This is a genomic window from Microbispora catharanthi (assembly GCF_006334915.2).
GTDB lineage: Bacteria > Actinomycetota > Actinomycetes > Streptosporangiales > Streptosporangiaceae > Microbispora > Microbispora catharanthi.
In genome coordinates this window covers 113525-169878 of record NZ_VDMA02000012.1, presented here as the reverse complement: position 1 = coordinate 169878, position 56354 = coordinate 113525, and the positions used below count along the sequence as shown (strand labels likewise).

Here is a 56354-nt window from a genome sequence, read left to right as displayed (position 1 = left end):
TACGACCTGGGGGAGCGCCACGTTGAGCGCGCTGCCGCCGAGCGCGGTCAGGACGCTGGCCATGCTCACGACCGACAGCGTCCGCCAGGCGTGGCGCAGCCGCTCCCGCTCGCCGGGGTCCGCCGCAACGGTCTGCGGCACGGCCGTCATCGTACGGCGAGCTGGATCATGACCGGCTCCTCCCTACCGAATTCTAGATTCCATTACTAGAATCACGTTCATACGCGGTCGGGTCAAGGTCGAGTCAAGGGAGCTGGGCATGGGCGGAATCGTGGAAGGCCGTGTCGTGATCGTCACCGGCGCCGCGCGGGGCATCGGACGGGGACACGCGCTGGAGTTCGCGCGCCAGGGCGCCAAGGTCGTCGTCAACGACCTGGGCGCCGAGGTCGACGGCACCGGGTCGTCCACCGGCGCCGCGGGCGAAGTGGTCGAGGAGATCAGGGCCATGGGCGGCGAGGCCGTGGTCGACGGCGCGGACGTCTCCGACTTCGACGGCGCGCAACGCATGATCAGGAGGGCCGTGGAGACCTTCGGCGACCTGCACGTCCTGGTCAACAACGCGGGCATCCTGCGCGACCGGATGCTCGTCAACATGACCGCCGACGAGTGGGACGCGGTCATCCGGGTGCACCTGCGCGGCACCTTCGCCCCGCTCCGGTACGCCGCCGCCTACTGGAGGTCCAGGGCCAAGGCCGGGGAGCCGGTGGACGCCCGGGTGATCAACACCACGTCGTCGTCCGGCATCTACGGCAACGCCGGCCAGGGCAACTACGGCGCGGCCAAGGCGGGAATCGCGTCGCTGACGATCATCGCGGCGAAGGAGCTGGCGCGTTACGGCGTGACGGTCAACGCGGTCGCCCCCGCCGCGCTCACCCGGATGACCGAGAACCTCATCCCGGGCGGGAGGCGGCCCGCCGAGGGCGGTTTCGACCCGGCGGCGCCGGACAACATCGCGCCGCTGGTGGTGTGGCTGGCGAGCGCGCAGTCGCGGGGGATCACGGGCCGGGTCTTCAACGTGCGCGGCGGGCACATCAGCGTCGCCGAGGGCTGGCACGCCGGGCCGGGGGTGGACAAGGACGCCCGGTGGGATCCGGCCGAGCTGGGCGAGGTGATCCCCGCCCTGGTGGACAAGGCCGCGCCGAACGCCCTCACCAGCGGGCGCATCCCGGACGGGGAGGACTGACATGCCGCTCGACCACAGTCTGATCGGGGTGGAGAGCGCGCCGCACGAGCGGTCGTGGACGTCCGCCGACACCCTGCTGTACGCGCTGGGCGTCGGGGCGGGCACCGAGGAGCTCGCCTTCACCACGGAGAACTCGGCGGGGATCCGGCAGCGGGCGCTGCCGACCTTCGCGGTCCTGGCCGCCCAGGCGCCCACCGGGCGGCGGCTCGGCGACTTCGACCCCGCCATGCTCGTGCACGCCGAGCAGGCCTTCGAACTGCACGGCGAGCTGCCGGCCGCCGGTCGCGTACGGACGACCTCGACGGTGACCGGCATCTACGACAAGGGCTCGGGGGCGCTGGTGACGACGGAAGCCAGGGCGGCCGACGCCGAAAGCGGCGAGTTGCTGATCACGAGCCGGAGCTCGGTGTTCATCCGGGGCGAGGGCGGCTTCGGCGGCGAGCGCGGCCCCCGCGACGAGTGGGCCGAGCCCGGCAGGCCACCGGACCACACGGTGACGTACGAGACCCGCCCGGACCAGGCGCTGCTGTACCGCCTGTCCGGAGACCGCAACCCGCTGCACTCCGACCCCACCTTCGCCGCTCGCGCCGGCTTCCCCCGGCCGATCCTGCACGGGCTGTGCACGTACGGGATCACCGGGCGGGCGCTGCTGCACGCGGTGGCGGGGTCCGACCCGGCCCGCTTCGCGGCAATGTCGGGACGGTTCAGCAAACCGGTCTTCCCGGGAGAGCCGCTGACCGTGTCCGTCTGGGTGTCCACCAGGGCGTCCGACGACGGTGCGACCGCCCTGTTCCGTACGGCGAAGGAGGACGGCACCGTCGTGATCGACCGAGGCAGGGCCGCCTTCCGCCCCGCCTGAGGTGGAGGAGCGGCGCGCGGGGCGTCGCCGGGGTCAGCACGTCGAAATCAGCTCGGTGCGGCCCCGGCGTCGTCCACTGCACCTGTGGTGTCGTGGGTGGCCAGGGGGTCGCCGAAGCGGCGGATGAGCGCGATCGCCGCCTCGACGACCTCCTCGGCCTCCTCCTCGGTCTCGCTCGTCGCGACCTCGCGTCCGGCCTCGCCGATCACGCTGGTGAGGACCGAGACCGTGAGGCGGTCGGTCGGCGTGTTCGCCGCGCCGAGCAGGACGGCGTTCTGCCGGACCCACTCCCGGCCGCGGGTGCGCCGCATCAGCTCGAACCCCGGCGGGCCGTCGCCGTCCATGAACAGCCGCGCCAGGTCGCGCCGCTGCCAGGACCCTTCGAGGAACGCCCTGGCCCCGGCGATGAACAGCTCGACGGGGTCCTTCACCCCCGCCTGCTTCGCCGCGGCGACGCTGGACGCGGCGGCCTCCTCGTGGGCGGCCTGGTGCTCCTCCCACAGCGCGAGGAACAGCTCGGTCTTGCCGCCGAAGTGGTGGTAGAGGCTGCCCACGCTGGAGCCCGCGCGCACGACGACGTCCGCGACGTTGGCGTCGGCGAAGCCGTGCTCGGAGAAGACCTCGCGGGCGGCCTGAAGCATGCTCTTACGCGTCTGGGCGGTGCGGCTCCACTCCCACGAGCCGCTCCTGCCGCCGGGCTTGCGTGCCATCTGGGCTCCTTGTCGACAGGGACGACGCCATCGTAGCCGGTCGAATTCTAGAAAGTGATTCCAGACCTCTTGACACCCCTCCGGCGGGGAACCAGGCTGGAGCCGATTCCTAGAGAGCAATTCTAGAAAAGAGTCGCGTCGATGGACTTCTCCCTGAGCCCAGAGGAACTGCAGATCCGTGACACCATCCGCGCGTTCGTGGAGCGGGAAATCATGCCGCTCGAACCCGAGGTGCTGCGCGGCGAGCGCGCCGGCGGCCCGGGGCTCGATCCCGAGGTCCTCAGCGACCTGCGGCTCAAGGCGAAGAAGATGGGCTTCTGGGGCATCAACACCCCTGAGGAGTACGGCGGGGCCGCCCTGGGCCCGGTCATGTCCGCGATCATCGCCATGGAGATGGGGCGGACGTTCGTCCCGTTCAGCTTCGGCGGGTCGGCCGACAACATCCTCTACGCCGGCACCGAGGAACAGAAACGGCGCTACCTGATCCCCACCATCGAGGGGGAGCGCCGTTCCTGCTTCGCCATCACCGAGCCGGGCGCGGGCTCGGACGCCCGCAACATCCGTACGCGTGCCGTCAAGGACGGCGGAGACTGGGTCATCAACGGCGAGAAGACCTTCATCACCGGCGGCAACGAGGCCGACTTCGTGATGGTGTTCGCGGTGACCGACGCCGACAAGGGTGCGAACGGCGGCGTCACCTGCTTCCTGGCCGACCGCGACATGGGCTGGAAGTCCGAGCCGATCCCGACGATGGGGCAGTGGGGTCCGGCCTCGCTGGTGTTCGAGGACGTCAGGGTGCCGGAGGAGAACATCCTCGGCGAGCTCGGCAGGGGCTTCGACCTGGCGATGCAGTGGATCGGCCAGGGCCGCTACATGATCCCCGCGCGGGCGGTCGGCTCGGCCGAGCGCATGCTCCAGATGGCGATCGACTACGCCAAGATCCGCATGTCGATGGGCAAGCCGATCGCCGAATACCAGGCGATCCAGTGGATGATCGCCGACTCGCAGGTGGAGATCGAGGCGGCCAAGTGGCTCACCCTCCACGCCGCCTGGCGCGTGCAGCAGGGCATGGACGCCCGGCACGCCTCCTCGATCGCCAAGCTGAACGGCGCGGTCATGGCCAACCAGGTCGTCGACCGCGTGCTGCAGATCCACGGGGGCATGGGCTACACCAAGGAACTGCCCATCGAGCGGTGGTATCGCGAGCTGCGCCTGTTGCGGATCTTCGAGGGCACCGACGAGATCCAGCGCCGGACGATCGCGCGCAACCTGCTCAGGGGCCACGCCCGCCTCGGCACGATCGGGGAGTGAGGATGCCGGTAGGAGAGCTGTTCAACCCCCGGTCGATCGCCCTGGTCGGGGCGACGGACAAGTCCGGCTGGTCGATCAGCACGCTGACCAACCTCCGTACGCACGGCTTCCGCGGACCCGTGCACCTGGTCAACCCGCGCGGCGGCGTGGTGCACGGCGAGCAGGCCCACCGCAGCCTGTCCGACATCCCCGGCCAGGTCGACCTCGCGTACGTGATGGTGCCGACGACCGCCGTGCTGCCCGTGCTGCGCGAGGGGGCCAAGCTCGGCGTCCGTCACTACGTGATCCTCACCGCGGGCTTCGGCGAGACCGGCCCGGAGGGCGCCGCCCTGGAGGCGGAGATCGTCGACTTCGCCCGCGAGAACGACCTCACCGTGCTCGGCCCCAACGGCAACGGTTTCATCAACGCCGCCGCGGACGTCACGCCGTACGGCCTGCCGATCCCGTCCCCGCTGCTGCGCGGGTCGGTCGGCGTGGTGCTGCAGAGCGGCGCGCTGGCCAGCTCGGTGCTCGGCTTCGCGCAGGCCCGCAACGTCGGGATCAGCCTGCTCACCTCGATGGGCAACGAGTCGCTCGTCACCGTCACCGGCGTGATCGACTACCTGGTGGACGACCCGGCGACCAAGGCCATCGCGCTGTTCCTCGAGTCGGTCCGCGACCCGGCCGCGTTCTCCCGGGCGGCGCGCCGGGCGCTGCTCGCGGGCAAGCCGATCGTCGCGCTCAAGATCGGGCGCAGCCGGCTCGCCTCGCGCACCGCCCAGGCCCACACCGGTGCGCTCGTCGGTGACGACAACGTGATCGACGCGGCGTTCCGGCAGCTCGGGGTCGTGCGGGTGCGGTCGCTCGAGGACCTCATCATCACCGCGGGGCTGCTGGCCGAGGTGGGGCCGTTGCCGGGCCCGCGGATCGGCGTCGTCACGCCGTCGGGCGGCGCGTCGGAGATCATCGCCGATCGTGCCGAGGACGAGGGGCTGGAGCTGCCGGCGTTCGCCCCGGAGACCGTCGCCCGGCTGCGGGAGATCGTGCCCGCCTTCGGGACCGTGCAGAACCCGCTCGACGTCACCGGCTATGTGCTGATCGACCGTACGCTGCTCGGCCGCGCGCTGGAGGCCGTCACCGCCGACCCCGGCGTGGACGCGGTCATGCTCCTGTCGGACCTCCCGCGCGTCGCCCCGCCCGACCCCGCGCCCGTGTACGCCATGTTCTCGGCGAGCGCCAAGCGCATGGCCGACGCCCCGATGCCGGTCGTCGTCGTGAGCAACGTGCTGACCGACGTCACCGAGTTCGGCCGCGACGTCCAGCGGGAGGCCGGGTTCCCGTACGTCGCGGGCGGCATCGAGCACGGCATGCACGCCATCGGCGCCGCGGTCCGGTGGTCCCGGGCGCACCGCGCGGCCGTCGAGGCGGCGAACGGAGCCGTCCCGGCCGAGGCGGCGGTCAGCACCCCGGCGGTCGAGGCGGGAACCGGCGTGTGGGCCGAGCACCGCGCCGCCGCCCTGCTGTCGTCCGCCGGGATCCCGGTCGTGCCCGGCGAGCTGGTGTACGACGAGGAGTCGGCGGTGGCGGCGGCGGTCGGGTTCGGCTACCCGGTCGTCCTCAAGGCCGCCGCCGAAGGGCTGGGGCACAAGAGCGACATCGGCGGGGTCCGGCTGGGCCTGTCCGACGCGCGGGACGTCGAGCGGGCCTACCGCGAGGTCGTGGCCGCCGCCGCGGCGGTGCCCGGCGCCGGCCGGGTGGGCGCGCTCGTCCAGCCGCAGCGCGGCGGCGGCGTGGAGCTGCTGGCCGGCATCGTGCGGGACCCGGCGTGGGGGCTCACCCTGGCCGTCGGCCTGGGCGGGATCTGGGTGGAGGCGCTGCGCGACACGGCGCTGCGCGTCCTGCCGGTGGACGCGGCCGAGGTGCGGCGGGCGCTGGACGAGCTGCGCGGCACCGCGCTGCTGCGGGGCGCACGCGGCACCGAGCCCGCCGACCTCGACGCCGTCGCCGAGGTCGTGGCCCGCGTCGCCGCCTTCGCCGAGAGCCTCGGCGACGACCTGGAGTCGCTGGAGATCAACCCGCTGCTCGTCCGCGGCTCCCATGTGGAGGCGCTCGACGCCCTCATCACCTGGCGCGACCGAGCCGGCCGCTGACTCCGGCCGCCTGTGCGCACCCGTGAAGCGCGCCGGTCTTCCGGCGCGCTTCACAAGCGCGTCGCCTACCCGGACTGCGGCACCCGGCACGACCGGGACGTCAACGCCGCCAAGAACATCCTGGCCGCTGGTCGAGCGGTGTCCGCCTGTGGAGCTGACGTGAGTCCGCAAGGGTCCTCCCTTCGGCGGTCGGCGGTGAAGCAGGAAGCCCAGCCCGTGAGGGCGGGAATCCCGGTCCTTTGAGGGCCGCGAGGAAGTCACCAGCCCTCGTCGAAGAAGGCGGCGCTGCTCTCCTGCCACGCCAGCGCGTACAGCAGCACGGCGGCGACGGCCATCAGCAGCAGGGTGACCATTACGGCCGGGCCGACGTCCGGCGGGGCGGAGGCGAGGAAGCCTTCCTCCGGGATCGAGGCCCGCCAGAGTCCGATCAGCGTGATCAGGCCGCCGGCCAGGGCGGACGCGAACACGATGACGCTGTAGGCACGCGCCCAGAGCCGGCCGCGCAGCAGTCCCCTGACCAGTGCCACGGCCATGCACGCGATGGCGAGCGGCGGCAGCGGGGAACCGTTCGCGTTGACCACGAGATCCACCGTGGCGACGACCCCCACCAGCGCGGCCAGGCCGACGAAGCCGGCCACGAGGCGGACGCCGCCGGGCGCGGCCAGGCCGTCAAGGCGGGCGGCACGGACGTCGGCCCGGGTCCGGCCGCGGCCCTTCAGGTAGTCGTCCGCCTGCTGTCCGTACGGCAGCCTGGCCATGACGACGGCCGCCACGGCGTTCGCGACGATGGACAGCGGCACCGTCGCGGGCACCGACGGGCGGCCCAGGAGGCCGAGCGTCAGCACGGCCAGGAAGCCCGCCAGCAGCCAGCCTGTGATGGCCAGCACCAGCCGGGCGGGGCGCAGCCCCCAGTGCAGGGCCACCGCCGCGGCCAGCATCGGCACGGCCAGTGTCAGCACGATGGGCTGCACGCCGTCCCAGTCGTCGGCGTCCAGCAGCCCGGTTTCGATCATCCGCTCCAGCGTGGCCGTCTGCACGAGCAGGCCGCCGGCCAGCAGGTAGCCGAGGAAGGCGCCGGCGTGGACGGTCCCGGGGACCACCAGACGGCTCTCCGCCGTCGTGGGAACCTCGCTGGTCATGCCGTGCACACCTGCGTGAGTCCCCCGGCGGTGCCCTTCACATCCCACGCGATCTTGGTGGGGTAGCGCTGGCCGGTGTCGTCGCCGAACCAGATGCGCTCCACGCCGCTGTGTTCACCGAGCTTGACGGCGCTCTCGAAGCGCTCGTCGACGGTGACCCGCTCATCCCGCGGATGGGAGTCGGGGTCGGTGTACTCGAAGTGGAACGTGATCCTTCCGGTGGCGTACTGTCTGAACTCGCTCCCGGGTGTCATGAACCAGAACTCGCAGCGCTTGCGAACCTTCGGCCGGTAGCTGACCTCGATGCATCGATGGGTGCCGTTGGCGTAGGTCCAAGCGGTCAGGGTGGGGTTGGCGCCCACGATCTTGTACTGGTTGGCGGCGTCGCCGGGGCAGCCCTTGGCGGGATCGTTGAAGTCGATCACGTCCACCGTGGGCGGCACGGGGATGGAGTATTTCCCCCCGCTGACGTCGTCGGCCGGGGCGGCCGCGGCCGGGGCGGCGCAGACGGCGAGCAGGAGGACGGGAAGGGCGAGCGCGATCGGGCGCGGCATGTCTCTCATGTCTCCCTAACAGGTGTTGTCGAAGGGGTGCGTCAGCGATTGTGGAGATCCATTACGTTGTCGCCTACGGTTTGGATGTCGCGAGACAACGCAGAGACAACCCCTGAGACACGCCAGGAGAGCCGCTGTGGGCCGCCCGCAAAACCCCCTGGACCCGGACGCCGGCCCGGTTGAGGCCTTCGCCTACGAGTTGCGCCGATTACGCGAGAAGGCGGGCAATCCGTCGTATCGCAAGCTCGCCGAGCAGGCGCACTACTCGGCCGCGGCTCTCGCCCGCGCCGCCGGCGGGCAGGCGCTGCCGACCCTGGAGCTGACACTGGCCTACGTGGCCGCGTGCGGCGGCGACGTCGAGGAGTGGCGGCAGCGCTGGCTGGACGTCGCCGGTCGGCAGGACGCCCTCGCGCCCGGGCCGGAGGCGGCGGAACCGCCCTCCGCCACCACAGAAGCCGATATCGAAGACGGTGCCGGAGACGGTGCGGAAGACGGTGCGGGAGACGTGCCGGTCGGTCGCGGCCGGGTGCCCAGGAGCCGGAAGCAGGGGAGCCGGAAGCAGGGGAGCCGGGTGCGCGGGATGTGGATCGCCGCCGGCGTCGTCCTCGTCCTGACCGGCGCAGGCGTGCTCGCCCTGGTCCTGTGGCCGCGCGCGGCGCCCGCGATGGCCTGGTCCCCGGCCAGGAAAGTGCTGCCCTACACCTTCGAGCAGGGGCAGAGCAAGGTCGACGGGGCGGATCCGGCACGGGCCGGCTGCATCGAGGCGGTGACGCTGACCTCTCAGGAGATCTGGTCCGGACCGCAGCGGCTGGGCAACCTCGAGGTGCGCTACTCCGCCGGGTGCGGGAAGGCATGGGCGCGTCTTGACCCCAACGCCGCCCTCATCAACCACCATTCCGACGACATCCGCGTCCGTCTGGAGACCTTCAGGCCGGCCGACGGCAGCGCGAGCCGGATCGACGAGGAGTTCGTCCGCGACCGGCACTGGGCCGGCATGCTCAGCACCCGTGTGGGATGCGTCGTGGCGCGTGGTCAGATCGTCATCGACGGTCAGGCTTCCGACACGGTCCAGACGTCCTGCGCACACCCCTGAGCGCACACCGGCCCGGCCACGGGGGTGCGGGCACGTCCGTCCAGCGGCGCCCGCCGCCGCGCGCGGACGGACGGACATATTTCGGGCATAATCTGGCGCGTCTGAAAAGCGCAATTCGCGACGCCGATCAGGGCCGATCCGTCGACCTCGATAAAGTAATCGGTATGTGGCCGAGGGTGAAACCGGCAGCTCGGCTCGCATGAAGTGGCGAACGTAGGCGTGACAGGGCCGAGTAATCGCGAAATATGCTCCGGGAATTGTTTGACAGCGCATGCCGGGTGGCTCACGATCACGTTGAAATCGGTTTCATCGAGCGCCGCTCCGGAGGAGGATCCATGCGTTTTCCGCAGGCTTCATCGGGGATCGGTATGGCCGGGATTCTCCTGGCCGCGCTGTTCGCGACTCCCGCTCAGGCGGCGGCGCCCGCCGACGCTCCGGTAGGTTACGCCTGCGCCGTGACCTACGCCAGCCTGGGATGGTCGACCGGTTTCTACGCCAACGTGACGATCGCCAACACCGGGACCCGGGCCTTCAGCCCCTGGATCCTGCAGTTCGTATTCCCCGGCAGCCAGACCCTCGCCACCGGCTGGAACGCGACGTTCTCCGCGACCCCGCCGAGCGTCCAGGCCGCCAATCCGACATGGCAGAAGAGTATCGATCCCGGCGCGAGTTTCACGGTCGGTTTCAACGCCAACGGGGCCGACGAGCACCCCGCCGGCTTCACGCTGAACGGCGTCCCCTGCACCGTGACCTTCGAGCCCATCGAGTACTGACGAGCGGCGCGCTTCCACATTGACGGCGGATGGGTGAGGAAATGCACCGGACCCGGAAGTTCATCCTTCGGCTTTTCATCGCGCTCATGGTGACGGCGGGGCTCGTCCCGGCGGCCACGGGCGCTCGGGCGGCCGTCCCGAACATGTGGGGGTTCGCCTACGTCGACGCGCTCGCGGGGCCTCCACCGGCCGCCCATCAGGGCCTCTCGCCTGCGGGCGCCATCACGAGCGTCCTGATTCCGCCCCGGGTCGATGTCACGTTCCCCACGATCACGCTCATGGACGGAGTGGTGCACGTCACGGCCGTCTCGCCCAACCCGGAGTGGTGCCAGGTGGCCAAGTGGGGTCCCGGCAGTCCGGGGCTGTTGGTTCAGGTGCGGTGTTACAAGTACGGCGGCGCCCCGGTGATCGTGCCGTTCACCATCGTCTACGAGCAGAGCAGCGGCACTCTCTCCCCGCCGGAGGCCGTCGCCCACCTCTACTACGACGGCGCGTCGGTGGTCTCCTCGTACAACTCGACCGCGGGAGTGAACAGCGTCGCGGCGGGACCCGTGGGGGTCTGGACGGTCACCCTGCCCGGGCTCCCCACGACACCGACCGGGAATCTCCAGGTGACGGCGGTCGACCCGGCGCAGCCCGCGCGGTGCAAGGTCGGCAACTGGACTCCGAGCGCGGCCGGGCAGGTGGTCGAGGTGCGCTGCTTCGACGCCACCAGCAAGCCTCTCAAGACCGGCTGGACCCTGAGCTACACCCGGCAGCGAGCGATCACCGGGGGAGCGAAGCCGCCGAAGTACTTCGCGTACACGATGGACGAGTCCCCGACCACGCCCGGGCCTTACCCGCCGTCGTCCGCCTGGAGCTACAACCCCATCATCGTGCCGAACACGGTGCAGGATGCCCTTCCGTTCCGTTCCGTGACATTCCCCGGCGTGGGAGTGCTCCCCGACGACGTCCAGGTGACGGCTTTTGGTCCCGGCCCCGAATACTGCCAGCTCGGCGGCCTCTGGTCGGTCAGTTCCGTGAACGCGTACGTCAACAAGATGATCTGTTTCAACGGCACCGCGTTCACGAAGCAGCGCACCTTCGTCACCTACACGTCGGCGATCTGACCGGAACGGCGCCGGCCTCGGTGCCAGCGTTGTGGACTCGATTCAGGACCTCGTCCAGATCCGCGCCTGGCTGTCCTCGTCGTACGAGGGGTTGCCGCCGACCGCGAACACCCGGTCCTCTCCTGGGATCGTTGACGGCCGATCATGGCCGATCTCATGGTGCGACAGCGCCCGCCAGGTACGGTGGATTCATGAGCGCACAGCCCGTCCACGATCCTCGGTATGACCCGAAGGCCATTCTTCAGGCGCTACCGGAGAAGTGGCGTCCGGTCTTCCTCGCTCAGTACCACGAGGCGTGGGAGGCGGCGCGCGAACCCGGCGAGTACCACAGGCTTCCGGAACTCCTCAACCTGTGGTGGTTGAACTCGATCGCGTTCGCCGACCCGACTTATGATCAACGTGCGCGTGAGGCTGCCCAAGGAGCCGGCGAGTTCGTCCCCCTGGAGGAGGCCGTTCCCGACTGGGAGGAGCGCTTGGCTCGGACACGGCGTCAATGAGCTATCGCGTAGTCCTTGCTCCGTCGGTGCTTGTCAACATGAAGAATCTCCCCGACGCGGCACTGACGGCGTTGGTCGAGCGGACTGCGGATCTCATCGAGGAACCTTGGGATGCCCAGGTCCTGTATCCGGGGCGTAGGGACTACCGGCAGGCCACCTTCGGGGATCTCGGACTGATTCACTTTCATGTCGACGACGATGTCGAGCTGATCACCATTTATGAGCTGGTATGGGCCGGGTGACCCGGGGCTGACCACCGGTCAGCCCCTCGCCGGTCGAGCAGAGGGACATCGCGTGTGTGCGCAACCCTCGACCCTCGCCACTTCAGTCCATATCGCCGACCTGCGGTGCTCTCCTGACGGCGATCGCACAACCGGACGGCGGGACCCGGCCGGCCCCACGTCCCGTATCCGCTACCCCCTCCGGCGGACCGGGCCGGAGGGGCGGGCCGGCGGGTCAGGGGCGGTGGTTGGACAGGACGAGCGTGGCGGCGGAGGCGAACATCCCGCCGTTGCCGAGGACCACGCCGACCTCGACGCCGGGCACCTGCGCGGCGGCCTCGCCGCGCAGTTGCCGTACGGACTCCTGGATGGCGAACATCCCGTACATGCCGGTGTGGGTGTAGGAGAGGCCGCCGCCGTTGGTGTTGAGCGGCAGGCGGCCGCCGGGGGAGGTGTGGCCCTCGGCGATGAACGGCCCGGCCTCGCCGCGCTTGACGAAGCCGAGGTCCTCCAGCCCGTAGATGGGCACGTGCGCGAAGGCGTCGTAGATCATGAGGTGGTCCACGTCGTCGTGGGAGATGCCCGCCTCGGCGAAGGCGGCCTCGCCGGAGCGGCGGAAGGCGGCGGAGGTGGTGAAGTCCTCCATCTGGGAGATGATCGGCGACTCGGCGGACTCGCCGGAGCCGAGCAGATGGACCGGCGACCTGCGGGCGCGCTCCTCGGTCGTCACGATCAGCGCCCCGCCGCCGTCGGTGACGAGGCAGCACTCGAGCAGGTGGAAGGGGTAGGCGACCATCCGGGAGGCGAGCACGTCCTCGACGGTGATCAGGTCCTGGAACATGGCCCGGGGGTTGCGGTGCGCCCACCGGCGCTGCGCGACCGCGACCTCCGCGAGCTGCTCGTGCGTGAGCCCGGTCTCCTTCATGTAGCGCAGCGCCGTCAGCGTGAACATGGTGGGCGGGCCGAGCACGCCGTACGGCAGTTCGAACTGGCCGATCAGCGAGTCGGGGCCGAGGGCCGGCCGGGGCGCGCCGACCCGCGACCGCCCGGACTCGCCGTGCGTGATGAGCACGGTCGTGCACAGCCCGGCCCGGATGGCCGCGGCGGCGTGCCGTACGTGGAAGAGGAAGGACGAGCCGCCCACCCCGGTGCCGTCGAGCCAGGCCGGAGCGATCCCGAGCGCGTGGGCGATCTGGATCGGGCCGGGCATGCCGACGGTGGCGACGCCGTCGATGTCGTCCTTGGTCATCCCGGCGTCGGCGAGAGCGTTGCGCGCGGCCTGGAGGTGGAGCTGCGCGGTGGACATGTGGGGCAGCTTGCCGAGCTCGTCGGTCTCGGCCGCGCCCGCGATGACGATGTTCATCGGGCGGGACCCCCGGCGGGCTCGAAGAGGGGCACGTGCACGTCGCCGCGCTGTTCGAACACCACGCGCAGCTCCATGTCCAGGGGCAGGTTCTCCGGCGTGATCTCGACGCCGACGATGTTCGTCATCATCCGCACGCCCTCCTCCAGCTCCACGACCGCGATCGCGTACGGCCCGTCCTGCTCGAACCCGGGCGCCGGGCGATGGCTGATCACGTACGAGTAGAGGGTGGCCCTGCCGCCGGCCGTCACCCACGTGACGTCGTCGGAGCCGCAGTGCGGGCAGGCGGGCCGTGGATAGAAGTAGTGCCGCGAGCAGGCGTCGCAGCGCTGGATGCGCAGCCGTCCCTCCGCCGTGCCGTCCCAGAACGGCTGGGTCTCCGGTGTCGGCTTCGGGACGGGCTTGTGCGATGCGGTCATCGTTCTCCTACGAAGGCGGAGGAAGTCTTAGAGTCAGATTCTAGAACTCCGATCTAGAGTTGGCGAGGGTCCGTTGTCAGGGACTCGGGACGCCGTTGCCGCGCCGGCCGCGACCGGCCAGCAGGTCATCGAGAGACGGCGCCGGCTCGTGGTCGCGCGGCCCCGGCTGGGCGAGCTGGACCAGGACGCCGTGCGCCTCCTTCGGGTGGAGGAAGACCTCGCGCCAGCGGGGTTCGGCGAGGTTGAGGCCGAACAGCCGGTAGCCGCGCCCGCGCAGCGCCGCCACGGCGGCCTCGATGTCGGTGACGTGGAAGTTGAGGTGGTGGACCCCGCCTCTGCCGCGGGTGAGGTCGAAGAAGCTGTCGAAGAACGAGGATCCGGCCAGCGGCTCCATCAGCTCGATCTTGCTCCCGTTGGCGTACCTGAGCTGGAGCGTCCGGTAGCCGTTGACCACGTTGTCGCCCCCGCCGAGGTATTCGCCTCCCAGCAGGTCCCGGTAGATCGGCAGCAGGTCCCTGACGCGCGGCGCGGCGACGGCGGTGTGGTCGAAGGCCGCGTCCAGCCCGGCCAGTTCCTCGGCGATGCCCACCCGTCCTCCTTCGATCGAAATCCTAGAATCTCATTCTAGTCATCCGATTCCCAGGAAACACCATGCTCACAACCCTTGACTCCAGCCGTGAGGAGGCGGAGCATTCGTGGAAATGAATTCTAGAGCTGGCTTCTAGAACTCATCGCTGGGACGGGGGCTGACGAGAAAGGCATGTCAATGGGCCTGTCCTACGTACGCGAGCTCGACGAGTACCCCACCGGTGCCCGTCGCATGAAGATCCTCACGATGGCCGTGCTGGCCGTCCTCATCGGCTCCTATGAGGCGCAGATCGCCCCTGTGGTCCCGCTGCTCCTCAAGGACCTCGACATGTCCCTCGCGACGTACGGCGCGGTGTCCGGGGCGGCGGCGGTCGCGGGGGCGATCGCGTCGGCGCTCGGCGGCAGGCTCACCGACCGGATCGGCAGGGTGCGCCTGCTGGTCCCGCTGATGCTGCTGACCGCCGTGTGCTGCTTCGCCATGACGCTCGTCCACAGCTCGAGGGACCTGCTGATCGCGAGGATCGTGCTCGCCTTCGTCGACGGGGTGGCGATGGCGAGCACGGCGCCGCTGGTCCGCGACTTCTCACCGCGCCTGGGCCGGGCTCAGGCGTTCGGCTTCTGGACCTGGGGTCCGGTGGGGGCCAACTTCCTCGCCGCCGCCGTCGCGGGCTGGACGCTGCCGATCTTCGATGACTCCTGGCGATCGCAGTTCGTCATCATGGGCTGCTTCTCGCTGGTCATCTCGATCGTCATCGCCTTCAACATCGCCGACCTGTCGCCCGAGCTGCGCGCGCAGATCCAGCACACCGAGCGCCAGGCCAGCGACGTCGTCGACCTGACCAGGCCGGCCAGGGCCACCTCGCTGTTCGTCCGGCGCAACATCTGGGCCCACGTGGTGGGCATCTCGCTGTGGCTGGTTCTCTACATCACGCTCACGCTGTTCGGCCAGACCATGCTGGTCGGCGCGCTCGGCATCACGGCCGCCGAGGCGTCCACGATCATGGCGTGCTTCTGGAGCCTCAACCTGATCACCCTGATCGTCGCCGGGCGCCTCTCGGACCGCACCCAGCTGCGCAAGCCGTTCACGCTGGGCGGCACCGTGGCGGCCGTGCTCGTCACCGCCTACCTGGCCTCGCTTCTCGGCGGCCAGGACGTCTCCAGCGGCATGCTCATGATCGTCGGCGCGCTGCTCGGCGGCTCGCTCGGCATCGCGTACGGGCCGTGGATGGCGAACTACTCCGAGGACGCCGAGGACGTCGACCCCCGGCTGCAGGGCACGGCATGGGGGCTGTTCGGCTTCCTCACCAAGGCGATCGCCGTGGTCGGCCTGCTGGTCATCCCGCACGTGGTCGAGGCCACGAGCTGGCAGACCTGGCTGGTGGTCTCCCTGGTGTGCCTGGCGCTGTTCGCGCCCGCCGTCTTCCTGTTCCACGGCCCCTGGCGGCGCGAGCGCGCCGAGGCCGTGGACGGCCAGGAGGCCAGGGTCGCGGTGGCCGAATAGAGTCAGGCCGGCGGATAGCCGCCCAGACCCCTGCCCAGCAGGTCGAAGACCCGCTCGACGTCCGCGCGGTGGGCGCGCTCGATCTCCTCGTCGGGCCCGCCCTCCCGCACCCGCTGCCGCAGCCGCCGGTAGAGCGCCCGCTGTGCGCCGACCAGCGTCGAGGCGACGATGCGGGGCAGCGGATCGCCGGGCTCGGCGCCCGCCTCGGCCGCGAGCGCGTCGGCGAGCACCCGGGTGATCCGCTCGTTGACCTCGTGCATCTTCCGCTGCAACGAGGGGTTGCCGCTGACGAGGTCGAAGAAGCTGCGCGGATGGACGAGGTCGCGCCGCATGCCCGGGACGAACCTGGTCTGCGCCAGGCACAGCGCCCGGAAGGAGTCGAGGATGGAGAGCCCGGCCGGGCGCTCGGTGACCGCCGCCAGCGACATGGCCTCCCGGTCCTCGGCCCGGTAGAAGACCAGGTCCTCCTTGGTCGGGAAGTGGTTGAACACCGTCTTCTTCGACACCTGCGCGGCCGCCGCGATCTCGTCCACGGTGACCTCGTCGAACCCCCGGGCCCGGAAGAGCGCGTTCGCGGTGTCGGCGATGAGCTGCCGGGTCCGGTTCTTCTTCAGCTCCCGCAGTCCGCCCGCACTCATGGGCACAGCGTATCGGCCTCCTTGGTTACACCTGGTGTACTGTTACACCAAGTGTAATGAATGGGGGAGGCGGGATGACGCATCCGGCGGTGGAAACCACCGGTCTGGCCAAGCACTACGGCGACGTCGAGGCCGTACGCGGCATCGACCTGACCGTGCGAAGAGGGGAGATCTTCGGCTTCCTCGGCCCGAACGGCGCCGGGAAGTCCACGACGATCAGCATGCTCTGCACCCTGACCACGCCCACGGCCGGCGAGGCGCGCGTGGCCGGACACGACGTGGTGCGCGAACGCGACAGGGTGCGGCGCTCGATCGGGCTGGTGTTCCAGGACCCGACGCTGGACGGCTATCTGACGGCCGAGCGCAACCTGCGTTTCCACGCCGAGCTGTACGGCGTGCCCCGCGCGGACGTCGGTCCACGGCTACGCGGAGTGCTCGAGATGGTGGGGCTGTGGGACAGGCGCGAAGCCAGGGTCGCGACGTTCTCGGGCGGCATGAGACGAAGACTGGAGATCGCCCGCGGCCTGCTGCACTCGCCGCGGGTGCTGTTCCTCGACGAGCCCACGGTGGGCCTGGACCCGCAGACCAGGAGCTCCATCTGGTCCTACATCCGGGAGCTCAAGGATGCCGAGGACATCACGGTCTTCCTGACCACCCACTACATGGACGAGGCCGAGCACTGCGACCGCATCGCCATCATGGACGGCGGCCGGATCATCGCGCTCGACACCCCCGCCGCGCTGAAGGCCGGTGTCGGCGAGGACCGCGTCCAGATCCAGACCGACGACGGCGCGGCGGCCGTCGCCGCGCTGGACGAACGGTTCGGCATCCGGGCCGTCGCGTCCGGGGACGTGGTCGTCTTCCACGTGGACGAGGGGGAGCGGTTCGTGCCGGAGCTGTTCTCCCGGTCGGGGCTGCCGATCCGGTCCGTCAGCGTGGCCCGGCCCAGCCTCGACGATGTGTTCATGTCCTACACCGGCCGGTCGATCCGCGACGCGGAGGCGACCGGCGGCGCACGCGGCCCGGCCGCGCTCGCCGCGGCGCGAGGAGGCTGGCGATGACCGTGCCCGTCACGGCGGTCCGGGTGCCCGGGCGCAGCGCGATGAGCGAGCTGCGCGCCGTCAAGGTGGTCTGGCAGCGGGAGATCATCAGGTTCTTCAACGGCCCGCTGCGCATCCTCACCTCTCTCGTGCAGCCGTTCCTGTTCCTGTTCGTCCTCGGCACCGGCCTGTCGCAGCTCACCTCGGGCGGCACCGGCGGGCTCGGTCTGCGGACCTTCCTCTACCCGGGCATCCTCGCCATGGCCGTCCTGTTCACCGCCATGTCCTCGGCCGCCTCGATCGTCTGGGACCGGGAGTTCGGCTTCCTGCGCGAGATGCTGGTCGCGCCGGTGTCCCGCGGGGCCATCGTCCTCGGAAAATGCCTGGGCGGGGCCACCGTCGCGGCCTTCCAGGGCCTCGTCGTCATCTGCATCGCGGGTCCCGTGGGCGTGCCGTACGCGCCGGGCCTGATGCTCGGCGTGTTCGGCATCCAGGTGCTGCTGGCCTTCACCATCACGGCCTTCGGGGTCGCGATGTCCGTGCGGGTCAGGCAGATGCAGTCGTTCATGGCGCTCAACCAGCTGCTGATCATGCCGTTGTACTTCATGTCGGGCGCGATGTTCCCCGCCTCGAACCTGCCCGCGTGGCTGACCGCGCTCAACCGGATCGACCCGCTCTCGTACGCCGTGGATCCCATCAGGCGGCTGGTCTTCGCACATCTGAACCTGGCGCCCGCCGTACGGGAACGGCTCGCGCCGGGGCTGACGTGGGGCGGATGGCACGTGCCCATCCCCGTCGAGGTGGCCGTCCTCGCGGTCCTCGGGCTCGCCCTGCTCGCGACCGCGATCGCACAGTTCGGCAGAGCCGACTAAGTAGCACGGTTCGGCAGAGCCGACTGAGCAGCACAGTTGCCGACTGAGCTGGGCGGTCCGAGTGCGGCGGGGCGAGAAGTTCCGACTATCGGAACGGCCGGTTCTACTTTGCGTGTTCATTAAGTAACTTTCCGCAAGGGATACCGGCTCGCCGAGCGAGGAGGCCGAGCATGACCGCGGACACCGTGGACACGTCCATCAAGGGGATCACCGGCGTCGGTGACACCGGCGGCGTCGCCGCCGTCACGAGCGCCGTCCGGGGACGGGTCGACGAGCTGCTGGCCGGCTTCCTCGACGCCCGGCGTCCCCCCGTCGGCGATCCGGACGTCGCCGAGGGCTACCGGCTGCTCCGCGAGTTCGTCGTCGAGGGCGGCAAGCGCATCCGGCCGCTGCTGTGCTACTGGGGCTGGCGGGGCGCGGGCGGCGAGGAGCCGCACGAGGACCGGGCCGTCGTCACCGGCGCGGCGCTGGAGCTCTACCACGCCGGTCTGCTGATCCACGACGACGTCATGGACGGCAGCGAGCTGCGCCGCGGGCGCCCGACCATCCACAGGGGGCTCGCCGGGGCCCCACGGTGGACGGGCGCGGAGACCTTCGGCCAGTCCGCCGCGATCCTGCTCGGAGTGCTCGCGCAAGCGTGGGCGGACGAGCTGCTCGCGGACGCCGCCGCCGGCGACGCGCGGGGGCGGGCGGCGCGCGCGCTGTTCAACCGGATGCGCACGGAGGTCGTCACCGGGCAGTATCTCGACATCCTGGCGCACGCCCGCGCGGACGCGGACGTCGAACAGGCCCTGACGGTGATCCGCTACAAGACGGCCCGATACACCGTGGAGCGCCCGCTGCAGATCGGCGCGGCGCTCGCCGGGGCCCCGCCCGCCCTGCTGGAGGCGTACTCCCGGTTCGGCCTGCCGCTCGGGGAGGCGTTCCAGCTGCGCGACGACGTCCTCGGCGTCTTCGGCGACCCCGCCGTCACCGGCAAGCCGGTCCTCGACGACCTGCGTGAGGGAAAGCGGACCGTGCTCATGGCGTACGCGTACGCGCGGGCGCGAGGACCGGAACGGGACCGGCTGCGGACCTGGCACGGCGCCCCCGACCTGGACGAACGGCGGGCGGCCGAGCTCAGGCAGATCATCGTGGACACCGGCGCCCTCGGCGAGGTCGAGGACCTCATCGCCCTGCGGGCGGGGCAGGCGCTCGGCGCGCTGAGCGACTGCGCGATCGCCCCGGAGGCGGCGCGGGCTCTCGCGGTGCTCACCGAGCGGCTCACCCGCCGCGTCCGGTGAGGCGCGCGGTCGGTACGCCCGCCTCTCTCCTGACTCCCGCTCTCCTTGCTCCCGCCGCCGGAACACTCCGGCCGCATCCACGTGCGGCCGTACGGGCACCCGGCGCATTCGGTGCACGCGGTGTGGCCCTGTCCGGGCCGGTACGACTCTGATCTTTTCTCTCCCCCTCCGCCGCTCGGCGACGAGCGTGTCCAGTCACCGAACAACCGGCCGCCGTGCCGATCACAGATGGGGTGATGTGCCGTGACCGAAAACACCATGCCGACCGACAACCGGTTGAGCCTCAGCACCAGGGCCGCGCGCAACCTGGCCACGACGACCAAGACCCCGCCGCAGATGCAGGAGATCACCTCCCGTCATCTGCTGCGCGTGCTGCCCTGGATCGAGGCGGTGGGCGGCGCCTACCGGGTCAACCGGCGGCTGACCTACCAGATGGCCGACGGGCGGGTGACGTTCGTCTCGACCGGGGCGGACGTGCGGGTCATCTCCGCCGAGCTGTGCGAGCTGCCCGCCCTGCGCGGCTTCGGCGACGCCGAGGTGCTCGCCGCCATGGCCGACCTGTTCACCCAGCGGGAGTACGAGGCCGGCCAGGTCATCGCGCAGGCCGGCACCCCGATGGACGAGGTCGTGCTCCTGGCCCACGGCAAGGTCGACAGGCTCGGCGAGGGGGCGTACGGCAACGAGACGCGGCTCGGGGTGCTGGCCGACGGCGAGTACGTCGGCGAGCAGATGCTGGTGAACGCGGACGCGCGGTGGGAGTGGACGGTCAAGGCGGTGACGTCGTGCACCGTGCTCACCCTCGGCAGGGAGGAGTTCGAACGGCTGCTCACGCTGTCGGACAGCCTGCGTGAGCACGTGCAGGCCTATCGGGAGGACCCGGACCGGCCGGTGAACCGGTATGGCGAGGCGGAGATCGCTTTGGCGGCGGGGCATGTGGGTGAGGCGACGCTGCCGGGGACGTTCGTGGACTACGAGCTGGGGCCGCGTGAGTACGAGCTGAGTGTGGCGCAGACGATTTTGCGGGTGCACTCGCGGGTGGCGGATCTGTACAACGAGCCGATGAACCAGACCGAGCAGCAGTTGCGGCTGACGATCGAGGCGTTGCGGGAGCGTCAGGAGCACGAGCTGGTCAACAACCGCGACTTCGGGCTGTTGTACAACGCCGACCTCAAGCAGCGCCTTCACACCCGTTCCGGCCCGCCCACCCCCGACGACCTCGACGAGCTGCTCGCCACGGTCTGGAAGAACCCGAACGTCATGTTCGCCCACCCCAAGGCGATCGCGGCCTTCGCCCGTCAGTGCAACGCCCGGGGCATCTACCCCCAGACCGTGGAGTTCAACGGCCAGAAGGCCCCGGCCTGGCGCGGGGTGCCGATGCTGCCGTGCAACAAGATCCCGGTGAACGACAAGGGCATCAGCTCGATCATGGTCATGCGCCTGGGGGAGAAGGACCAGGGCGTCGTCGGCCTGCGCCGCACCGGACTGGTGGACGAGTACGAGCCCGGTCTGTCGGTGCGCTTCATGAGCATCGACGAGAAGGCGATCATCTCCTACCTGGTGACCACCTACTACTCGGCGGCGGTACTGGTCCCCGACGCCCTCGGCATCCTGGAGAGCGTCGAGGTCCTGTGATGCCCTCCTACCGGCTGCCGGACTTCTACCTCCCCTATCCGCCCCGGCTGAACCCGCACGTGGAGACCGCCCGGGCGCACACACGGGGGTGGGCGGCGGACATGGGCATGCTCGACGACCCGGACATCTGGACCGAGGAGTCGCTCGACGCGATGGACTACGGCCTGATGTGCGCCTACACCCATCCCGACTGCTCCGCCACCGAACTGGACCTGGTCACGGACTGGTACGTGTGGGTCTTCTACTTCGACGACCACTTCCTGGAGACCTTCAAACGCAGCAGGGACCTGGACGGCGCCCAGGACTACCTGGACCGGCTCGACGCGTTCATGACGGACGACCCGCCCGAGCCGACGAACCCCGTGGAGCGGGGCCTGGCCGACCTCTGGCCCCGGACCGTGCCCGCCATGTCGGAGGCGTGGCGGCGCCGGTTCGTCCGGGTCACGCGCGACCTCCTGCAGGAGTCGATGTGGGAGCTGTTCCACATCGAGCGCGAGGCCGTCTCCAACCCGATCGAGTACATCGAGGAACGCAGGAAGGTCGGCGGCGCCCCGTGGTCGGCCGCGCTGGTGGAGCACGCGGCCGGCGCGGAACTGCCCGCCCGGCTCGCGGATTCCCGGCCGATCCGGGTGCTGACCGAGTCGTTCGCCGACTCCGTGCACCTGCGCAACGACCTGTTCTCCTACGAACGGGAGGTGCTGCAGGAGGGCGAGCTGTCCAACTGCGTGCTGGTCTGTGAGCGTTTCTTCGGCTGCGACACCGAGCGGGCCGTGGAGATCACCAACGACCTGCTCACCTCCCGGCTGCACCAGTTCGAGCACACCGCGCTGACCGAGCTTCCGGCACTGTTCGCGGACGAGGGAGTCCTGCCGCCCGAGCAGGCGCTGGTCCTGAGCTACGTCAAGGGATTGCAGGACTGGCAGGCGGGCGGACACGCCTGGCATACCGCCTCCAGTCGCTACACCAAGACTGCGGGAGAAACCGGGTTCTTCGGGATGAACGTGGCCCGCGCCCACCTCACGGGCGCGGGCGGCCTGCGCAACCACACCCACCGGCCCTTCTCCGAGGCCGCGGTGCGGCTGCCGCAGCCGTACATGCCGTTCGAGGTGCGCGACAACCCGCACCTGGACGCGGCGCGAGCGGCGGACGTCGAATGGTGTGCCGCCATGGGCTTCTTCGACGGCGTCCCCGGCATCCCGGCGACCGCCGTGTGGAACGAACCGCAACTCGTCGGCTTCGACCTCGCCCTGTGCGCGTCCGGCATCAACCCGGACGCCCCGGCCGGCGAACTGATCCTGGCCACCAACTGGCTGGCCTGGGGGACGTACGGCGACGACTACTATCCCCGGGTCTATGGGGCGGCGCGCGACCTGGTCGGCGCGAAGCTCGGCAACCGGCGGCTCAAGGAGTTCATGCCACTGGACCTCGTCCCGCGCCTGACCCCGATGACAGGGCTGGAACGCGGGCTGGCCGACCTGTGGCCGCGCACCGCCGGGCCGCTGCCGGAGGGCTCCCGCCGGGCCTTCCGCGCCACCGTGGAGGAGATGATCGACAGCTGGGTGTGGGAGCTGGCCAACCAGGCCCAGCACCGCGTGCCCGATCCGGTCGACTACATCGAGATGCGGCGCAGGACGTTCGGCTCGCAGATGACGATGAGCCTGGCCAGGCTGGCGCCGGGCCGGGTCATCCCCACCGAGATCCATCGGACTCGCGAGTTCCTCGGCATGACCGATGCCGCGCAGGACTACGCGTGTCTGCTGAACGACCTGTTCTCCTACCAGAAGGAGATCCAGTTCGAGGGTGAGCTGCACAACGCCGTCGTGGTGCTGGGCACCTTCTTCGACTGCGCGCCCGACGAGGCGGTGACCGTGGTGGACGCGCTCATGACCAGCCGGATGAGGCAGTTCGAGCACATCACCACCGTCGACCTGCCCGCCCTGCTCGACCGCGTCGAGGCGGAGGAGGCCGTACGGGAGTCGGTCGAAGGATACGTGTCCGACCTGCGCAACTGGATGGCCGCGATCCTGCGCTGGCACCAGCGGTCCCGGCGCTACTTCGAGGAGGAGTTGCGCAGGGGCCCGGCGGCCCGGTGGTCCCAGGGGCCGACGGGGCTCGGGACGGCCACCGCACGCATCCTCTCCCTGGCGCCGCCGGCTCGCGGGTCGCAGGCGCTCACGGCGTCGTCCGTGACGGCGCCCGCTCTCGGGCGGTCTGATCTGGCGCCGTCTGATCTCGCACCGTCTGATCTGGCGGCGTCCGATCTCGCGGTGCCGGCTCACTCGCTGCCGGTGGGGGCGCCATGACCGCGGCGCGCCTGACCCTGAGCACGGCCGCCGCGCGGAACCTGGCGACGACCACCAAGACGCCGCCGCAGATGCGGGAGATCACTCCCCGGCACCTGCTGCGGGTGCTTCCGTGGACGGAGGTCCAGGGCGGCGTCTACCGGCTCAACCGCCGGCTCACCTGCACGGTGGGGGACGGGCGGGTGAGCTTCGTCTCCACCGGGGCGCGGGTGCGCGTCATCCCGGCCGAGCTGTGCGAACTGCCGTCCCTGCACGACTACGGCGACCTGGACACCCTCGGGGCGCTGGCGGACCGGTTCGTCCAGCACGACCTGCGTCCGGGCGAGCCGGTGCCGCCGGGCCAGGTGGTGCTCGTCGCCCACGGCAAGATCGCACGCGTCGGCGCCGGCGCGTACGGCGGCGAGGCCCTGCTCCAGGTCCTGGCCGACGGAGACCACCTGGGGGACCTCACCGGCCCGGGGGCCTCGCCCGCCAAGGCCCTCACCTCCTGCATCGTTCTCGTCCTCGACCGGTCGGCGCTGGACAACCTGACCGCGCTCGCCGGTGGCCTGCGCGAGCATCTCGGCCGTCCTCCCGCGGCGCGGCCGGTGAACCGGTATGGCGAGGCGGAGATCGCTCTGGCGGCGGGGCATGTGGGTGAGGCGACGCTGCCGGGGACGTTCGTGGACTACGAGCTGGGGCCGCGTGAGTACGAGCTGAGTGTGGCGCAGACGATTTTGCGGGTGCACTCGCGGGTGGCGGATCTGTACAACGAGCCGATGAACCAGACCGAGCAGCAGTTGCGGCTGACGATCGAGGCGTTGCGGGAGCGTCAGGAGCACGAGCTGGTCAACAACCGCGACTTCGGGCTGTTGTACAACGCCGACCTCAAGCAGCGCCTTCACACCCGTTCCGGCCCGCCCACCCCCGACGACCTCGACGAGCTGCTCGCCCGCCGGCGCAGCTCGCACTACTTCCTCGCCCATCCCCGGGCCATCGCCGCCTTCGGCCGGCAGTGCACGCGGCGCCGCGTGTATCCGGACGTCACCGAGGTCAACGGGGCGACGGTCATGGCGTGGCGGGGGGTGCCGATACTGCCCTGCGACAAGATCCCGATCACCGAGGGCGGGCTCAGCTCGATCCTGGTGATGCGCACCGGGGCAGAGAAACAGGGCGTGGTCGGCCTGCGCCGCACGGGGCTGACGGACGAGTACGAGCCCGGTCTGTCGGTGCGCTTCATGGGCATCGACGAAAAGGCGATCATCTCCTACCTGCTGACCACCTACTACTCGGCGGCCGTCCTGGTCCCCGACGCCCTCGGCGTACTGGAAAGCGTCGAGGTGAACTGAGGTACGCATCCGGCCGGGGTGCTCGGGGATCACCTCGGCCGGATGCGGTTCCCCGGGTCAGGTGAGCTCCAGACCGCCGTCGAGGGTGAGGACCTGGCCGGTGAGCCAGGTCGCGGCGGGATCGGCGAGGTGGAGGATCCACTCGGCCACCTCTCCGGGCTCGCCACGCCTGCCGAGGGGGATGCGACGGGCCTCGTCCTGCTTGGTCTGCTCGACGACGGTCTCGGGAAGACCGGCGGCGGTGAGTGCCTCGCTCTCGGTCGGCCCGGGGGCCAGGGCGTTGACCCGGATCCCGTCCCCGGCGAGTTCCAGCGCCCAACTGCGGGTGAGGTGCTCGATCGCGGCTTTCGAAGCGGCGTAGTGCGCCCCGCCGGGCAGCGGCCGGTGGCCGTAGGTGCTCGAGATGTTGACGATCGATCCGCGTGTTTCCCGCAGGTGGGGCAGCGCCGCTCGGGCGAGCAGGCTGGGCGCGGTGACGTTGAGGTCGAACAGGTCGGTGACGCGCGCCGCCGTCGTCTCGGCCAGCGGCATGACCGTGGTCGCGCCGGCGTTGTTGACCAGCACGTCCAACCGGCCCCAGCGGTCGACGGCCGTGCGCGCGATCGTCTCGGGCGAGCCCGCGCCGCGAACATCGGCGGCGAGTGCGGCGATGCGCGGGTGCTGCCGGGCGGTCTCCTCGAGGGCGTGTGCGCGGCGGCCGATCCCGAGGACCTGGGCGCCGGCGTGTGCGAAGGCGAGGGCGGCGGCGCGTCCGATGCCCGAGCCCGCACCGGTGACGACGACGACCCGGCCGGCGAAGCGGCCGGCTGACTGTCCGGTCAAGACGACTCTTCCCTCACCGCGGTCATGGCGGCGCTCAGTGACCCGATCCGGGTGGGGCTGGTCCGGCTGCTGGCCGACGGGCGGGAGCGCGGATGGGGGGGAGCTGCGGGCCCCGGTCGCCAAGTCGACGCTCAGCCATCACCTCAGGGTTCTGCGCGACGCCGGGATCACCCGCACCCGTCAGGAGGGCACCCGCTGCTTCGTCGTGCTGCGCCGGGACGACCTGGAGACCCGGTTCCCCGGCCTGCTCGCTCCCGTGCTGGCCGCGGCGGAGTGCGACGAAGTGGGCCGGCAGGTCGGGCTGGCGTCCTCAAGCCGCGCGCTGCAGGGCTGAGGAGCCGCGCATTCGCCCCTCATGCGCCGTGCGGCACGGCTAAGGTGACCGCTGGCCGATCAGGATGTGGTTCTCGAGCGTCGCGGGGTGAGGTTGTTCGTACCGTTGGATCGCGCCCGCCGGGCGGAGGCGGCCTCCGCGCTGGGCAGCCTGGAACGCGGGATAGAAATCCTCCTGTGCCTCGCCGCCGGCATGAGGCCGATGAACCTGACCCAGGTGCACCGGTCCACCGGGTTCTCCAAGACCACCACCCATCGCCTGCTCGGGACCCTGCAGCGGCGGGGCCTGGTCACGCGCACGGGCGGCGACTACACGGTCGGCGGACGCCTCGCCGACCTCGTGCCACCGCGCGGCTGGGCGGTCCAGGGCCGTCGCCTGCCCGGCTCCCGCAGGGCGGTCCTGCCGCACCTGCTCCAGCTGTACGAGGCCACCCGGCAGACGGTCAACCTGGCCGTGCGGGACGAATTCGAGGTCGCGTACGTCGAGCGGTTGTACGGGCACAACCGGGTCAAGTCGCCGTCGGACGGCGTTGACCGGGCGCCGCTGCACTGCACGGCCACGGGCAAGGTGCTGCTCGCCTACGACGCAGGCCTGCGCGCCGCGTTCCTCGCCGCCCCGGCCCTGCGGCGGATGACCGGCCGTACGGTGACCGCGCCGGCCGCGCTGGAACGCGAGCTCGCGGCCGTCCGCGGCGAGGGCGTGGGGTACGCGCGGGAGGAGTTCGCCGAGGGAGTGTGCTGCGTCGCCGCGCCCGTCTTCGGCGGCCCGGACGGCGGGGTGTGCATGGTCGTCGCGGTCGCCGCGCCGGTGGGAGCGGCGGCGCTGCCGCGCCTGAGTGCGGCCGTGCGCAGGACCGCCCATCAGATCACCGGCGCGCTCCTCCTGTGATCCCCGCTTCGGGGATTGGGGCCGCCGGGCTCGGGGAAGGCTCGAACGAGCCGAGCGGCGGGGCCTGGGCCGCTCCGGCCGCCGGTGCCATTGACCGGCGTAGCCGTCGTGGTCTCGGGGAGAGTCATGCGTCGAGGACCGTACGCGTCCCGCCTGATCGGCCGGGCCGGCCTCGTCGCCGTTCCGGTGGCCGTGCTGCTCACGGCGTGCGGGACCCCGGAGCCGCAGATGCGGCCGCGGCCCGTGGCCACGGGCGGCCCGGTGTCCACCGCGGTCCCCGCCGCGTCGCCCTCGCCTAGCTCGTCGGTCGTATCGGCCGCGGACCATCCGGAGGCGTGCCGGAACGCCGACTGCGAGGTGGCGGTCCGTCCTGGTGACCGGTTGCGGCTCGACCGGAAGACCGGCCTCGACGCGATCACGATCGTCGCACTCGACCGGGGCGAGTTGCGGCTGCGCTTCGAAGCGGGCGCGGGTGCCTTCCACGTCGAGGGCATGAACACCAGCGTCAGCCAGGACTGCGTCAACGGCCGCTGCCGGACGGAGGGCGGGCTGACGCTGGCCCTGGGACGGCCCGGCAGGATCGGCGACATCCGCCTGCGGCTCGCGAGCGTGGCGCCCGACCACGCGGTCCTGGTCCTGTCGCCGGGGTGACCATAACCGGCGCGCCCGGCTTGGCCGTCTCGACAGGGAACCCAGGGCCTCGGCCGCGGCGTCGTTCATCCGGACGGTGATCACCACGGCAGGGTGCCCGTCGATGTGAAGAGGGTCAAGCCGGGTGCGTGCGCGTGGGTTACGGTGGCCGTCGTGAACGTCTATGGTGCGATCGCCTCGTTCGCCGTCATCGTGGCGTTGCTCACGCTCACGCCCGGCTTGGACACGGCGTTGATCCTGCGTACGTCGCTGCTCGCCGGCCGGCGACCGGCCTGGGCCGTGGTGCTCGGCATCCAGGTCGGCACCCTGCTGTGGGGCCTGCTCACGGCCGCCGGCCTGTCCGCTCTCCTCACCGCCTCCCACGTGGCGTACGAGGTGCTGCGGTGGGCGGGTGTCGCATACCTGGTCTGGATGGGCGGCAGGATGCTCTGGCAGAGCCGCACGAGCCGCACGAGCCGGATGGAGGACGTCGCACCGCCCGGCCCGCCGGAGGCCGGATGGGGACGGGCGTTCCGGCGGGGCCTGCTGACGAACCTGCTCAACCCGAAGGTGGGCGCCTTCTACGTCGCGGTGCTGCCGCAGTTCATGCCCCAAGGCGTGCCGCACGCGGTGATGGGCGTACTGCTGGCGGGCGTCCACGTCTGCGAGGCGCTGGTGTGGAGTGCCGTGCTCATCGGGTTCACCGGAATTCTGCGCGGCTGGCTGCGCAGGCCGGCGGTCAAGCGCGGCCTGGACCGGCTCACCGGCCTCATCGTCATCGGCTTCGGTCTGCGCCTGGCGATCCAGCAGTCCTGAGCCGCCCGTCGTAGGGGCCGACCCCGCACACCTCGGGGACGGCGGCGATCGGGACCTCCTCTGTGAGAGCGCGGACCAGCAGGGCCTCGACGCCGCGCAGCATCGCCTCCGCGGTGTGCGGGGGCAGGTAGGCGGTGTCCACGATGAGGCTGAGCTTCCCGGTGTCGGGGGCCGAGACGACCGTGAAGAACGCCTTGAACCGGACACCCGGCCAGGCGTTCGTGACGTACGTCCTGGTGTTTTCGGTGAGGCGGGCCACGTCCTCGTCGGGGCCGACGGGAGGCAGGCCCGGCCAGGTGCCGACGGTCCGCCTGTCGTTGAAGAACGCGTCGAGGTCCGGCTCCCGGCCGCGGCGGCGGCCGATTTCCTCCCGCATCGCCTGCATCTCGAACGGGTCGTAGTGCGCGTTGCGGTACGCCCTGAGCGCCCCCCGCTGCGCGGCCCGGCAGGCGGCGGCGAAGTCCGTGGCGGGCAGATCGAGCACGAACAGGCCGTCCTGCTCCACGGTGCCGACCATCGTGCGGACGCGCGCGTCGCGGCGGTTGCTGTGCACGAGCTGCATGACCGCACGCGGACGGCCGCTTACGACGGCCAGCACGGTGGCGCAGGCGGCGAGCAGCACGCTGGTCGTGCTCATCGTCCAGCGCTCGGCCAGCCGTTGCGCCGCGGTGGCGAGCGCCACCGACTCCATGCCGACCTCGATGAACCGCGGGTCGTCCGCCTCACGCGGCGGATGGTCGAACACGTCGAGCGGCCCCTCCGCCAGCACGGAGTGCCAGTATCGGACGGACCTGGCCGAGCGGGCGGGGTACGGCTCCTCGCGCTCCGCGGCCGCCTGGTCCATCGGCTGCCACTCGGCGGGCGGCAGTTCCTCGCCGCGCAGCAGGGCCTTCCACTCCTCCGACAGCGTGTTCAGCGCCTGGAAGTCCACCGCCAGATGGGAGAAGGCGACCGCCAGCGCCATGGGGCGGCCGTTCTTGACGACGACGGCGCAGCGCAGCGGCAGGTCCCGGTCGTGTGCGAAGGGCGTCCGGCCCAGCTCGCCCGCGAGCCGCTCGGCGACCCGCAGCGCCCGTTCCTGTCCCGCGTCCACCAGATCCACGGCTAGCTCGCCGCCGCGGCGGACCCGCTGCACCGGCCCTTCCGGGGTGAGAGCGAAGGTCGTACGCAGGCTCTCGTGGCGTTCCAGCAGCACGCGCAGCGCGTCCAGGACGCTGCCGAGGTCGCGCCTGCCGTACACCGGGAGCACCCATGGGCAGCTCAGGAACGTCTGGCTGTCGCCCATCAGGTGGACCGCCCGCCATATGAGTCGCTGTCCCCAGGTCAGCGGCGCCTGGCCCTCCCGGCTGCCGCTGAACGCCACCGTCACCATGAACCCGTCATCCCTCGGGAGGTCGGCTCGTCGCCGAGGCCGATCTCCACGCTGTCACCGAAAAGTTTCGACACGATGCCACTCCATGATCGGCACGGAATGCCTGTTAGTCCGGTTTGGTCACGCCGGAAGTCGCCGTGCAACGGAAGAATAGGCAACAGGAGTGGAAGGGCGACAGTGAAAGTCGTAAGTCTTCTGCCGAAAGCTTTCGAAGGAGAGCGTTCCGAGGTGCGGGGCTACCTCTTGTCCGGTACGACGATCGTGATCTTGTTGCGGGCGGCGTCGATGCGGTTGGCGGGTGGCGCGCCGTCGGTCTCGTCGTCGCGGAGCATCGTCTCGCTCTGCCGCTGCTCCAGTTGCACCCGTTTGGTGGAAAGGAAGGCCGCCGCGAACTCGTCGAATCCGGTGGCCGAGATGGACCGGCCGGACTTGCGGACCTTGGCCGCCCATCGCCACAGGCGTTCGAGCAGGGCCAGAAGAATCAGCGCACACGCCAGCATCTCCATGATCCCGACCGTACCTCCCGTCCTTTCCGGGTGTCCTCGTTCCCGAAGATCCGGTGTGGCCCACGGGGGTCACGCCCATGCAGGCGGAAAGATCGTCTGTCGGCCTGGCCTCGTACGATGTCGCCCATGACCAGGCACGGTTTCACGCTCACGGCAGAGGGCCCGTTCGACTTCGGCGCCACGTTGCGCTTCGTCGAGGACTGGCCGGCCACCAGCGGCCTGCCCTCCGACGGACGCGCGCTGCGCTTCGCCTACTGCGCGGAGTCCGACTGGCTGCCGATCGGCGTGACCGTGACCGCCGCGCCGGACGGGGTCGCCGTCGCCACCACGCGGGCCGCCGGGCCGCGGATCCGGGGCGAGGTGGCGCGCATCCTGTCCCTCGACGTGGACGGCTCCGGCTTCGCCGCGGCCGGCGAGGCCGACCCGGTGCTCGGCGACCTGCAGCGGAAGAGTCCCGGCCTGCGCCCGCTGGGCTTCTGGAGCCCCTGGGAGGCGGCCTGCTGGGCGGTGATCGTGCAGCGTTCGTCGATGCTCATCGCCGCCCGGCTCAAACAGCGCGTCGCGGAGCGATACGGCGCGAAGGTCGTCGTGGACGGGGAGACCTACGCCGCCTTTCCTCCGCCCATGACGCTGCTGCAGGCCGGCGGTCTCGGCCTGCCCGCGCAGAAGGAGGAGTGGCTGCGCGGGCTGGCCCGCGCGGCGCTCGACGGCGTGCTCACCGCCGAGCACCTGCGCGCGCTCGACCCCCAGGAGGCGCTGGCGGAGCTCCGCGCCCTGCCCGGCGTGGGGCCGTTCTCCGCCGGCCTGATCCTGATCCGCGGCGCGGGCGCGCCGGACGCGTTTCCGGGCGACGAACCACGCCTGTTCGCGATCCTGCGCGAGGCGTACGGGCTGCCGGAGGACGCCCCGCCTGCCGCGTACCGGAAGGTGGCCGAGGCGTGGCGGCCCTACCGGTCCTGGGCCTCCTTCCTGTTCCGGGCGTCCGGCTACGGAGCCATGGACGACGACCGGCCCCCGAGCCGTCCGACGCGAGGCCGCTGAACCCTCTGCGGCGGGCAGCGCGGTGGACGGCGGCGCGATCCTCATGCCGCGGTCGTATCGCGGCGTCTGAGAAAACGATGAACGGGCCGGGGCGTCGTCTCATCGGATTCTCACGCGGGCTGAACATCGGATGAGACTTCATCGCCCGGACGGATTCTTTCGCATAGGGTCGATCGTCGTCCACGCGCCCTCTCTGAGCTGGCGTCATAAGAATGGCGTTAGCGGGCCGCCGTGGTCGTGCGGATATTTAAGAATCGTCTCGGCCGCGAAAAAGGCCGATACGTTCTTCGGTGAAGGCGAAATCCGGTGCGGGCACCCTCTCTGTCCATTGAAACCCGCGCCGGTGGTTTTCCCGAGGAGGAACCAATGCGTGCAAAAGTAACCGCCGGACTGCTGACCGCCACCGTCGGCGCCTGTGTGCTCGTCCCGACGGCGTCGGCCTTCGCGGCGACCGGTCAGCCGGGCGCCCCGCGACCCGTGGCCACCACGACCCCCAAGCAGGACCCGAAGCCGGACAACAAGCCGGACACCAAGCCGGACGCCAAGCGGGATGACGGCGAGAACGGCTCCCGCTCCGCCGCGGCCACCTCGCTGACCATCACCGCCTCGGCGAGTGAGGAGACGGCGAAGCGGTCCCGCAACGACCGGCGTGCCAAGCAGCTGACGCTCTCGGGCTCGCTGACCTCCGGCCGGTCGGGCCTTGCCACCCAGACCATCGCCGTCTACTTCCGCAAGGCCGGCTCCGCCCGCTACACGTACGTCACCTCGACGCGTACGGGGTCGCGCGGGCAGTACAGCGTGAAGGTGAACAGCGGCGGGACGGGCACATGGAAGGCCGCCTTCGCCGGCACGCCGGCCAAGCGGCAGAGCTCCGCCACGGTGAACGTCGCCTGACGTCCACGCCATGACCGGGGGCGCGTTCCGAGGAGCGGGAACGCGCCCCCCTCTTTTCCCCACCGGGTCGCGTCCCTGATCGCCGCCGCGGCCGTCTCCACAGGCATGGCCGTTCGCCGTCGTCACGGCCTTGACCCTGACGCGGCAGGAGGCTCGACGATCAGGGCATGAGCGAGTACGTCAGTCCCGTCCCCATGCCCGCGCTCGACGCGACCGCCCCCGAGATCTACCGGGATTACTACGGCATGCCGATGTTCGTCAGCATTCCCACGCGCGACCTCGCGGCGTCGAAGGACTTCTGGACCCGCGGGCTCGGGTTCGTCGACCTGTTCTCCGTGCCGGATCGGCTGACTCATCTGCGCCGCTGGGCCTTCCAGGACGTCCTGCTCGTGCCCGCGGAACACGTGGGCGAGGTCCCGGCGATGACTGTCAGCTTCGCCTGCGTCCTCAGCCAGATCGACCAGATCGCCGTGCGCTGCGAGGAACTCGTGCCGGGCTGCACCAGCGGCCCGAGGGAGATGCCGTGGAACTCCATCGAGCTGACGGTTGTCACGCCCGAGAACGCCCGGGTGGTGATGACGGCCGCTCAGCCGCTCGATCCGCACAGTGCGCGGGCGGACGATCTGCGAGCGATGGGCATCGAGATCCCGGCCGAGTGAGCACCCCGCACGCCCGCCTCAGGCCGTGGGCCTCCGGCGAGGTCGGCGATACTGGGCCGGTGACGAGCGACGCCCGCGAATGCCGACCGGTCGCCACCGGACCGGACGGCTCCGACGGCCTCACCGTCGGCCGGGCTGCCGCGCTCGTCGGGGTCAGCGTGAAGACGCTGCACCACTGGGACGCGATCGGCCTCGTACGTCCGAGCGGGCACACCGGGGCCGGATATCGCGTGTACTCGGGCGACGACGTCGCGCGGATCCACCGCGTCCTCGTCTACAGGGAGCTCGGGTTTCCGCTCGCCGAGATCGGCCGGATCCTCGACGACCCGGCCGCCGACGCGCGCGACCATCTGCGCCGGCAGCGGACGCTGCTCGTGGAGCGCATCTCCCGCCTGCGGAAGATGGTCGGCGCGGTCGACCGCATGCTGGGTGCGTCGAGCACCGCCATGCGATTGACCCCGGAGGAGCAGGTCGAGATCTTCGGCGACGACTGGCAGCCCGCCTGGGCCGACGAGGCCGAGGACCGCTGGGGCGACAGCGCGCAGTGGGCGCAGTACGTCGAGCGGGCCGGCGAGATGAAGCCGGAGGACTGGAAGAGGATCGCGGCCGAGACCGATGCCCTGAACGCCGACCTCGCCGCGGCGAAACGCGCCGGCGTGACGCCCGGGTCCACCGGCGCGAACGCGCTCGCGGAGCGGCACCGCGCGTCGATGTCGAGGTATTTCGACTGCACACACTCGATGCACGCCTGCATCGGGCGGATGTTCACCGCCGATCTCCGGTTCGCCGGCCACTACGACGCGGTCGAGCCGGGCCTGGCCGTCTGGCTACGCGACACGATCTGCGCGAACGCCGCGGCTCATGGCGTCGACCCGGAGTCCGCGACCTGGCGGTAGACCCCGGGTGTCATGGAGCAGGTCGCGCAACGGTGCCAGATCACGCGCTGACGGCGAACCAGCCGGCGATGCTCGTTCCGGTCGGAAACGCTCTAGTGGAGCATTCGCCCGAGCCGGGACATTGCGCTGGTCAGAGGTCCGCCCCTCGCCGTCGCCGCCCGCTCGGACGCGCGCACCGCGGCGAAGCCGTAGCCGGTCATCCGCCGTTCGTAGTCGCCGATCGCGCCGGCGAGCGGCAGGCCCGCCGTGACGCTCGGCGTCGGTGCCCGGAAGCTCGCGCGCGTCCACCGTCAGCGCCCACATCACGTAGTCGCCCGGCCACTGCGGACGCAGCCCCGGCCAGAGCCTGGCGGCCGCCTCCGCCGGATCCTCGCGCGGTCGTACCAGACCCAGCGCCAGACCGGCCCGGCTCGAGCGCACCGACACGAAGCCCTCGTGAATCCGGGGAGGGAGCAGGCCGGCCACCCGCTCACCGAGCAAGGTCCTGCCGTAGACGCACCTGGTGCCCAGATCCTTGATCCGCGCGTGCGGCAGCAACTGCCCGCGTACTCGTGAACCGATGCCGTCGGCGCCCACCAGCACGTCACCCGTGACGCTGCCGCCGTCGGCGAACCAGGCGCGCACACGCTCGCCCTCGTGCTCGTAGTGCGTGAACTCGGCGCCATAACCGACCACGCCGTCCAGCCCGGCCAGGAGAACCTGGCGCAGCACCATCCGGTCGACCGGAGCGCTGAAGGTCGCGGGGTCGCCCCCTGCCGACACGCCGTCGAACGTCACGCCGTGCAGTTCCCGCAGGCGTTCGTCGACGACGGTGACTCGCCTGCTAGGCAGCCCGGCCGTGGCGGTGAACAGCTCGTACAGGCGGGGCGGCAGGCACTGGTGCAGCGCGCCCGCGCCGCGTGAGTCGAGGTGGAGGCGGTACCCCTGCGGCCGGTGGCCGGGTGAGGGATCGCGCTCGTGGACCGTCACGCCGATCCCGGCCCTCCGCAGGCCGTGGGCCGCGCAGAGCCCACCCAGGCCCCCTCCGATGATGACAACCTGTGGCGCTACCGGCATCGGCACACACTCCTGTCAGGCTCGCCGCCGACCTTCGGCGTTCACAACCCAGCCTCGCCGAGGACGGCGTTGTCACGCATCGGGACGCTGTCTTGTCTGAGCTGGTGCACGGCCGGATCGAGCCGGCCACCGTCACGCGAAGGAATCCCGATGAGCACCGATCACACCCACGTTCACCACCTTGAGAACCCCGACAGGAGCGGTCCGCCACCGAAGATCGACGTGGTCGGCACCGTGCCGGGGGCCCCGCCTGCGCCGGAGGGGGCCGAGGCGATGACGATCCTGGTCACGTTGCCGCCGAACAGCCCTGGTGCGCCGCCTCACCGGCACTCCGGGCCCGCGTTCGGGTTCGTGATCAGGGGAGCGATCGACTTCGAGCTCGAAGGCGAACCCGCGCGGGTCGTCCGGGCCGGTGAGACGTTCTGGGAGCCCGGCGGGGACGTGATCCACTACCAGGACGGCAACCATCTCGCCGACGAGGAGTCGGCGTTCGTGGTGACGATGTTCTGCGCGCCGGGGCAGCCGATGCTGACCGTGGTCAGCCCGGAGGAGCTGGAAGCTCGGCGCGACCGTCGGGCGCCGCGGTCATGACCAAGGTCTCGCTGACCGCACTCGTCCGTGATCTGCTCGCACTCGCCCGCGAGGCGGACAGCGGGCGCAGCGCCACCACCGTCCACGGCGGGCACGACCGTTCGCTGCGGCAGACCGTGATGGCGTTGCGACAGGGCGAGCACATCCACGAACACGAGCATCCCGGCGAGGTCACGGTGCACGTGCTGCACGGGCGGGTGCGGCTTGTCGCCGGGCCCGACTCGTGGGACGGGCAGCCCGGCGATCTGCTGGTCATGCCGGAACGCCGCCACCGCGTGGAGGCCGTACAGGATTGCGCGTTCCTGTTCACCACCACACGTTGAGAGCGAAGAAGGCGGGAACCGGTTCCGGTTCCCGCCTTCAGTCGTGGCGCACACCGGCCCTCCCGTGCCCGCGCGGTTGTTCATCAGCGCGCGCACCGCCGGGTATCACCTGCGCAAGGTCTTCACGAAGCTCGGCATCAGGGGGCGCACCGAGCTGAAGACCGCGCTCGCCGAGCTCGACTCCGAGCCGCGGTGGACACGCTCATGAGCGTGACTCCGGCGGCACATAGTCGAAGGTGGGGCCGGCCGTGGTGCCGTCCACATCGGGCATCAGCAACAGGGCGTCGGCCTGGGCCTTGAGCGCGTACATCGTGCCGACGGCGGCCCCGAGCAGTTTCGGGTCGCCGTCGAAGGCCTGCTCCAGCTGGTTCAGAAGCGTGCAGTAGGTGCTGTTGAACTCGTCCTGCGCGATACGGATCGCGCTGCCCGGCGCGTGATCGGACAGCCGCGGGTTGGGCCGCATCCGGCGCACGGCGGCCAGGTTCACCGAGATCGTCTCGCCGGTCGGCCCGGACTGCGGGGTGTCGCCGCGCCGGTAGCGCCGGCCGAGTTGGAGTTCCCGGAAGCGGTAGTAGTGGGCGACCTCGTCCCGATCGGGGTGGAAGATGTCCTGGTCCCCGTCCCAGACTTCGCCCCGTGCCGTACCCTCGCCCTGTTCGACGATCTCCTTCAGCGCCCCCAGCGCCGACTCCAGATCCTCCACTGCGAACAACCAGCCCGCGGTGTGCCGGAAATGGCTGCCGCTCACCTGGCGCGCGGGGTCGCCGCAGAAGACCTCCCGCTCGCCGAGTTGCTCGCACAGGTGGCGCAGTCCCTGTTCGATCGCGTCGTAGAACTGCCCGATCGTCTCGTAGCCGTCGCCCTCCGCCGGAGCGCCGGGTGGGGCCGGCTGTTCCAGTCGCAGGAACATCTCCAGGGACTCCGGGCCGAACGGGAGCAGCGACAGCTCCAGATCGCTGTGGGGCAGCCGCCGGGGATACGGCGCCAACATCTCCGGCATGTCGAGGCGCGGTCGGCCGCCGACGGCGTTGAGCAGGTTCGCGGCCAGCGCCAGATGCAGCATCTCCTCGGCGAAGACGCTGCCGACCACCTCCACGGCCTCCGGATTGTGCTCCGGCTCCAGGGAGTACAGCGCGCACAGGTACGGCGGCAACGTCGCGTGTTCCAGCTCGACCGCCCACTGAAGGTGCTCACGCAAACTGTCGAGGGTGTCGATTGGCGCCGGTCCGGGAACAGTGACAGTCCCCTGCGGTTCCAGATCGTTCATCGAAGTCCTACCTCACTGGCAGAAGTGGTGTCTGTGCGTGTGACGCGACCGGTCGCAGGCTAAGACCGGACAGCCGCCGGACGTGTGACAGCCGCAGGGAACTTCTTCACGACCCATGAGCTCCGCGCCTGGCGGAAGGGAGCCGGTCACGACTTCGCGCGCTGCCGCCGACCGGCCACCAGGCGCGTCCGGCCCGCCTCGGTCAGGCGCCTGCCGCCCCCGAGGTGACGTGCAGCGCGACCGGCCGAAGGACCAGACCATCGGTCCATGTCACCGATTCGGGCGAGGCGGTCAGGCGGAGAGCGGGTCGCCGGGTGACCAGGGCCCTGATCGCCTCGGTGAGCTCGACCCTGGCGAGACTGGCTGCCAGGCAGCGGTGTGGACCGTAACCGAATGCCACATGCGGGTTGGGAGGGTGTTCGGTGAAACGGTGGATGTCGAACCGGCTGGGCTCGGGAAACGCCTGCGGGTCGTGGTTGGCCGCGTTCAGGTTCGGCATGACGACCGTCCCCGCGCTCAGCGAGCCGCTCGGCAGGTCGGTGTCCTCCGTGATGCGGCGCATGAAGGCACTGGCGGGCGGTCCGTCGAAGCGCAGGATCTCCTCGACGGCCGTAGCCGTCAGGGCCGGGTCCGCGACCAGTTCGTCCCACTGGTTCGGATGGAGGAGCAGCCGGAACACGCCACGGGCGATCATGGAGGCGGTCGTCTCGTAACCGGCCGTGATGAGAGAGAAGACGGTGTTGACGAGCTCGCCCTCCGACAGCCGGTCGCCGGAGTCCCTGGCCTGGATGAGCAGGTCGATGAGGTCCTCGCCGGGCGAGAGGCGATGCTGGGCGACCAGTTCCGCGGCGTAGGCCATGAAGTCGTTGTAGCTCTCGTAACGCGCCTGCTCGGTGGCCGTGGAGGTGGTCAGGAACATGTCCGTCCACTGGACGAACTGCTCGTAGTGGTCCATCGGCACGCCGAGCATTTCACAGATGACATGGGCCGGTAGCCGCAGCGCGTATCCCTGGACCACGTCGAAGCGGTCACCCAGGCCGTCGAGGAGTTTTCGGGCGATCGCCGCGATGCGGGGACGCCACGGTTCGATCTGGCGCGGGGTGAAGGTGCCCTGCATGATCCGGCGGTAGCGCGTGTGCTCCGGCGGATCCTGATTGATCAGCGCGTCCGGGTCGTCGTCGATGCCGACGCCGCTCACGAACCGCGGCAATCCGGGGAGGCGGAGATTGCGGCTGGATGCGGGCGAGGCCAGCAGGGCGCGGACGTCCTCGTACCGGACGGCCATCGGGACGTGGTCGCCGCTGGGCATGGCCGCCGGCTCCAGCGGCCCCGACTCGCGTCTGCGGGCGAACTCCGGTGGTGGCGTGGCAAGTGGCCCCGGCACGATATCCGGCCCGATGTACGGCTCAATATTGAGCCCGATATTCGGCTCAGTCCCGTTCGAATCCGGCTCGGTGGTCACTGCAACCCCTTCCGTCGGGGGCGCCGGGGGTGCGGCCTACGCGGAACGTACGAAATGTCGCACCGCCCGTCAACGGGCGAATCAGCGAGACCTCAGGCCGTGGCCCCGGTGCCCGCGAGCAGCGCGGTGCTGAATGGCCTGCGGGACGCGATGCCGAGCTTCGTGAAGATCTTGCGCAGGGCCATTCGACGGTGTGCGGGCTGATGAAGAGCTGCGCGCCGATCTCGGGGTTCGTCAGCCCGTCACCGGCCAGGCGCGCGATCTGCGCTTCCTGGGCGGTGAGAGTGGCGCGCGTCTCGATGGTGCGCTTGCCGGCCCCGAGACGGCGGCCGAGCGACATGAGGCGGTCGACGCCGCGATCCGGTCGCTGCCGGAGAGACTGACCCCTGCCGAACGAGCGGTCCATCTCCTGCGCGTGGCCTTCGGCTACCCCTACCGCCGGATCTCCGAGATCCTCGGCCTGAGCGAAGACCACGCGCGGCAACTCGTGCGCCGGTGCCCGCGACCACCTCGCCGGCGAGCGGCGCAACCCGGTGAGCACCACCGGGCACCGGCGCCTCGTACGGACGTTCCTCTCCGCCGCGCAGACCGGCGACCTCGCCGAACTGGAGGAACTGCTCGCCTGCGGCGTCGCCCGCTAGGCCGCTCTACTCGGCGGGATCGCCGGGCCGGGGGTCGTCTTCCAGCACCTCGACCGCGGCGAGCAGCCCTCGCAGGCCGATCTCCTCGCGTTCGGCGTCCGTCGGGTCGAACAGCCAGTCGGTGACCGGCAGGCCGGCGGCGTCCTCCGGACGGCTGGACTCGACCCGGATCACCTCCGCCTCGACCTCGATTTCGAGCTCGTGCAGAAATTCGGTCTCGTCGTTCGGAGCGGTCATCGTTCCTCTCTCCGTGTCGGTGTGCGGATGACTCGGCCGGGGGGCGGGACGCGACGACCGCGGCGACCTGCGCAGCGCAGCCGGGACAGCGGCGCAGCCGGGACAGCGGTGCGGCCGGGACAGCGGCGTGGCCGGTGATCGCGGTCATCGCGTGCGCGCCCTCAGGGATGAACGGCCTCGTCGGCCTACTTGCCGGTGGCGGTGCGGTCGAGCCAGTCGTGGTAGCGGATCGTGCCGAGGGTGGCGTCGCCGATCGGAACGAGCGACCGCTCGCTCAGCTCGCTGCCGAAATACCGCGCGTGCGGGTCGGTGACCACCTCGCGCGGGTCGCCCCAGGCGGCCAGCGCCTGCCGGAAGAACTCGTCCATCCGGGACTGCTCGGGCCCGGCGATCTCGACCCTGCCGTTCAGCGGCGACCCCACCGCGGTCCGGCCGACCGCCTGAGCGACATCGTCGCCCGCGATGGGCTGGAAGAGCACGGGCGCCATGTGCACCTTGCCGTCCACCATGGCGTCGTCCGCGATGCCGCGGGCGAACTCGAAGAACTGGGTCGAGTGCACGAGCGAGAACGGGATCCCCGACTTCTCGATCAGCTGCTCCTGGGCGATCTTCGCCGCGAAGTAGCCGTTCTCCGGCATCCGCTCCGTTCCCACGATCGACACCGCGACGTGGTGACCCACGCCCGCCTCCGCCTCCGCCGCGAGCAGGTTGCTCGTGGAGGTCTCGAAGAACTTCAGCACCGCGGTCCTCTCGAACGACGGCGAGTTCGACACGTCGACCACCACCTGCGCGCCCGCCAGCACCTCGGCCAGCCCTTCGCCGGTCAGCGTGTTGACGCCGGTGTTCGGCGACGCCGCGACCGCCTCGTGACCGTGCTCGCCCAGCTTCTTCACCAGCTTCGACCCGATCAGGCCGGTGCCGCCGATTACCACGATCTTCATCGCGCTCTCTTTCTGTCCGCCGGGCCACCTCGTTGCCACCCGGTCGCCAGCTAAGACCGGACAGCCTCCGGGGTTGTGACGGCAGCCGCGAAGTTCACGTCAATCCGTCACCGGTCACGTGGGGCGGGTCATGACGACGTGCTCCCGTGCGGCCCCCGGCGGCCGCCGACCAGATCGTGACGGCGACGAGCAGAACGCAGACGGCCGCGATCGCCGCGACCGTGCCGGCCACGCCGACCCAGGGCGTCGCGAGCGGCAGTGACAGGACGATGACGACGCACGCCAGAACCGCGGCGGGGAACATGACGGGCTCTGTGACGACAAGCACGTGCACCGCCCACAGCAGGGCGAGATACACCCCCACCGGGACGGCGACCGCGTAGCCGAGCGCCGGCGACGACGCCACGACGTCGTGCCCGCTCTTCTCCACCGCCACCTCGAGCCCGGAGCCGAGGGCTGCCAGCGCTGCGAAGATTCCATAGTGGCCGTATCCCCACAGGTAGGACCGATGACGGCGATCGCTGAGACCGTCCCCGGCAGGTCCGAGGAAATACAGCCACCAAAGAGCGAACAGCAGGGTGAGGCCGGCGCCGGCGATCACGACGAAGGGACCGCCGACCTCGCCCGTCTCGAGCGCTCTTCCGACCCCTCTGCTCGCGGCCAGCACGCTCTCACCGAGCAGGATGATCGTGAACAGGCCGTAACGCTCGGCGATGTGGTGCGGGTGCCAGTTGGTGGCCCTGGCCCGCTCCGCCCACCGCGGCACCGCGAGTTCCAGGACGGCCAGGCAGACGAAGAACGGCAGACCGAAGGACGAGGGCAGGACTCCCGTCTCCACGAGGACGAGCCGCGACAGCCAGCCCAACTGCAGGAAGGTGATGCCGCCGGCGTAGCGAAACGCGGTGCGGCGCCTCGCCGGGTCTTCGAGACCGGCCCGCAGCCATTGGGCGACGAGCCCGATTCTCATGATGAGGTAGCCCAGCGTGATGACCCCGTAGGCGGAGTGACTCGCCGCGGCGGGCACGCCGGCGGCGAGGACCAGCACACCGGCCATCTGCACCATGGTCAGCAACCGGTAGGCGACGTCGTCGGTGTCGTAGGACGAGGCGAACCACGTGAAGTTCATCCACGCCCACCAGATCGCGAAGAACACCTGAAGGAACGGCACCAGCCCGGCCAGGCCGTGACCGCCGGCGATGTCGTGCGCGAACTGCGCGGTGGCGGCCGCGACCGCGACCACGAAGGTGAGATCGAACAGCAGTTCGAGCTGACTCGAAACGCGGTGCGGCTCATCGATGGCACGGGCGCTCATCCGGACCCGGATCCGGATCGTGGTGCCTGCTGGTGGCAAGGTCCTGCTCCTGTCGCTGCGCAACGTACGGTCCGCTCCGAAGACAGGGCAGAGTTTAGATCTGTGACAACGCGGCACCGGACTCGCGCGCTCGCGGCTGGAGGAACGCGCGGGAACGGGCGCCGGCGGGGTGCCGGCCGGTCAGCGCGCGAGCCACTCCCGATAGGTGGTCCTGGCGATGCCGGCGCCGTCCTTGGCGACGAGGGCGGAGCCCGAGGCGGCGGCGTACATGCCGGCACTGTCGTCGGTGACGACGACGTCGGCGCCCGCCAGTGCCGCGGACAGGCCCCGCCCGCTGAGCAGGTCCACTCCGGTGGACGTCGAGTGCGGCACCGCCTCGTGCCCGCGCGCGCTCAGGATCGTGACCAGCCGGGATCCGATGAGGCCGGTTCCCCCGATGACAGCGATCTTCATTTCCTGGCCTTCCTGGCTCTCGGACACGACGATACGCACCGGCTCCCCTTCTTCCCGCGAAGTGATCACCCCGGAGTCACGGGGTCCTCAGGAAGTGGAAGTGGTCCTTGCCTACGACAACCGGATTGTGGAGCTCACCGATCTCGTCGATCGTCACGCTGATCAGGTCACCCGCATGGAGCCGGAAGTCGAGATCGGGCACGATGCCGGTCCCGGTGGAGAGCACGACCCCGTGGGGATGGTTCTCCGAGTGGAACAGATAGGCGGTCAGCCAGCTGAACGGGCGACGGATCTGCCTGGTGGAGGTCGTGCCGTCCCAGATGACGGCGCCCTTGCGCGTAACCGTCAGGCGGATGGTGAGGTCGGAGGCGTCGACCTCCCACGCGGGCCTGATACCGGGGGAGAGGGCGCAGGCGCCGGCGTACAGCTTGGCCTGCGGTAAGTAGAGCGGGTTCTCGCCCTCCACCGATCGTGAGCTCATGTCATTGCAGACGACGTAGCCGACGATCTCCTCGAAGCGGTTCACCACAAGAGCCAGCTCGGGCTCGGGAACGTTGAGCTCCGAGTCGGAGCGGATACCGACGGGTTCGCCGTCGACGACCACCCGCCAGGCGGGCGACTTGAAGAACAGTTCGGGACGCTCGGCGTCATAGACCAGCTCGTAGACCGACTTGAGGGCGCTCTCCTCCACCCGGGCATCCCGGGAGCGCAGGTAGGTCACGCCCGAGGCCCATACCTCCATGACCCCGTCCACGGGGGCGAGCAGACGCACCTCGCTGAGCGAGCAGGCAGGGGCGGCGTCGGCACAAATCCCTTCGATTTCCTCTTTCCGGTGTTGAAGGAGCTCGAACATACCGGCGACCGGCAGGGCGGACAGGACGCCGTCATTCACCACCCCGATGCGTGGGTGGGGGTCGTCATGCCGCTGGTATCGCACGATGTGCACTCGATTTCCCCTTTGTCGTGAAGTGATGGACGTCAGGCGCAGAGGTGTCGGCGGTTCGTTCAGCCGAACGGCCGACCTGGCAGCTGTGGTGCGGGCTATGGACAAACCGGACGTGATCGGCGACGGTTGCATCGTAAACGTTACCGATTACGTTTACGCAAGAGCCGGACGCACGTGATGGACGTCGCCAGGGGCCGGTGGTGAGGCCCGGACGCCGTCGCCCCGGCGCGCTCGACGGCGCATCCGGGGAATCGGTGGGACGAGGCAGGGGCCGGGGCGAGGTGATCTGGCCTGGTCCGTTCAAAGGCGACTGGCGATGTCATCGGTGACGCCGGAAATGGGGCTGTAGTGGTGATTGGGGTGATCGAGTGACCACGGTGAGGCGGGAATCCGAAGCGATTTACATCGATCCGGCCGCGCCTGTAGGGGAGCGCGTGGCGGACCTGCTGGCCCGGATGACCCGGGAGGAGAAGCTCGCGCAGTTGGGGAGCGCTTGGGCGTTCTCACTGATCGAGGGTGGCCAGTACTCGGCGGAGCGGGCGCGGACGGTCCTCCGGCACGGCTTGGGGCACGTGACTCGCGTCGCGGGGGCCACCAGCCTGAAGGCGGCGCAGGTGGCGCGGGTGGCGAATGCGATCCAGCGCTTCCTGGTGACCGAGACCCGGCTGGGGATTCCCGCGATCGTGCACGAGGAAGTGTGCTCCGGGGTGATGGCACGGGAGGCGACCGTCTTCCCGCAGGCGATCGGCGTCGCGAGCACCTGGGAGCCGGAACTCAACCGGCTGCTGGCGGATGCCGTTCGCACGCAGATGCGCGCGATGGGAAGCCACCAGGGGCTCTCACCGGTGCTGGACGTGGTACGGGACCCGCGGTGGGGCCGGACGGAGGAGACCTACGGGGAGGACCCCTACCTGGTGGCCCGGATGGGCGCGGCGTTCGTCCGTGGCCTCCAGGGCGATTCTCTGGCGGAGGGCGTCATCGCGACGGCCAAGCACTTCGTCGGGTACGGGGCGTCCGAGGGGGGGTTGAACTGGGCGCCGGCGCATCTGCCGCCTCGTCTGCTGCGGGAGGTGTATCTGTATCCGTTCGAGACGGCGGTCCGCGAGGCGGGCCTTCAGTCGGTGATGGCCGGCTACCACGAGCTGGACGGGATTCCCTGCCACGCCAACGGTGAGCTCCTCAGCGATGTCCTCCGTGGGGAGTGGGGCTTCACCGGCACCGTCGTGTCGGACTACTTCGCCGTCGACGATCTCCACTCGTATCACCACTTCGCGCAGGACAAGCGGCGGGCGGCGGCTCTGGCACTCACCGCGGGTACCGACGTCGAACTGCCGGCGACGGATGCGTACGCGGATCCCCTGGCAGACGCCCTGGACGTCGGCGAGGTCGGCGAAGGGCAACTGGACGAAGCGGTTTCACGGGTTCTCCGGCACAAGTTCGAGCTCGGCCTGTTCGAGAACCCTTACGTCGACGAGGCCGCGGTCGCGGTGACGGTGAACGCCGAGCGGCATCAGGAGGTGGCGCTCGAGATAGCCCGGCGCAGCCTCGTCCTGCTCAAGAACGACGGTGTCCTGCCGCTGCGACCGGGCGCCGGAACGGTCGCTCTCATCGGGCCGAACGCCGACGACGCGCGGCACCTGCTCGGTGACTACTCCTTCGCGGCTCATGTCGAGTCGTTGATGCAGGCGCGCGAGCGGCAGGGCCTGCTCGGCCAGATGATGACGATCCCGGACGACCTTGAGATCGAGGAGAGTACGGACGGGCTGCCTTCGGTGCGTGACGCGCTCATGGCCCGCCTGGGGGATCGGGTGCGTTACGCGCGTGGCTGCGACGTGATCGACACGTCGAAGGACGGTTTCGACGAGGCGGTCGCGGCCGCCGCGGCGGCCGACGTCGCGGTGCTGGTTCTGGGGGACCGTTCGGGGTTGACGACCCAGGCCACCACGGGAGAGTCGCGGGACCGGTCCAGCCTGGAGCTTCCCGGTGTCCAGGAGGACCTGGTGCGTGCCGTCGTCGCCACCGGCACCCCCGTGGTGGCGGTGCTCGTCGCCGGTCGCCCGGTCGGCGGCGACTTCCTGCACGAGGAATGCGCCGCGGTGCTGATGGCCTGGCTTCCCGGGCAGACCGGGGCACAGGCGATCGCCGAGGTTCTGCTCGGCGAGGTGAACCCGAGCGGGAAGCTGCCCATCTCCTACCCGCGCTCCGTGGGCCAGATACCCGTCTTCTACGGGCACAAGGTGTCCGGCGGACGGTCACACTGGCACGGCGACTACGTCGACTCGCCCGTCAGCCCGCGCTACTGCTTCGGTCACGGTCTCGGGTACGCCCCGTTCGTCATCGAACAGGCCACGCTGGACCGGACCGAAGTGACCGCCGGGGACGGCGTCGCCGTGGAGGTCACCGTGGCCAACACCGGTGATCGAGCCGGTGAGGAAGTCGTCCAGCTCTATATCCGCGACCCCGAGGCAACGGTCACCCGGCCCGTGCTCGAGCTGAAGGGTTTCGGCCGTGTGTCCGTCGCTCCCGGGCAGCGCGCGACCGTACGTTTCCACGTGCCTACGGGCCAACTCGGCTTCTACGGCCGAGATATGAACTACACGGTAGAAACCGGGCATATCGAGGTTTACGTCGGATTCTCCTCCGACGCTCACACCCACGTCGGTGCGTTCACCATCACGGGCGACGCCGACCGGCCGCAGGTCCAGAAGGTCTACACGGGCACGGTCGGTGTCGGCGAGCTGCCGCGACGACCTCACGGCGCCCGCTGGGACGGGGACCGGTAACCCCGCCGCCGCATCCCCTATGTGCATGAGAGTCCGCGTACTAAGAGACCGAAATGAGGCTTGTGTTGGCAATCGTTATCGCTTACGTTAAGCGCTGGAAACGTAACCGATAACGATTGCAGCGTAAGAGGACGGCATGGCCGAAGGCGGTGCGCCGGTGACAATGAGCGATGTCGCGCGACTGGCGGGTGTCTCCACCGCAACGGTCTCACGGGTGGTCAACGGACGCTACGGCGTCAGTGCCGGCACCATCGCGCAGGTCCGTTCGGCCATCGAGCGGCTGGGCTACGAGTCGAGTCTGGTGGCGACGAGCCTGCGGCGCAGCCGTACCAATGTCCTGGGTCTGGTCACCCACAGCTTCCAGTCCTATACGGCCGAGGTGCTCAAGGGTGTGATGGAGGCGTTGGCCCAGTCGAGCTTCGATCTGATCATCTACGCCAACAGCGATCTCTACGGGACGTATTCGGAGGGCTGGGAGCAGCGGCATCTGACCCGCCTGTCGGGCACGCTCACGGACGGGTGCATCGTCGTCACACCCTGGGGCGAGGTGCGCAGCAGCACTCCGGTCGTGGTCATCGATCCGGTGCGGGATTCGACGGTGCCGTCGGTGACGGCGGACAACCTCTCGGGCGCCACCACAGTGGTCGAGCATCTGCTGGGCCTTGGTCACCGGCGTATCGGATTCATCGCGGGCCGTTCCAGTCTCGCGGCCGCGTGGTCGCGAGAGGAGGGTTACCGGAGGGCGCTGACCGAAGCCGGTGTGCCGGTCGACCCGGCCTTGATCGGCAGGGGGGATTTCAATCCCGAGTCCGCGGTCCCGTTGGCACGCGAGTTGCTGGAAAGGGCGGACCGTCCGACGGCGATCTTCGCGGCGAGCGACGGGATGGCCCTGAAGGTTCTGGAGGTCGCGAAGGAGTTGGGGCTCAGCGTTCCCGGCGACCTGTCGGTGGCCGGATTCGACAACATTCCGGAGTCCGCGTTGGCGGAGCCGGGGCTGACCACGGTGGACCAGTCGATGTACCGACTCGGATACGAGGCCGCTCACATGCTGAAGTCGCTGGTGACCGGTGAGTGGGAGGGCCCCCGCCAGATACTGCTCCCGACGCGCTTGGTGGTCCGCGGCAGCACCGCACCGCCGAGGACCACAACAAGGCCCTGACGCACCCGCAGGCGCGGCCGACGTCAGGTCAATCAAAACGAAACCCGTTACGGACGGAGGTGCAGGAACAGAGTCCACGACACATCCACCGATGAATCAGTCGACCAGTCGGGCCCAATCCGCTGTCGACTATTAAGGAGTTCGGTATGACGTTGTCATTATATCACGGCAGCGTGCGCCCCATGGGCGTACGCCGGCTCTCGGCGGTGATCGTCGCCGGAGTCATGGCGCTCGCGGCGGTGTTGCTCGCGCCTCGGCCGGCGGTGGCGGACACGCCGTGGCTGAGTGTCTCCGAGGACGGCTACGCGTCGTTCACCGTCCCGGCGGCAGACGTCCAGGCCAACGTGGGCCAGGTGTCCCAGGTCGTCATCGAGGGGAACTTCGGTCCCTCCTCCGCCTGGGCGGAGTTCGGCCTGACCCGCAGGGGCGACGTGTGGTCGGGGATCCTCGGCCCGCTCAAGCCGGGGCTGTACTACTACCAGGTCACGGGTGACGACACCAAGGGTCTGAAGGACCCGACGAACGGCACCACCGTGGCGTCCAAGCCCCTGTGGAGCACGTTCCTCGTTGCGGGCGACTCGGCGCGTCTGCTGGCGGACGCGCCTGAGGGGCAGGGCGGCAAGGTCGAGACCCTGGCCTATCGGGTCAAGACGGAGGAGCGGTCGGCTCTGGTCTGGACCCCGGCCGGGTACTCGGCCAAGGGTGGCAAGCCATATCCGGTGCTGTTCCTGCAGTCCGGCACGGACAGGAGTGCCACCGACTGGCTCGACCTCGGTCGCGCCAAGCAGATCCTCGACAACCTGTCGGCTCAGGGCGCCGTGGAGCCGATGGTGGTCGTGATCACCGACGGTCGCGGGCCGGACGACGACAAGGACCTCAAGGACCTCCGTAAGGCGGTCGGGGACGCCTACCACGTCCATCGCGACCGGGAGCATCAGGCGATCGCCGGTGTGTCCGAGGGCGGGTCGCAGGCGTTGCGCGCCGCGCTGACCGGCCCGGGCCAGTTCGCCTACGCCGGCTCGTTCTCGGGTCTCCTCACGGAGATCGCCGGTGGGGGACCCGGTCCCAGGCCGAACCCCGGTGTCAAGCTGGTGCGTCTGTACACCGGGAACGTGACCGATCCCGCGTACAACGCGACCGTCCGCCTGACGAAGGCGCTGGACCGCGCGCGTGTCAGGTACGAGTTCGACGGGGTCAACCCCGACGCCGGGGCGAACTGGACCGCCTGGCAGGAGAACCTGATCGATTTCGTGCCGAGGCTGTTCCGCAAGGTGTCGGACCATGGTCCGAGCGCCGGTCACGGGCCGCTGAAGGGCGAGTTCACCCCGCCCGCAGCCGGCACCACTCCGACGCCGTTCGTGTCCGAGGGCGGCTTCGTCACCTTCGAGACCACGACGGACTTCACGAACGCCCAGCACGTCACGGTGTGGGCGAACACGGCTCCCGGCGGAAGCTGGCTCCGCATCCCCCTGTCCCGTGAGGGCGACCGGTGGCGGGCGACCGTGGGCCCGCTGGACCCGTGGTTCTACTACTACAAGTTCATCGTCGACCGGGTCTCGGTCAAGGACGCGTCGAACCCGACGAAGGTGACCACCGAGCCGACGTGGAGCACCTTCCTCGTCTCCGGAGAGAGGTCGCGGCTGCTTTCGGACGTTCCCGCCGGTCAGGGCGGAAAGGTGGAGAGCCTGACGTACCGGAGCAACGTGGCGAACGCGGACCGGACCGCGTTGGTGTGGACCCCGCCCGGATACGACCCGAACCGCGCGCAGCCGTATCCCGTCTTCTACCTCCAGCACGGTGGCGGCCAGAACTACACCGACTGGGTGGAGATGGGCCGCGCCAAGCAGATCCTCGACCACGAGTCCCTGGACGGCAAGCTGGTGCCGATGGTGGTCGTGATGGGCAACGGCAACACGTCCAACTTCAACAAGGAGCTGCTGGAGAACATCGTTCCGGCGGCCCGTGCCCGCTACAACATCTCCAGCGACCCGTCGCAGCAGGCGCTCGCGGGCCTCTCGATGGGCGGTGGACAGACGATCGGGGTGCTCAAGGCGTATCCGGGCCGGTTCGCCTACATCGCGGCGTTCTCGGCCGGGTTCGGCGGCGGCACCGGCGTCGACGTGGCGGCGATCAACAGCGGGACCAAGCTGTTGCGCATGTACGTCGGCGATGTGACCGACTTCGTGAACCCGTCGTTCATGGCCGGACTGGCCACGATGGACAGCCTCGGCGTCCACTACGAGTTCGACGGGGTCACCCCCGGACCGCACGGCTGGGACGTGTGGCAGAAGAACCTCATCGACCTGGCGCCGCGCCTGTTCAAGCGCTAGGCAGGCCCGTCGAGGCGGCCCCCCGGCCGTACTCGCCAGGCAGCGAAGTCATGTGAACGTTCACATATGAGGATCGGCACGAAGGACGGGGCGCGAATCGCGTCATCCGCGCCCCGTCCCGGCCGATCGCTCGGCCTCAGCGGCGGCGCATGACCCCTGTGCGCAGCGATCCCGGAAGGGAAATCATGTCAATGAAGACGAAAAGACTATTCGCCACCGCATCCATGCTCGCCGCCGCGTGCGTGCTTGCCGCCTGCTCCTCCACCGCGGGAAGCGAAAGCAATGCGAGTGCGGGCAACAGCGGTAACAGCGGAAACGATGCGACCGGAAACAAGGCGAGCAACTGCACGAACACGATCAGCAAGAAGGACCTGCCGGTCGTGACCTTCTGGGGCTGGTACCCCAACATGCAGCTCGTCGTCGACAACTTCAACAAGCAGAACAACGAGGTGCAGGTCTGCTGGACCAACGTCGGCCAGGGCGGTGACGAGTACGACAAGTTCCAGACGGCCATCTCGGCGGGCACCGGTGCTCCCGACGTGATCATGATCGAGGCGGACCGGATCCCGACCTTCCAGATCCAGAAGGCGCTCGTCGACATCAAGAAGTACGGCTATGACGCCGTCAAGGACAACTACGGCCCGGGCGCGTGGAAGGACGTCTCGATCGGTGGCGCGGTCTACGGCGTGCCGGTCGACGGCGGGCCGATGGCGATGATCTATCGGAAGGACATCTTCGACAAGTACGACATCACGCCGCCGAAGACATGGGCCGAGTACGAGCAGGCGGCGCAGAAGGTGAAGGACGCGGGGGGCCCGCTGTTCGGCGACTTGGGCGCGAACGTGTCGGCCGTCACGATGGCGCTGCAGATCCAGAAGGGCGCGAATCCGTTCACCTACGATCCGGCGCGGCCGGAGTCGATCGGTATCAAGCTGAACGACCAGGCATCCAAGGATGTGCTCGACTACTGGGGGCGCCTCGCCAAGAAGGGCCTGGTCGGGACGCAGGACCAGTTCACGCCGGAGTACATCGCCGGTGTGGTCAACGGTAAGTACGCGACGTACGTCTCGGCGGCCTGGGCGCCCGGATACCTCACCGGCGCCGGCGTGGGCAAGGGCAAGGACACCGGCAAGTTCGCGGTGGCGCCGCTCCCGCAGTGGGATCCCAACAACCCGGTGCAGGTGAACTGGGGCGGGTCGGCCTTCTCGGTGACGAGCCAGGCCAAGAACCCCGAACTCGCGGCGAAGGCGGCGTACGGCCTCTACGCCGACGACGAGTCGCTCACCGACGGCTGGACCAACCAGATCATCTTCCCGCTGAACCTCAAGGCGCTCAACGATCCCAAGTTCGTGGACCTGAAGGTGTCGTTCTTCGACGGCCAGCAGGCGAACAAGGAGGTCTACGTCCCCGCGGCGAACGCCTACAAGGGCATGACCTACAGCCCGTTCGGCCAGTACTACTTCGACGCCATGACGAAGCAGGTCAGTGCCCTCATCGAGGGCTCCGTCACCGGTGCGCAGGCCGCTGACCGAATCCAGGAGGACGTGGTGAGCTACGCCAAGGAGCAAGGGTTCACCGTTCAGTGACAACACGGGTGGGCCGGTCCGTCCCCGGCCGGCCCACCCGCGACCCCCGGCATCGACTTTGCGGAGCCCAAGATGACCCTCCTGACCGAGGAGAGTGCGGCGAGCACTCAAGAGAAAGCGCACAAGGTCCGCGGCAAGGTGCGCCTTCGTGAGCACCTGATGGGGTGGCTCTTCGTCGGGCCATTCGGGATCGTCTTCCTGGCGCTTCTCATCGCGCCGCTCGCGTACGCGTTCTACCTCAGCCTCTGGCAGAAGAAGCTGATCGGCGGCACCAGCTTCGTCTTCCTCGGCAACTACGTGAAGGCGTTCACCGACCCGACTTTCCTCTCCGGGGCGTGGTTCGTCATCCGCTTCTCGCTCGTCGCCATCCCGCTGCAGATCGTCATCGCGCTCGCGATGGCCCTCATCCTGGACGCCGTGACCTCGCTGTTCACCCGCTTCTCCCGCCTCATGATTTTTCTCCCCTATGCCATTCCCACGGTCATCGGGGCGGTCATGTGGGGATTCCTGTACAGCAAGAGCTTCGGGCCGCTCTCCGACATCTTCGGGTTGTTCGGCGCCACCGCGCCCGACTTCTTCAGCAGCAATCTGATTTTCTACGGCCTGATCAACGTCGTCACGTGGCAGTGGGCCGGCTACTACATGATCATCCTGTATGCGGCGCTCCAGGGCATCGACCCGACACTTTACGAGGCCGCCCGCATGGACGGCGCCGGCAAATGGCAGATCGCGCTTCGGATAAAAATCCCGCTGATCGCCCCCGCGCTGCTCCTGATCCTGGTCTTCTCACTCATCGGCACCCTGCAGTTCTTCAACGAACCACAGATTCTGCGATACCTCGCGGCCGGCACGATCGCACCGGGATTCACCCCCAACATGTACGCGTACCAGCAGGCGTTCGGGCTCGCGAACTTCAACTACGGATCGGCGATCTCCTTCGCCCTCGGCGGGATCGTGTTCGTCTGCGTCTACGCCTTCCTGTTCTTCACCCGCAAGCGGAGGAGCTTCTTCTGATGACCGGCAGCTCCGGCGCCGGCGCACGCCGCCGTCCCCAACGCCACCTCCCCCTGCAGATTTTCCTCGGGTTCCTGGTCGTGTACTTCCTCGTGCCGTTCTGGTGGGTCGCCGTCAACAGTTCCAAAGACGCCCCCGGCCTGTTCGGCGGCGGCAACACGCTGTGGTTCGCCGATCGGGTCGACTATTTCGGGAATCTCCAGCGGCTGTTCACCTACGACGGCGGCATCTACGGCAGGTGGATCCTCAACTCCACGCTTTACGCGTTCGCAGGCGGGATCGGCGCCACGATCCTGGCCGTCATGGCCGGCTACGGATTCGCCAAATACCGGTTCGCCGGCAGACGCTTCAGCTTCTCGATCCTGCTCGGCGCGTTGATGGTGCCCGCGACCGCCCTGGTGATTCCCACCTTCATGATGTTCTCCGGGCTCGGCCTGACGAACACGATCTGGGCGGTGATCCTCCCGTCACTGCTCAACCCGTTCGGCGTCTACCTGATGCACGTGTACGCGCGTGACGCGGTTCCCGACGAGATCCTGGACGCGGCGCGGGTCGACGGCGCGGGTGAAGTGCGGACGTTCCTCCAGGTCGCCTTCCCGCTGATGCGACCGGCGGTGGTCACAGTGCTGCTCCTGTCCGCCGTGGCGTCCTGGAACAACTACTTCCTGCCCCTCGCCATGCTCTCCGACAACCGCCTTTTCCCCGTCACCGTCGGGCTCGGACTCTGGCAGGGCATCGCCTCGGCGAACAACGCGGGCAGTACCTCCCTTTGGAGCCTCATCATCCTGGGCGCGCTCGTGTCGGTGGTCCCGCTCATCATCGCCTTTTTCACTCTCCAGCGACACTGGCGCGGCGGACTGTCCGTCGGAGGCCTGAGGTAGCCGTGGCCGGTCGTCCAGCAGTCGATCGAAATGACAGAGAGGTGTGCCGATGTCGATGACGAATCGCCCGCTGCGGAGCCAGCAGTGGTTCGGAGCGGAGGGCCGCAACGGGTTCATCCACCGATCGTGGATGCGCAACCAGGGATTCGCGGACGACGTCTTCGACGGCCGGCCGGTGGTCGGCATCGCCACGACGTGGTCGGAGCTGACGCCGTGCAACGCCCACCTGCACGACCTGGCCGAGTCGGTGAAGCGCGGCGTGTGGGAGAGCGGTGGCCTGCCGCTGGAGTTCCCGGCGATGAGCCTGGGGGAGCCGCTGATGCGGCCGACGACCATGCTCTACCGCAATCTGCTGGCGATGGAGGCGGAGGAACTGATCCGGGCCAACCCGCTCGACGGGGTGGTGCTGCTGTCCGGCTGTGACAAGACCACGCCCGGGCTGCTCATGGGCGCGGCCAGTGTCGACCTGCCGACTCTGATGATCACCGGCGGTCCTATGCTCAACGGCAAATTCCGTGGGCGGGACATCGGGTCGGGCACCGATGTGTGGCGTTTCACCGAGGAACAGCGCGCCGGCCGGATGACCGCGGCCGACTGCGCCGAGGCGGAAGTCTGCATGTCCCGCAGCCGCGGGCACTGCATGACCATGGGGACCGCCTCCACGATGGCCTGTGTGACCGAGGCGCTCGGCGTCCAGTTGCCGGGGGCCGCCGCCGTGCCCGCGGTCGACTCCCGCCGATACGCGCTCGCGCACGCCGCCGGGCGCCGGATCGTGGCCATGGTCGAAGAGGACCAGCGGCTGTCCACAGTGCTCACCCGGGAGGCCTTCGAGAACGCCATCCGGGTCAACGCCGCGATCGGCGGCTCCACCAACGCCGTGGTGCACCTGCTCGCGATCGCCGGGCGTCTCGGCGTCTCCCTGTCGCTGGAGGACTTCGACACGCTCACCGCCGATGTGCCCATGCTGGTGAACCTGATGCCCTCCGGCACGCACCTGATGGAGGACTTCGCGTACGCGGGCGGACTCCCGGTGGTGATGAAGGAGATCGCCTCCCTGCTGCACCTGGACCATGTCACCGTCAGCGGGAAGAGCGTGGCCGACAACATCAGCGGTGCCCAGTGCTGGAACCGAGAGGTCATCGGCACGATGGAGGAGCCGTTCCAGCCCGCCGGGTCGGGGACCGTCGTGCTGCGCGGGTCGCTCGCGCCGTCGGGGGCCGTGCTGAAGGTCTCCGCCGCCTCGCCCCATCTGCTCCAGCACACCGGACAGGCGCTCGTGTTCGACCGGATCGAGGACTACGTCGCCGCAGCCGACGACCCGGACCTGGACGTCACCGCCGACACGATCATCGTGGTGCAGAACGCCGGACCGCGCGGCTACCCCGGCTTCCCCGAGGTGGGCAACATGCCGATGCCACGACGGCTGCTCACCGACGGGGTCACCGACATGGTGCGGATCTCCGACGCCCGCATGAGCGGCACGGGATACGGCACCTGCATCCTGCACGTGGCCCCGGAGGCGTCGGTGGGCGGCCCCCTCGCACTCGTGCGCACCGGCGATGTGATTCGGCTCGACGTCCCGACACGGCGTCTGGACCTGCTGGTCGACGACGCGGAACTCGAGCGCCGTCGCGCCGCCTGGCAGCCTCCGCAACCGGCCGCCGACCGGGGATGGGTACGGCTGTACACCGAGCACGTGCTGCAAGCCGACAAGGGCGCGGACCTGGACTTCCTCGTCGGTGGCAGCGGCAGCGCCCCGCCCCGACACTCGCACTGAGCGTACGACCTGCGCCACGCGGGCCGTCTCGTTGTGGCTGAACGCAGGGGGCCACGGCCGGAAGCCGCCGAGCGGGCCGGCCACGCCCTCGCCGTATGAGGCCGCACGAGCATGCGACGCGATCACGGCGCGATCGAGCGAGAGTCCAGGCCCGGAGTCGTGCGGCGAAGGCGTTGTCGTGAGGCAAGCTGATGACGTGAGTGTCCATGTACCTCCGGACGATGTCGGAGCCCCACGGGCGCAGGTCGGCCCCAACCCGCAGCACCTGCTGACGACCTTGCTCGGTGAGTACCTCGACTCCTCGGATGCGGGCCTTCCCTCCATGGCGGTGGTCGCGATGCTCAGGGAGTTCGGCATCAGCGAGTCCAGCGCACGGGCCGCGTTGTCCCGGCTGACCAAGCGAGGCCTGATCGCCGTACGGGGATCTGGACGGCCGCCCGTGTACCACCTCACGCCTCAGGCGGTCGCCAGGCACCGCTCCCGGATGGATCATTTCCTGAGCTTCGGCGCACGCCCGCCGCGATGGACGGGAGACTGGGTGACCGTCTCCTTCTCGGTTCCCCAGTCAGGCCAGGCCACACGGCACGCGGTCCGCAAGGCGCTGGGGTCGCTGGGATTCGCGCGGCTGTACGACAGCGTGTGGATCCGGCCTGGATCCGACTCCGGTCCGGTGACTCAGGCGCTGTGTGACGTCCTGGACGACGTCGACGGCGGTCGATGGTCGGTCATGCACACGCGGTTCGACGAGGAGGCCGGGCCGCACGGTCCGGCCGCCGCCTACGATCTGGCCGGCCTCGCCTCTGCCTACGAGGCTTTCATCGCGCGGTACTCGGACCTGCGGGCGGCCGTCCGCGACGGGGAGATCGACGCGACCCGGGCGCTGGTGGCCCGGACCTCTGTCATGGATTCCTGGCGGAAGTTCCCGGACATCGACCCGAACCTTCCCGAGCACCTCCTGCCGGCGCCGTGGCCCCGTCAGGCTGCCAGGGACCTCATGCTGGAGATCCATTCCGCTCTCGGCTCGCTCGCCGAGGCGCGGCTCATCCAGGTCGCGACACCTCACTGGCCGGACGCCGCGTCCTGGATCACCCATTTCCAGGCATCGGAGAATTCCGTTTCGATCCCGGCCGGCGGGGACGGCTGAAGAAACTTTCACGCACTCGAACGACTCCCTGGTCGCCGGGGCGCGTCTCGCGACCGCTGCGGCGCGTAGCTCCCCGACTGGCCGCCGCCCGCGAGATCCCACCGGAGCGTCGGGCCTGCCAGGCATTGTGACCTGCGCCGGAGCCGCCTGCACCGGTCAGTCCCCGCGGCGCCGGGCAGGGGGCCGGTGGCGCCGGCCCGGAGGTTGGCCGGTCTACGCCCGGATCCGAGTGCGTCAGGGGCGTTTCCGGTCTGCGCGCACCACTTAACGTGCCGAGTGTGGTCCCTTGACACTTTTTATTACCGCAGTGATAGTAACTGCACGCTGTTCTTCATCGGCTCGTTCCGCCCGGTACGGGCGCAAACTCGCAGTCGAGATCTCGAAATTCGGTTGGCGCCGACCAGCCCGACTGCGGTGGGAGTTGTTTCGCCGTTGTCGGGCTCCGTCGGCGTGCGCCGCGCATGCCACATCCGACATAGAGCGCCGTTGTGACACCTCGGAGGGCGAAATGAGAAAACGCTCGATTATCAGCGCAGTGCTGGCGGCCGCGGTCGCCCCACTCTGCGCCGGAATAGTGGCGCTGACCACGACCCCGGCCGCCGCGGCGGTCGGGGGCTCGGGCCCCTACCCGGCCGATTACGAGACCTCCACCGGCCTGCCCAATCACACCATCTACCGGCCCGGAACCCTCCCGTCCGAGAAGCTCCCCATTTTCGTATGGGGCAACGGAGGCTGCTCCGCCAACGGGACGGGGCAGCTGAACTTCCTCCGCGAGATCGCCTCGTACGGGTTCCTGGTCATCGCCAGCGGCAGCCCGAACGGCTCTGGTTCGACGACGTCCCAGATGCTCACCCAGTCCATCGACTGGGCGGTCGCGGAGAACAGCCGCCAGGGCAGCAAATACAACGGCAGGCTCGACACCAGCAAGATCGCTGTAGGGGGCTGGTCCTGCGGAGGGCTGGAGGCCTACGCCGTCTCCAACGACTCACGTATCAGCACGACCACCATCTTCAGTAGCGGCTTGTTGAACGACTCCGACGACTACCAG

At 69.9% G+C, this 56354-nt stretch carries 56 protein-coding genes and 2 pseudogenes (2 of these 58 running past the window's edge); 37 read left to right on the top strand and 21 right to left on the bottom strand.

The annotated features are described in order from the left end of the window. Positions 1-141, bottom strand: the 5' portion of a protein-coding gene (locus FH610_RS22990) for an MFS transporter (protein WP_240809136.1). The gene continues 1389 nt to the left of window position 1, outside the view; 141 of the gene's 1530 nt are visible here — the first part of the coding sequence; its start codon is at positions 139-141; its stop codon lies beyond the left edge, outside the window. Between the two features lie 118 nt (positions 142-259). On the opposite strand from FH610_RS22990, the gene FH610_RS22985 reads away from it, so the two are divergent. Together FH610_RS22985 and FH610_RS22980 are read left to right on the top strand one after the other, a co-directional pair. Beyond that, a complete protein-coding gene (locus tag FH610_RS22985) occupies positions 260-1183 on the top strand; it encodes an SDR family oxidoreductase (RefSeq protein WP_139576692.1) in 924 nt (307 codons plus the stop codon). A 1-nt stretch (position 1184) separates the two neighbouring features. After that, positions 1185-2042, top strand: coding sequence for a MaoC/PaaZ C-terminal domain-containing protein (locus FH610_RS22980; RefSeq protein WP_139576691.1), 858 nt, complete (start codon positions 1185-1187; stop codon positions 2040-2042). 47 nt (positions 2043-2089) lie between these two features. On the opposite strand, the gene FH610_RS22975 is transcribed toward FH610_RS22980, so the two are convergent. Next, positions 2090-2752, bottom strand: coding sequence for a TetR/AcrR family transcriptional regulator (locus FH610_RS22975; protein WP_139576690.1), 663 nt, complete (start codon positions 2750-2752; stop codon positions 2090-2092). 141 nt (positions 2753-2893) lie between these two features. Between FH610_RS22975 and FH610_RS22970 the strand changes: the two genes are divergently transcribed. The 3 genes and pseudogenes from FH610_RS22970 to FH610_RS44580 form a co-directional block, all read left to right on the top strand. Then, positions 2894-4063: an acyl-CoA dehydrogenase family protein gene (locus tag FH610_RS22970; RefSeq protein ID WP_139576689.1), complete on the top strand. Its 1170-nt coding sequence runs from the start codon at positions 2894-2896 to the stop codon at positions 4061-4063. 2 nt (positions 4064-4065) lie between these two features. Continuing rightward, entirely contained in the window at positions 4066-6192 is a 2127-nt protein-coding gene (locus FH610_RS22965) for an acetate--CoA ligase family protein (RefSeq protein ID WP_139576688.1), read from the top strand. A 48-nt stretch (positions 6193-6240) separates the two neighbouring features. Next, positions 6241-6435, top strand: a pseudogene (locus FH610_RS44580) (hypothetical protein); the annotation flags it as partial. Between the two features lie 14 nt (positions 6436-6449). Here FH610_RS44580 and FH610_RS22955 read toward each other — a convergent pair. Further along, positions 6450-7331, bottom strand: coding sequence for a hypothetical protein (locus FH610_RS22955; protein ID WP_139576687.1), 882 nt, complete (start codon positions 7329-7331; stop codon positions 6450-6452). Then, a complete protein-coding gene (locus tag FH610_RS22950; RefSeq protein WP_139576686.1) occupies positions 7328-7894 on the bottom strand; it encodes a hypothetical protein in 567 nt (188 codons plus the stop codon). Before FH610_RS22950 ends, FH610_RS22955 begins: the two co-directional genes overlap by 4 nt. Before the next feature lie 127 nt (positions 7895-8021). Between FH610_RS22950 and FH610_RS22945 the strand changes: the two genes are divergently transcribed. The 5 genes from FH610_RS22945 (at position 8022) to FH610_RS22925 (ending at position 11599) form a co-directional block, all read left to right on the top strand. Next, positions 8022-8978, top strand: a complete 957-nt coding sequence (locus FH610_RS22945; protein ID WP_139576685.1) for a helix-turn-helix domain-containing protein — start codon at positions 8022-8024, stop codon at positions 8976-8978. Between the two features lie 368 nt (positions 8979-9346). Continuing rightward, the gene (locus tag FH610_RS22940) at positions 9347-9751 is read left to right on the top strand and encodes a cellulose binding domain-containing protein (RefSeq protein WP_161628058.1); all 405 of its coding nucleotides are present in this window, start codon (positions 9347-9349) and stop codon (positions 9749-9751) included. 41 nt (positions 9752-9792) lie between these two features. Continuing rightward, positions 9793-10860, top strand: coding sequence for a hypothetical protein (locus FH610_RS22935; protein ID WP_139576683.1), 1068 nt, complete (start codon positions 9793-9795; stop codon positions 10858-10860). Between the two features lie 191 nt (positions 10861-11051). Beyond that, positions 11052-11357 carry a DUF6247 family protein gene (locus tag FH610_RS22930; RefSeq protein ID WP_139576682.1) on the top strand — a complete coding sequence of 102 codons (306 nt, stop codon included), beginning with the start codon at positions 11052-11054 and terminating at the stop codon, positions 11355-11357. After that, positions 11354-11599: a hypothetical protein gene (locus FH610_RS22925; RefSeq protein WP_139576681.1), complete on the top strand. Its 246-nt coding sequence runs from the start codon at positions 11354-11356 to the stop codon at positions 11597-11599. Before FH610_RS22930 ends, FH610_RS22925 begins: the two co-directional genes overlap by 4 nt. A gap of 214 nt (positions 11600-11813) precedes the next feature. On the opposite strand, the gene FH610_RS22920 is transcribed toward FH610_RS22925, so the two are convergent. The 3 genes from FH610_RS22920 to FH610_RS22910 all read right to left on the bottom strand — a co-directional run bounded on the left by FH610_RS22920 (position 11814) and on the right by FH610_RS22910 (position 13949). Continuing rightward, positions 11814-12941, bottom strand: coding sequence for a thiolase C-terminal domain-containing protein (locus FH610_RS22920; protein ID WP_139576680.1), 1128 nt, complete (start codon positions 12939-12941; stop codon positions 11814-11816). Next, positions 12938-13360 (bottom strand): Zn-ribbon domain-containing OB-fold protein, encoded by a 423-nt coding sequence (locus FH610_RS22915; protein ID WP_139576679.1) that lies wholly within the window; start codon positions 13358-13360, stop codon positions 12938-12940. Before FH610_RS22915 ends, FH610_RS22920 begins: the two co-directional genes overlap by 4 nt. A gap of 76 nt (positions 13361-13436) precedes the next feature. Continuing rightward, positions 13437-13949 carry a VOC family protein gene (locus FH610_RS22910; RefSeq protein WP_161628057.1) on the bottom strand — a complete coding sequence of 171 codons (513 nt, stop codon included), beginning with the start codon at positions 13947-13949 and terminating at the stop codon, positions 13437-13439. A 171-nt stretch (positions 13950-14120) separates the two neighbouring features. Here FH610_RS22910 and FH610_RS22905 point away from each other — a divergent pair, with 171 nt between their 5' ends. After that, positions 14121-15449 (top strand): MFS transporter, encoded by a 1329-nt coding sequence (locus tag FH610_RS22905; protein ID WP_139576677.1) that lies wholly within the window; start codon positions 14121-14123, stop codon positions 15447-15449. Positions 15450-15451: 2 nt separating this feature from the next. On the opposite strand, the gene FH610_RS22900 is transcribed toward FH610_RS22905, so the two are convergent. Continuing rightward, positions 15452-16087 (bottom strand): TetR/AcrR family transcriptional regulator, encoded by a 636-nt coding sequence (locus tag FH610_RS22900; RefSeq protein WP_139576676.1) that lies wholly within the window; start codon positions 16085-16087, stop codon positions 15452-15454. A gap of 74 nt (positions 16088-16161) precedes the next feature. Here FH610_RS22900 and FH610_RS22895 point away from each other — a divergent pair, with 74 nt between their 5' ends. The 6 genes from FH610_RS22895 (at position 16162) to FH610_RS22870 (ending at position 24545) form a co-directional block, all read left to right on the top strand. Continuing rightward, positions 16162-17148 (top strand): ATP-binding cassette domain-containing protein, encoded by a 987-nt coding sequence (locus tag FH610_RS22895; RefSeq protein WP_139576675.1) that lies wholly within the window; start codon positions 16162-16164, stop codon positions 17146-17148. Further along, positions 17145-17999, top strand: coding sequence for an ABC transporter permease (locus FH610_RS22890; RefSeq protein ID WP_139576674.1), 855 nt, complete (start codon positions 17145-17147; stop codon positions 17997-17999). Before FH610_RS22895 ends, FH610_RS22890 begins: the two co-directional genes overlap by 4 nt. 170 nt (positions 18000-18169) lie before the next feature. Next, positions 18170-19282 carry a polyprenyl synthetase family protein gene (locus FH610_RS22885; protein ID WP_139576673.1) on the top strand — a complete coding sequence of 371 codons (1113 nt, stop codon included), beginning with the start codon at positions 18170-18172 and terminating at the stop codon, positions 19280-19282. A gap of 258 nt (positions 19283-19540) precedes the next feature. Continuing rightward, the gene (locus FH610_RS22880; protein WP_139576779.1) at positions 19541-20914 is read left to right on the top strand and encodes a family 2B encapsulin nanocompartment shell protein; all 1374 of its coding nucleotides are present in this window, start codon (positions 19541-19543) and stop codon (positions 20912-20914) included. Then, positions 20914-23217 (top strand): terpene synthase family protein, encoded by a 2304-nt coding sequence (locus FH610_RS22875; RefSeq protein WP_167538763.1) that lies wholly within the window; start codon positions 20914-20916, stop codon positions 23215-23217. The genes FH610_RS22880 and FH610_RS22875 overlap by 1 nt, the downstream gene beginning before the upstream one ends. Beyond that, the gene (locus FH610_RS22870; RefSeq protein WP_139576672.1) at positions 23214-24545 is read left to right on the top strand and encodes a family 2B encapsulin nanocompartment shell protein; all 1332 of its coding nucleotides are present in this window, start codon (positions 23214-23216) and stop codon (positions 24543-24545) included. Before FH610_RS22875 ends, FH610_RS22870 begins: the two co-directional genes overlap by 4 nt. Before the next feature lie 57 nt (positions 24546-24602). Here FH610_RS22870 and FH610_RS22865 read toward each other — a convergent pair whose 3' ends face one another. After that, positions 24603-25367 carry an SDR family NAD(P)-dependent oxidoreductase gene (locus FH610_RS22865; protein WP_139576671.1) on the bottom strand — a complete coding sequence of 255 codons (765 nt, stop codon included), beginning with the start codon at positions 25365-25367 and terminating at the stop codon, positions 24603-24605. Between the two features lie 37 nt (positions 25368-25404). Here FH610_RS22865 and FH610_RS22860 point away from each other — a divergent pair, with 37 nt between their 5' ends. The 4 genes from FH610_RS22860 (at position 25405) to FH610_RS22845 (ending at position 28035) form a co-directional block, all read left to right on the top strand. Further along, positions 25405-25701, top strand: coding sequence for an ArsR/SmtB family transcription factor (locus tag FH610_RS22860; RefSeq protein ID WP_338104572.1), 297 nt, complete (start codon positions 25405-25407; stop codon positions 25699-25701). A gap of 87 nt (positions 25702-25788) precedes the next feature. Next, a complete protein-coding gene (locus tag FH610_RS22855) occupies positions 25789-26589 on the top strand; it encodes an IclR family transcriptional regulator (protein ID WP_139576670.1) in 801 nt (266 codons plus the stop codon). A gap of 126 nt (positions 26590-26715) precedes the next feature. After that, the gene (locus FH610_RS22850; protein ID WP_139576669.1) at positions 26716-27240 is read left to right on the top strand and encodes a hypothetical protein; all 525 of its coding nucleotides are present in this window, start codon (positions 26716-26718) and stop codon (positions 27238-27240) included. Positions 27241-27393: 153 nt separating this feature from the next. Then, on the top strand, positions 27394-28035 hold the full coding sequence (locus tag FH610_RS22845) for a LysE family translocator (RefSeq protein WP_167538762.1): 642 nt from the start codon (positions 27394-27396) through the stop codon (positions 28033-28035). Here FH610_RS22845 and FH610_RS22840 read toward each other — a convergent pair. Together FH610_RS22840 and FH610_RS22835 are read right to left on the bottom strand one after the other, a co-directional pair. Next, positions 27995-29407: a condensation domain-containing protein gene (locus FH610_RS22840; RefSeq protein WP_139576668.1), complete on the bottom strand. Its 1413-nt coding sequence runs from the start codon at positions 29405-29407 to the stop codon at positions 27995-27997. The genes FH610_RS22845 and FH610_RS22840 overlap by 41 nt on opposite strands. Positions 29408-29643: 236 nt before the next feature. Continuing rightward, positions 29644-29913 carry a DUF6191 domain-containing protein gene (locus FH610_RS22835; protein ID WP_139576667.1) on the bottom strand — a complete coding sequence of 90 codons (270 nt, stop codon included), beginning with the start codon at positions 29911-29913 and terminating at the stop codon, positions 29644-29646. Positions 29914-30039: 126 nt separating this feature from the next. Here FH610_RS22835 and FH610_RS22830 point away from each other — a divergent pair, with 126 nt between their 5' ends. The 4 genes from FH610_RS22830 to FH610_RS22815 all read left to right on the top strand — a co-directional run bounded on the left by FH610_RS22830 (position 30040) and on the right by FH610_RS22815 (position 33403). Continuing rightward, the gene (locus tag FH610_RS22830; protein WP_139576666.1) at positions 30040-30954 is read left to right on the top strand and encodes a DNA-3-methyladenine glycosylase family protein; all 915 of its coding nucleotides are present in this window, start codon (positions 30040-30042) and stop codon (positions 30952-30954) included. A 366-nt stretch (positions 30955-31320) separates the two neighbouring features. Further along, positions 31321-31848 (top strand): hypothetical protein, encoded by a 528-nt coding sequence (locus FH610_RS22825; RefSeq protein WP_139576665.1) that lies wholly within the window; start codon positions 31321-31323, stop codon positions 31846-31848. Positions 31849-32015: 167 nt separating this feature from the next. Then, a complete protein-coding gene (locus FH610_RS22820) occupies positions 32016-32507 on the top strand; it encodes a VOC family protein (protein WP_139576664.1) in 492 nt (163 codons plus the stop codon). Positions 32508-32566: 59 nt separating this feature from the next. Further along, the gene (locus FH610_RS22815) at positions 32567-33403 is read left to right on the top strand and encodes a MerR family transcriptional regulator (RefSeq protein ID WP_139576663.1); all 837 of its coding nucleotides are present in this window, start codon (positions 32567-32569) and stop codon (positions 33401-33403) included. On the opposite strand, the gene FH610_RS22810 is transcribed toward FH610_RS22815, so the two are convergent. Continuing rightward, positions 33335-34459, bottom strand: a complete 1125-nt coding sequence (locus FH610_RS22810; RefSeq protein WP_139576661.1) for an FAD-dependent monooxygenase — start codon at positions 34457-34459, stop codon at positions 33335-33337. The two genes, FH610_RS22815 and FH610_RS22810, sit on opposite strands and share 69 nt — an antisense overlap. 150 nt (positions 34460-34609) lie before the next feature. Between FH610_RS22810 and FH610_RS22805 the strand changes: the two genes are divergently transcribed. Genes FH610_RS22805 through FH610_RS42915 form a run of 3 tightly spaced genes read left to right on the top strand, consistent with a single transcriptional unit; the run spans position 34610 to position 35581 of the window. Next, entirely contained in the window at positions 34610-35050 is a 441-nt protein-coding gene (locus tag FH610_RS22805) for a cupin domain-containing protein (protein ID WP_139576657.1), read from the top strand. After that, on the top strand, positions 35047-35373 hold the full coding sequence (locus tag FH610_RS22800) for a cupin domain-containing protein (protein WP_139576651.1): 327 nt from the start codon (positions 35047-35049) through the stop codon (positions 35371-35373). The genes FH610_RS22805 and FH610_RS22800 overlap by 4 nt, the downstream gene beginning before the upstream one ends. 43 nt (positions 35374-35416) lie before the next feature. Beyond that, on the top strand, positions 35417-35581 hold the full coding sequence (locus FH610_RS42915; RefSeq protein WP_161628056.1) for a LuxR C-terminal-related transcriptional regulator: 165 nt from the start codon (positions 35417-35419) through the stop codon (positions 35579-35581). Here FH610_RS42915 and FH610_RS22795 read toward each other — a convergent pair. The 8 genes and pseudogenes from FH610_RS22795 to FH610_RS22755 form a co-directional block, all read right to left on the bottom strand. Beyond that, complete coding sequence (locus tag FH610_RS22795) at positions 35576-36571, bottom strand: ferritin-like domain-containing protein (RefSeq protein ID WP_205825980.1); 996 nt, start codon at positions 36569-36571, stop codon at positions 35576-35578. The genes FH610_RS42915 and FH610_RS22795 overlap by 6 nt on opposite strands. A gap of 271 nt (positions 36572-36842) precedes the next feature. After that, positions 36843-38024 (bottom strand): cytochrome P450, encoded by a 1182-nt coding sequence (locus FH610_RS22790; protein ID WP_240809134.1) that lies wholly within the window; start codon positions 38022-38024, stop codon positions 36843-36845. 310 nt (positions 38025-38334) lie between these two features. After that, a pseudogene (locus tag FH610_RS44575) lies at positions 38335-38442 on the bottom strand (hypothetical protein); the annotation flags it as partial. Between the two features lie 307 nt (positions 38443-38749). Continuing rightward, entirely contained in the window at positions 38750-38980 is a 231-nt protein-coding gene (locus FH610_RS22775; RefSeq protein WP_139576639.1) for a hypothetical protein, read from the bottom strand. Between the two features lie 185 nt (positions 38981-39165). Further along, positions 39166-39921 (bottom strand): SDR family oxidoreductase, encoded by a 756-nt coding sequence (locus tag FH610_RS22770; protein ID WP_139576633.1) that lies wholly within the window; start codon positions 39919-39921, stop codon positions 39166-39168. A gap of 94 nt (positions 39922-40015) precedes the next feature. Next, positions 40016-41272 carry a low temperature requirement protein A gene (locus tag FH610_RS22765; protein WP_139576626.1) on the bottom strand — a complete coding sequence of 419 codons (1257 nt, stop codon included), beginning with the start codon at positions 41270-41272 and terminating at the stop codon, positions 40016-40018. 141 nt (positions 41273-41413) lie between these two features. After that, on the bottom strand, positions 41414-41686 hold the full coding sequence (locus FH610_RS44570) for an NAD(P)-dependent oxidoreductase (RefSeq protein ID WP_139576621.1): 273 nt from the start codon (positions 41684-41686) through the stop codon (positions 41414-41416). A gap of 76 nt (positions 41687-41762) precedes the next feature. Continuing rightward, positions 41763-42632, bottom strand: coding sequence for a fumarylacetoacetate hydrolase family protein (locus FH610_RS22755; RefSeq protein ID WP_240809133.1), 870 nt, complete (start codon positions 42630-42632; stop codon positions 41763-41765). Between the two features lie 434 nt (positions 42633-43066). Here FH610_RS22755 and FH610_RS22750 point away from each other — a divergent pair, with 434 nt between their 5' ends. From FH610_RS22750 to FH610_RS22740, 3 genes are all read left to right on the top strand, one after another. After that, positions 43067-45415, top strand: coding sequence for a glycoside hydrolase family 3 N-terminal domain-containing protein (locus FH610_RS22750; RefSeq protein ID WP_205825979.1), 2349 nt, complete (start codon positions 43067-43069; stop codon positions 45413-45415). Positions 45416-45551: 136 nt separating this feature from the next. Continuing rightward, positions 45552-46574, top strand: coding sequence for a LacI family DNA-binding transcriptional regulator (locus tag FH610_RS22745; RefSeq protein WP_139576609.1), 1023 nt, complete (start codon positions 45552-45554; stop codon positions 46572-46574). A gap of 146 nt (positions 46575-46720) precedes the next feature. After that, entirely contained in the window at positions 46721-48904 is a 2184-nt protein-coding gene (locus FH610_RS22740; RefSeq protein ID WP_139576604.1) for an alpha/beta hydrolase, read from the top strand. 136 nt (positions 48905-49040) lie between these two features. Here FH610_RS22740 and FH610_RS43780 read toward each other — a convergent pair whose 3' ends face one another. Further along, positions 49041-49268, bottom strand: coding sequence for a hypothetical protein (locus FH610_RS43780; protein WP_205825978.1), 228 nt, complete (start codon positions 49266-49268; stop codon positions 49041-49043). 16 nt (positions 49269-49284) lie between these two features. Here FH610_RS43780 and FH610_RS22735 point away from each other — a divergent pair, with 16 nt between their 5' ends. The 6 genes from FH610_RS22735 to FH610_RS44565 all read left to right on the top strand — a co-directional run. Then, complete coding sequence (locus FH610_RS22735; protein WP_205825977.1) at positions 49285-50490, top strand: ABC transporter substrate-binding protein; 1206 nt, start codon at positions 49285-49287, stop codon at positions 50488-50490. Positions 50491-50562: 72 nt separating this feature from the next. Further along, positions 50563-51504 carry a carbohydrate ABC transporter permease gene (locus FH610_RS22730; protein WP_139576594.1) on the top strand — a complete coding sequence of 314 codons (942 nt, stop codon included), beginning with the start codon at positions 50563-50565 and terminating at the stop codon, positions 51502-51504. Continuing rightward, complete coding sequence (locus tag FH610_RS22725) at positions 51504-52385, top strand: carbohydrate ABC transporter permease (protein WP_139576587.1); 882 nt, start codon at positions 51504-51506, stop codon at positions 52383-52385. Before FH610_RS22730 ends, FH610_RS22725 begins: the two co-directional genes overlap by 1 nt. Before the next feature lie 49 nt (positions 52386-52434). Beyond that, positions 52435-54162, top strand: a complete 1728-nt coding sequence (locus tag FH610_RS22720; protein WP_139576584.1) for an IlvD/Edd family dehydratase — start codon at positions 52435-52437, stop codon at positions 54160-54162. Between the two features lie 196 nt (positions 54163-54358). Beyond that, on the top strand, positions 54359-55306 hold the full coding sequence (locus FH610_RS22715; protein WP_139576579.1) for a PaaX family transcriptional regulator: 948 nt from the start codon (positions 54359-54361) through the stop codon (positions 55304-55306). A 508-nt stretch (positions 55307-55814) separates the two neighbouring features. Then, on the top strand, positions 55815-56354 hold the 5' portion of the coding sequence (locus FH610_RS44565; RefSeq protein ID WP_139576573.1) for an RICIN domain-containing protein. It continues 753 nt past the right edge of the window; only the first 540 of its 1293 coding nucleotides appear in the window; it begins with the start codon at positions 55815-55817; its stop codon lies off the right edge, out of view.

Bases quoted from the DNA above. Each gene is read 5' to 3' on its own strand.
- FH610_RS22985 (WP_139576692.1), top strand. From the start codon at position 260: ATGGGCGGAATCGTGGAAGGCCGTGTCGTGATCGTCACCGGCGCCGCG.
- FH610_RS22980 (WP_139576691.1), top strand. From the start codon at position 1,185: ATGCCGCTCGACCACAGTCTGATCGGGGTGGAGAGCGCGCCGCACGAG.
- FH610_RS22975 (WP_139576690.1), bottom strand. From the start codon at position 2,752: ATGGCACGCAAGCCCGGCGGCAGGAGCGGCTCGTGGGAGTGGAGCCGC.
- FH610_RS22970 (WP_139576689.1), top strand. From the start codon at position 2,894: ATGGACTTCTCCCTGAGCCCAGAGGAACTGCAGATCCGTGACACCATC.
- FH610_RS22965 (WP_139576688.1), top strand. From the start codon at position 4,066: ATGCCGGTAGGAGAGCTGTTCAACCCCCGGTCGATCGCCCTGGTCGGG.
- FH610_RS22955 (WP_139576687.1), bottom strand. From the start codon at position 7,331: ATGACCAGCGAGGTTCCCACGACGGCGGAGAGCCGTCTGGTGGTCCCC.
- FH610_RS22950 (WP_139576686.1), bottom strand. From the start codon at position 7,894: ATGAGAGACATGCCGCGCCCGATCGCGCTCGCCCTTCCCGTCCTCCTG.
- FH610_RS22940 (WP_161628058.1), top strand. From the start codon at position 9,347: ATGGCCGGGATTCTCCTGGCCGCGCTGTTCGCGACTCCCGCTCAGGCG.
- FH610_RS22935 (WP_139576683.1), top strand. From the start codon at position 9,793: ATGCACCGGACCCGGAAGTTCATCCTTCGGCTTTTCATCGCGCTCATG.
- FH610_RS22930 (WP_139576682.1), top strand. From the start codon at position 11,052: ATGAGCGCACAGCCCGTCCACGATCCTCGGTATGACCCGAAGGCCATT.
- FH610_RS22925 (WP_139576681.1), top strand. From the start codon at position 11,354: ATGAGCTATCGCGTAGTCCTTGCTCCGTCGGTGCTTGTCAACATGAAG.
- FH610_RS22920 (WP_139576680.1), bottom strand. From the start codon at position 12,941: ATGAACATCGTCATCGCGGGCGCGGCCGAGACCGACGAGCTCGGCAAG.
- FH610_RS22915 (WP_139576679.1), bottom strand. From the start codon at position 13,360: ATGACCGCATCGCACAAGCCCGTCCCGAAGCCGACACCGGAGACCCAG.
- FH610_RS22905 (WP_139576677.1), top strand. From the start codon at position 14,121: ATGTCAATGGGCCTGTCCTACGTACGCGAGCTCGACGAGTACCCCACC.
- FH610_RS22900 (WP_139576676.1), bottom strand. From the start codon at position 16,087: ATGAGTGCGGGCGGACTGCGGGAGCTGAAGAAGAACCGGACCCGGCAG.
- FH610_RS22895 (WP_139576675.1), top strand. From the start codon at position 16,162: ATGACGCATCCGGCGGTGGAAACCACCGGTCTGGCCAAGCACTACGGC.
- FH610_RS22890 (WP_139576674.1), top strand. From the start codon at position 17,145: ATGACCGTGCCCGTCACGGCGGTCCGGGTGCCCGGGCGCAGCGCGATG.
- FH610_RS22885 (WP_139576673.1), top strand. From the start codon at position 18,170: ATGACCGCGGACACCGTGGACACGTCCATCAAGGGGATCACCGGCGTC.
- FH610_RS22880 (WP_139576779.1), top strand. From the start codon at position 19,541: ATGCCGACCGACAACCGGTTGAGCCTCAGCACCAGGGCCGCGCGCAAC.
- FH610_RS22875 (WP_167538763.1), top strand. From the start codon at position 20,914: ATGCCCTCCTACCGGCTGCCGGACTTCTACCTCCCCTATCCGCCCCGG.
- FH610_RS22870 (WP_139576672.1), top strand. From the start codon at position 23,214: ATGACCGCGGCGCGCCTGACCCTGAGCACGGCCGCCGCGCGGAACCTG.
- FH610_RS22850 (WP_139576669.1), top strand. From the start codon at position 26,716: ATGCGTCGAGGACCGTACGCGTCCCGCCTGATCGGCCGGGCCGGCCTC.
- FH610_RS22840 (WP_139576668.1), bottom strand. From the start codon at position 29,407: ATGGTGACGGTGGCGTTCAGCGGCAGCCGGGAGGGCCAGGCGCCGCTG.
- FH610_RS22835 (WP_139576667.1), bottom strand. From the start codon at position 29,913: ATGGAGATGCTGGCGTGTGCGCTGATTCTTCTGGCCCTGCTCGAACGC.
- FH610_RS22830 (WP_139576666.1), top strand. From the start codon at position 30,040: ATGACCAGGCACGGTTTCACGCTCACGGCAGAGGGCCCGTTCGACTTC.
- FH610_RS22825 (WP_139576665.1), top strand. From the start codon at position 31,321: ATGCGTGCAAAAGTAACCGCCGGACTGCTGACCGCCACCGTCGGCGCC.
- FH610_RS22820 (WP_139576664.1), top strand. From the start codon at position 32,016: ATGAGCGAGTACGTCAGTCCCGTCCCCATGCCCGCGCTCGACGCGACC.
- FH610_RS22810 (WP_139576661.1), bottom strand. From the start codon at position 34,459: ATGCCGGTAGCGCCACAGGTTGTCATCATCGGAGGGGGCCTGGGTGGG.
- FH610_RS22805 (WP_139576657.1), top strand. From the start codon at position 34,610: ATGAGCACCGATCACACCCACGTTCACCACCTTGAGAACCCCGACAGG.
- FH610_RS22800 (WP_139576651.1), top strand. From the start codon at position 35,047: ATGACCAAGGTCTCGCTGACCGCACTCGTCCGTGATCTGCTCGCACTC.
- FH610_RS22775 (WP_139576639.1), bottom strand. From the start codon at position 38,980: ATGACCGCTCCGAACGACGAGACCGAATTTCTGCACGAGCTCGAAATC.
- FH610_RS22770 (WP_139576633.1), bottom strand. From the start codon at position 39,921: ATGAAGATCGTGGTAATCGGCGGCACCGGCCTGATCGGGTCGAAGCTG.
- FH610_RS44570 (WP_139576621.1), bottom strand. From the start codon at position 41,686: ATGAAGATCGCTGTCATCGGGGGAACCGGCCTCATCGGATCCCGGCTG.
- FH610_RS22745 (WP_139576609.1), top strand. From the start codon at position 45,552: ATGGCCGAAGGCGGTGCGCCGGTGACAATGAGCGATGTCGCGCGACTG.
- FH610_RS22740 (WP_139576604.1), top strand. From the start codon at position 46,721: ATGACGTTGTCATTATATCACGGCAGCGTGCGCCCCATGGGCGTACGC.
- FH610_RS22730 (WP_139576594.1), top strand. From the start codon at position 50,563: ATGACCCTCCTGACCGAGGAGAGTGCGGCGAGCACTCAAGAGAAAGCG.
- FH610_RS22725 (WP_139576587.1), top strand. From the start codon at position 51,504: ATGACCGGCAGCTCCGGCGCCGGCGCACGCCGCCGTCCCCAACGCCAC.
- FH610_RS22720 (WP_139576584.1), top strand. From the start codon at position 52,435: ATGTCGATGACGAATCGCCCGCTGCGGAGCCAGCAGTGGTTCGGAGCG.